This is a genomic window from Niveispirillum sp. GW835-FHT14G11, from assembly GCF_058793615.1.
The window spans coordinates 195,729-253,399 of record NZ_JBXAFZ010000002.1 but is presented as its reverse complement, the minus strand read 5'-3'; the positions used below and the strand labels follow the sequence as shown (position 1 = coordinate 253,399).

45 protein-coding genes are annotated in these 57,671 nt (G+C 63.8%); 24 read left to right on the top strand and 21 right to left on the bottom strand.

Going from position 1 to position 57,671, the window contains the following annotated elements; translation table 11 throughout:
- The first annotated feature begins 44 nt into the window (after nucleotides 1-44).
- From AC1Q7F_RS04695 to AC1Q7F_RS04680, 4 genes are read left to right on the top strand one after another with little or no spacing between them, the layout of a single operon-like run.
- Nucleotides 45-521 (top strand): flagellar basal body-associated FliL family protein, encoded by a 477-nt coding sequence (locus AC1Q7F_RS04695; RefSeq protein WP_492504309.1) that lies wholly within the window; start codon nucleotides 45-47, stop codon nucleotides 519-521.
- Nucleotides 522-533: 12 nt separating this feature from the next.
- Nucleotides 534-1,583, top strand: a complete 1,050-nt coding sequence (fliM, locus tag AC1Q7F_RS04690; protein ID WP_492504307.1) for a flagellar motor switch protein FliM — start codon at nucleotides 534-536, stop codon at nucleotides 1,581-1,583.
- Entirely contained in the window at nucleotides 1,564-2,007 is a 444-nt protein-coding gene (locus AC1Q7F_RS04685) for a DUF6468 domain-containing protein (protein ID WP_492504305.1), read from the top strand. Before fliM ends, AC1Q7F_RS04685 begins: the two co-directional genes overlap by 20 nt.
- On the top strand, nucleotides 1,997-2,674 hold the full coding sequence (locus tag AC1Q7F_RS04680) for a MotE family protein (RefSeq protein WP_492504303.1): 678 nt from the start codon (nucleotides 1,997-1,999) through the stop codon (nucleotides 2,672-2,674). The genes AC1Q7F_RS04685 and AC1Q7F_RS04680 overlap by 11 nt, the downstream gene beginning before the upstream one ends.
- A 31-nt stretch (nucleotides 2,675-2,705) precedes the next feature.
- Here AC1Q7F_RS04680 and AC1Q7F_RS04675 read toward each other — a convergent pair whose 3' ends face one another.
- The 8 genes from AC1Q7F_RS04675 to AC1Q7F_RS04640 all read right to left on the bottom strand — a co-directional run bounded on the left by AC1Q7F_RS04675 (nucleotide 2,706) and on the right by AC1Q7F_RS04640 (nucleotide 11,974).
- Nucleotides 2,706-3,803, bottom strand: a complete 1,098-nt coding sequence (locus tag AC1Q7F_RS04675; RefSeq protein WP_492504301.1) for an alpha-hydroxy acid oxidase — start codon at nucleotides 3,801-3,803, stop codon at nucleotides 2,706-2,708.
- Nucleotides 3,804-3,883: 80 nt separating this feature from the next.
- On the bottom strand, nucleotides 3,884-5,068 hold the full coding sequence (locus AC1Q7F_RS04670) for an aspartate aminotransferase family protein (protein WP_492504299.1): 1,185 nt from the start codon (nucleotides 5,066-5,068) through the stop codon (nucleotides 3,884-3,886).
- Between the two features lie 24 nt (nucleotides 5,069-5,092).
- On the bottom strand, nucleotides 5,093-6,502 hold the full coding sequence (locus tag AC1Q7F_RS04665; protein WP_492504297.1) for an FAD-binding oxidoreductase: 1,410 nt from the start codon (nucleotides 6,500-6,502) through the stop codon (nucleotides 5,093-5,095).
- Nucleotides 6,489-7,520, bottom strand: coding sequence for a 2-oxoadipate dioxygenase/decarboxylase family protein (locus tag AC1Q7F_RS04660; protein WP_492504295.1), 1,032 nt, complete (start codon nucleotides 7,518-7,520; stop codon nucleotides 6,489-6,491). Before AC1Q7F_RS04660 ends, AC1Q7F_RS04665 begins: the two co-directional genes overlap by 14 nt.
- Before the next feature lie 223 nt (nucleotides 7,521-7,743).
- Entirely contained in the window at nucleotides 7,744-8,580 is an 837-nt protein-coding gene (kduI, locus tag AC1Q7F_RS04655; protein WP_492504293.1) for a 5-dehydro-4-deoxy-D-glucuronate isomerase, read from the bottom strand.
- Nucleotides 8,581-8,603: 23 nt separating this feature from the next.
- The gene (locus tag AC1Q7F_RS04650; protein ID WP_492504291.1) at nucleotides 8,604-9,758 is read right to left on the bottom strand and encodes a glycoside hydrolase family 88/105 protein; all 1,155 of its coding nucleotides are present in this window, start codon (nucleotides 9,756-9,758) and stop codon (nucleotides 8,604-8,606) included.
- Nucleotides 9,755-11,059, bottom strand: coding sequence for an MFS transporter (locus AC1Q7F_RS04645; RefSeq protein ID WP_492504289.1), 1,305 nt, complete (start codon nucleotides 11,057-11,059; stop codon nucleotides 9,755-9,757). Before AC1Q7F_RS04645 ends, AC1Q7F_RS04650 begins: the two co-directional genes overlap by 4 nt.
- A 192-nt stretch (nucleotides 11,060-11,251) precedes the next feature.
- Nucleotides 11,252-11,974, bottom strand: coding sequence for a FadR/GntR family transcriptional regulator (locus tag AC1Q7F_RS04640; RefSeq protein ID WP_492504287.1), 723 nt, complete (start codon nucleotides 11,972-11,974; stop codon nucleotides 11,252-11,254).
- Between the two features lie 137 nt (nucleotides 11,975-12,111).
- Between AC1Q7F_RS04640 and AC1Q7F_RS04635 the strand changes: the two genes are divergently transcribed.
- From AC1Q7F_RS04635 to AC1Q7F_RS04550, 18 genes are all read left to right on the top strand, one after another.
- Nucleotides 12,112-13,035, top strand: coding sequence for a DUF4861 family protein (locus tag AC1Q7F_RS04635; RefSeq protein WP_492504285.1), 924 nt, complete (start codon nucleotides 12,112-12,114; stop codon nucleotides 13,033-13,035).
- A 291-nt stretch (nucleotides 13,036-13,326) separates the two neighbouring features.
- Nucleotides 13,327-15,936, top strand: a complete 2,610-nt coding sequence (locus tag AC1Q7F_RS04630; RefSeq protein WP_492504284.1) for a TonB-dependent receptor — start codon at nucleotides 13,327-13,329, stop codon at nucleotides 15,934-15,936.
- 55 nt (nucleotides 15,937-15,991) lie between these two features.
- Nucleotides 15,992-17,650, top strand: coding sequence for a hypothetical protein (locus tag AC1Q7F_RS04625; RefSeq protein WP_492504282.1), 1,659 nt, complete (start codon nucleotides 15,992-15,994; stop codon nucleotides 17,648-17,650).
- A gap of 4 nt (nucleotides 17,651-17,654) precedes the next feature.
- Complete coding sequence (locus AC1Q7F_RS04620) at nucleotides 17,655-18,824, top strand: alginate lyase family protein (protein WP_492504280.1); 1,170 nt, start codon at nucleotides 17,655-17,657, stop codon at nucleotides 18,822-18,824.
- 110 nt (nucleotides 18,825-18,934) lie between these two features.
- Nucleotides 18,935-20,146, top strand: a complete 1,212-nt coding sequence (gene manD, locus AC1Q7F_RS04615; protein ID WP_492504278.1) for a D-mannonate dehydratase ManD — start codon at nucleotides 18,935-18,937, stop codon at nucleotides 20,144-20,146.
- A gap of 256 nt (nucleotides 20,147-20,402) precedes the next feature.
- Entirely contained in the window at nucleotides 20,403-22,670 is a 2,268-nt protein-coding gene (locus AC1Q7F_RS04610) for a TonB-dependent receptor (RefSeq protein WP_492504276.1), read from the top strand.
- Nucleotides 22,671-22,742: 72 nt separating this feature from the next.
- The gene (locus AC1Q7F_RS04605) at nucleotides 22,743-25,403 is read left to right on the top strand and encodes a glycoside hydrolase family 2 TIM barrel-domain containing protein (RefSeq protein ID WP_492504274.1); all 2,661 of its coding nucleotides are present in this window, start codon (nucleotides 22,743-22,745) and stop codon (nucleotides 25,401-25,403) included.
- 168 nt (nucleotides 25,404-25,571) lie between these two features.
- Nucleotides 25,572-27,503, top strand: coding sequence for a methyl-accepting chemotaxis protein (locus tag AC1Q7F_RS04600; protein ID WP_492504272.1), 1,932 nt, complete (start codon nucleotides 25,572-25,574; stop codon nucleotides 27,501-27,503).
- 14 nt (nucleotides 27,504-27,517) lie between these two features.
- Nucleotides 27,518-28,882, top strand: coding sequence for a chemotaxis protein CheW (locus AC1Q7F_RS04595; protein ID WP_492504270.1), 1,365 nt, complete (start codon nucleotides 27,518-27,520; stop codon nucleotides 28,880-28,882).
- A complete protein-coding gene (gene cheB / locus AC1Q7F_RS04590) occupies nucleotides 28,879-30,003 on the top strand; it encodes a chemotaxis-specific protein-glutamate methyltransferase CheB (RefSeq protein WP_492504268.1) in 1,125 nt (374 codons plus the stop codon). The genes AC1Q7F_RS04595 and cheB overlap by 4 nt, the downstream gene beginning before the upstream one ends.
- Nucleotides 29,984-30,580 (top strand): HEAT repeat domain-containing protein, encoded by a 597-nt coding sequence (locus tag AC1Q7F_RS04585; RefSeq protein ID WP_492504266.1) that lies wholly within the window; start codon nucleotides 29,984-29,986, stop codon nucleotides 30,578-30,580. The genes cheB and AC1Q7F_RS04585 overlap by 20 nt, the downstream gene beginning before the upstream one ends.
- Nucleotides 30,577-31,455, top strand: coding sequence for a CheR family methyltransferase (locus tag AC1Q7F_RS04580; protein ID WP_492504264.1), 879 nt, complete (start codon nucleotides 30,577-30,579; stop codon nucleotides 31,453-31,455). Before AC1Q7F_RS04585 ends, AC1Q7F_RS04580 begins: the two co-directional genes overlap by 4 nt.
- Entirely contained in the window at nucleotides 31,448-31,861 is a 414-nt protein-coding gene (locus tag AC1Q7F_RS04575; RefSeq protein WP_492504262.1) for a response regulator, read from the top strand. The genes AC1Q7F_RS04580 and AC1Q7F_RS04575 overlap by 8 nt, the downstream gene beginning before the upstream one ends.
- Nucleotides 31,858-34,047 carry a chemotaxis protein CheA gene (locus AC1Q7F_RS04570; protein WP_492504261.1) on the top strand — a complete coding sequence of 730 codons (2,190 nt, stop codon included), beginning with the start codon at nucleotides 31,858-31,860 and terminating at the stop codon, nucleotides 34,045-34,047. The genes AC1Q7F_RS04575 and AC1Q7F_RS04570 overlap by 4 nt, the downstream gene beginning before the upstream one ends.
- Nucleotides 34,048-34,109: 62 nt before the next feature.
- Nucleotides 34,110-34,286 (top strand): hypothetical protein, encoded by a 177-nt coding sequence (locus tag AC1Q7F_RS04565; protein WP_492504259.1) that lies wholly within the window; start codon nucleotides 34,110-34,112, stop codon nucleotides 34,284-34,286.
- A gap of 58 nt (nucleotides 34,287-34,344) precedes the next feature.
- A complete protein-coding gene (locus AC1Q7F_RS04560) occupies nucleotides 34,345-34,728 on the top strand; it encodes a response regulator (protein WP_492504257.1) in 384 nt (127 codons plus the stop codon).
- Nucleotides 34,725-35,360: a chemotaxis protein CheX gene (locus AC1Q7F_RS04555; protein WP_492504255.1), complete on the top strand. Its 636-nt coding sequence runs from the start codon at nucleotides 34,725-34,727 to the stop codon at nucleotides 35,358-35,360. The genes AC1Q7F_RS04560 and AC1Q7F_RS04555 overlap by 4 nt, the downstream gene beginning before the upstream one ends.
- A complete protein-coding gene (locus AC1Q7F_RS04550) occupies nucleotides 35,357-37,357 on the top strand; it encodes an ATP-binding protein (protein ID WP_492504253.1) in 2,001 nt (666 codons plus the stop codon). Before AC1Q7F_RS04555 ends, AC1Q7F_RS04550 begins: the two co-directional genes overlap by 4 nt.
- Here the strand turns inward: AC1Q7F_RS04550 and AC1Q7F_RS04545 are convergent.
- From AC1Q7F_RS04545 to AC1Q7F_RS04495, 11 genes are all read right to left on the bottom strand, one after another.
- A complete protein-coding gene (locus AC1Q7F_RS04545) occupies nucleotides 37,348-38,328 on the bottom strand; it encodes an NAD-dependent epimerase/dehydratase family protein (protein ID WP_492504251.1) in 981 nt (326 codons plus the stop codon). The genes AC1Q7F_RS04550 and AC1Q7F_RS04545 overlap by 10 nt on opposite strands.
- 49 nt (nucleotides 38,329-38,377) lie before the next feature.
- A complete protein-coding gene (locus AC1Q7F_RS04540; protein WP_492504249.1) occupies nucleotides 38,378-39,346 on the bottom strand; it encodes a KpsF/GutQ family sugar-phosphate isomerase in 969 nt (322 codons plus the stop codon).
- A gap of 200 nt (nucleotides 39,347-39,546) precedes the next feature.
- Nucleotides 39,547-40,716 carry a glycosyltransferase family 2 protein gene (locus tag AC1Q7F_RS04535; protein ID WP_492504248.1) on the bottom strand — a complete coding sequence of 390 codons (1,170 nt, stop codon included), beginning with the start codon at nucleotides 40,714-40,716 and terminating at the stop codon, nucleotides 39,547-39,549.
- A 67-nt stretch (nucleotides 40,717-40,783) separates the two neighbouring features.
- Nucleotides 40,784-41,455: a hypothetical protein gene (locus tag AC1Q7F_RS04530; RefSeq protein WP_492504246.1), complete on the bottom strand. Its 672-nt coding sequence runs from the start codon at nucleotides 41,453-41,455 to the stop codon at nucleotides 40,784-40,786.
- A gap of 6 nt (nucleotides 41,456-41,461) precedes the next feature.
- Nucleotides 41,462-42,352, bottom strand: coding sequence for an FkbM family methyltransferase (locus tag AC1Q7F_RS04525; protein WP_492504244.1), 891 nt, complete (start codon nucleotides 42,350-42,352; stop codon nucleotides 41,462-41,464).
- A 134-nt stretch (nucleotides 42,353-42,486) separates the two neighbouring features.
- Complete coding sequence (locus AC1Q7F_RS04520; RefSeq protein ID WP_492504242.1) at nucleotides 42,487-42,873, bottom strand: DUF6165 family protein; 387 nt, start codon at nucleotides 42,871-42,873, stop codon at nucleotides 42,487-42,489.
- Between the two features lie 246 nt (nucleotides 42,874-43,119).
- On the bottom strand, nucleotides 43,120-44,334 hold the full coding sequence (locus tag AC1Q7F_RS04515) for a sulfotransferase family 2 domain-containing protein (protein ID WP_492504240.1): 1,215 nt from the start codon (nucleotides 44,332-44,334) through the stop codon (nucleotides 43,120-43,122).
- Between the two features lie 275 nt (nucleotides 44,335-44,609).
- Nucleotides 44,610-45,884, bottom strand: coding sequence for a class I SAM-dependent methyltransferase (locus AC1Q7F_RS04510; protein WP_492504239.1), 1,275 nt, complete (start codon nucleotides 45,882-45,884; stop codon nucleotides 44,610-44,612).
- A 185-nt stretch (nucleotides 45,885-46,069) separates the two neighbouring features.
- Nucleotides 46,070-48,790: a hypothetical protein gene (locus tag AC1Q7F_RS04505; protein WP_492504237.1), complete on the bottom strand. Its 2,721-nt coding sequence runs from the start codon at nucleotides 48,788-48,790 to the stop codon at nucleotides 46,070-46,072.
- A gap of 52 nt (nucleotides 48,791-48,842) precedes the next feature.
- Nucleotides 48,843-50,090 carry a DUF4214 domain-containing protein gene (locus AC1Q7F_RS04500; RefSeq protein ID WP_492504235.1) on the bottom strand — a complete coding sequence of 416 codons (1,248 nt, stop codon included), beginning with the start codon at nucleotides 50,088-50,090 and terminating at the stop codon, nucleotides 48,843-48,845.
- 41 nt (nucleotides 50,091-50,131) lie between these two features.
- Complete coding sequence (locus AC1Q7F_RS04495) at nucleotides 50,132-51,907, bottom strand: hypothetical protein (protein WP_492504233.1); 1,776 nt, start codon at nucleotides 51,905-51,907, stop codon at nucleotides 50,132-50,134.
- 744 nt (nucleotides 51,908-52,651) lie between these two features.
- Here AC1Q7F_RS04495 and AC1Q7F_RS04490 point away from each other — a divergent pair.
- Nucleotides 52,652-52,948, top strand: coding sequence for a hypothetical protein (locus tag AC1Q7F_RS04490; protein ID WP_492504231.1), 297 nt, complete (start codon nucleotides 52,652-52,654; stop codon nucleotides 52,946-52,948).
- A gap of 243 nt (nucleotides 52,949-53,191) precedes the next feature.
- Here the strand turns inward: AC1Q7F_RS04490 and gmd are convergent, their stop codons facing one another.
- Entirely contained in the window at nucleotides 53,192-54,232 is a 1,041-nt protein-coding gene (gmd, locus tag AC1Q7F_RS04485) for a GDP-mannose 4,6-dehydratase (RefSeq protein WP_492504229.1), read from the bottom strand.
- Between the two features lie 251 nt (nucleotides 54,233-54,483).
- Between gmd and AC1Q7F_RS04480 the strand changes: the two genes are divergently transcribed.
- Nucleotides 54,484-56,454, top strand: a complete 1,971-nt coding sequence (locus AC1Q7F_RS04480; protein WP_492504227.1) for a glycosyltransferase family 4 protein — start codon at nucleotides 54,484-54,486, stop codon at nucleotides 56,452-56,454.
- An 18-nt stretch (nucleotides 56,455-56,472) separates the two neighbouring features.
- Here AC1Q7F_RS04480 and AC1Q7F_RS04475 read toward each other — a convergent pair whose 3' ends face one another.
- Nucleotides 56,473-57,444, bottom strand: coding sequence for a GDP-mannose 4,6-dehydratase (locus tag AC1Q7F_RS04475; protein ID WP_492504225.1), 972 nt, complete (start codon nucleotides 57,442-57,444; stop codon nucleotides 56,473-56,475).
- Nucleotides 57,445-57,671 lie beyond the last annotated feature (227 nt).

Below are 57,671 nucleotides of genomic sequence, written 5' to 3'. Positions count from 1 at the left end.
AAAATTCACCCGATTTCGGGTCATGATCTGTGGTGGGGTCAAGAATGACTGACAGTACATTTGACCGGCTGGAGAAACGTCTGCCGCCACCGGGCACGAATGTCCGCAAACATCTGTATGTTGTTGCGGGTGTCTTTATTCTGGGCCTGGCCGGCGGCCTGATCGCCGGACGGATGCAGGCGGAGGGGGAGGCGGCGAAAGCCATTCCCGCCGCCCCATCTTCTGACCGTTTCGTCATGCTGCCGGAACTGACGGTCAATCTGCGCGCCACCGCCACCGTGAAGCTGATGAAAATCGGCGTCACCCTGCGCACCGCACCCGACCAGCGGCAGAATCTGGCGCAGCTGGAACCGCTGCTGGTGGACGAGATGCAGCAATATCTGCGGGCCCTGGACGAGAACGACCTGGAGGGCCGCCTGGGCGTCGAAAATCTGCGGGCCGAGCTGCTGCGCCGTGTGCGGACCATCGCCAATCCGGTCCCGGTCGACGCAGTGCTGCTGCGCACGCTGATCCTGCAATAGGAGGTTTGGGCGATGAGCGATCCGACCATGGGCCAGGAAGAGGATGTCCATTCCGCCTGGGAAAGCATGCTGGCGGGTGAGGGCGACAAGATGCTGAACCAGTCGGAGATCGACCGGCTGATGCAGTTCGAGGAGGCGGACGGTGCGGCCCCGCGCAGCGTCATCGACCAGATCGTCAATTCCAGCTTCGTGAATTACGACCGGCTGCCCATGCTGGACGTGATTTTCGACCGGCTGGTGCGGATGATGAGTTCCAGCTTCCGCAACCTCACGTCGGGCAATGTGGAGGTGACGGGGGTGGCCCCGGCCGCCGTGCGCTTCGGCGATTTCCTGTCCTCCATCCCGCTGCCGTCGCTGATCACGGTGGTTAAGGCGGAGGAATGGGACAGCACCCTTTTGCTGACCGTGGATAGCGAGCTGATCTATTCCATCGTTGACATCCTGCTGGGTGGGCGGCGCAGCGAGCCGGCCCCCATCGATGGCCGCCCCTATACGGTGATCGAACGCGCGCTGGCGGAGCGGGTGATCAAGATGGTGCTGCGCGATCTGGGATCGGCGTTCGCACCGCTGACCGAGGTGCGCTTCGTGGCGGAGCGGATCGAGACCAATCCGCTGTTCGCCACCATCGCCCGATCCAACAATGCCGCCGTGCAGGTGACTTTCAACGCCCAGCTGGACGGGCGCACGGGATCGATCAGCCTGCTGATCCCCTATGCGGCGCTGGAGCCGGTGCGCAATGTCCTGCTTCAGCAATTCATGGGGGAGAAATTCGGCCGCGACAGCATGTGGGAGAACCACCTGAAGCACGAGCTGCGCCGCACCAATGTCGATCTTTCCGCCGTGCTGGGGCAGGCCAATGTCAATCTGGCCGACATCCTATCCTGGAAGCCCGGCACGCAGCTGACCCTGGATGCGCGCACCGATGCGCGCGCCACACTGAGCTGTGGCCATGTGGCGATGTTCCAGGGGGAGATGGGCCAGCGCAACGGCCGCATCGCCATCCGCATCGAAACCGACCTGGGCGGCCAGGACGAGGTGATCCATGGTCTTACCCGGCGTTGAGGCCCTGGCGCCGCTGGTCAGCCTGACCCTGGCGGTGCTGTTCGCGGCCACCCTGTTCGTGCTGGCCCGCCTGCACGGGCGGGTGGCGGCGATGCGCGGTGCCCAGGCGGAGCTGCGCGGGCTGCTGCGCGCCTGTTCGGACGCGGTGGACGGGGCGGAACGATCCGTCACCAGCCTGCGTCAGGCGGCCCAGAATCTGGCCGGCGATCTGGGGCGGACGATGGACGAGGCGGAAAGCCTGCGCGCCGAGATCGACCGCACCTGTACCGCCGCCCGCCAGGCGTTGGAACGGCTGGGGCCGTTGATGACAGAGGAAGCGGCACCGCCGCCGTCACCCACGCCCGTCGGAACACAGAGGACACAGGCCGGCCCGGTGGAACGTGCCGCCATGCGCCTGTTCAGGGAGACCATCCGTGGCCTTTGACAAAGCCAAGCTGGCAACGCTGCTGACAAGCCGTCCGCGCCTGCTGCCCACTGCCGTCGCCGTCGCGGCTTTGGCCATCCCGCTCTATGCCGCCGCCATGGTGGCCCGCGTCGGCGGGGCATCGGCGGAGGTGGCGAGCCCGGAACCGGTCCCGCCACCCGTTGCGGCGACACCTTTGGCCCAGGGCTATACCGACCTTCTGGCGGCCAAGCTGGCGGCCCCCCCCGACACGCCGGGCCCGGCCCGCTGCGACCCGGCGTTGGCCGACCTGCTGGCGGCGGAACGGCAGTCGCTTTCCGACCGGCGGACGGAGCTGGACCTGCGGGCGCAGATGCTGGCGGCGGCGGAGATGAAGGCTGGCGAACAGCTGGCCCGGCTGGACCAGGCGCGCCAGGACGTCGCCAGCCTGCTGGACCGCCGCGCCGCTATGGCCAAGGCCGATCTGCAACGGCTGGTCGCCATCTATGAAAGCATGAAGCCCAAGGACGCGGCCCGCCTGCTGAACGAGACGGATGTGGAGATCCTGGTCGATCTGCTGGACCTGATGCAAGAACGCCGCTCCGCCCCCATCCTGGCGGAGATGGAGGCCGCCAAGGTCAACCAGCTGACGCGGACGCTGGCCTTGCGGAGAGTCCTGCCCGCTGATCGGCCGGTCAAGGCGCGGTGAGCGGCCGTCCGCCTGTCCGGACCATTTGGGATCAATCCATCAGGACGGAACGGTTGATGGACGCGATGTCCCGGCAGCCGGTCAACGCCATGGCCAGTTCCAGCTCCGCCCGCAGGATGCGGATGACATGGGCCACGCCCGGCGCGCCGGCCGCCGCCAGGGCGAAGATATAGGGCCGTCCCACCAGCACGGCCCGGGCCCCCAGCGCCAGAGCGCGCAGCACGTCCGTCCCCCGCCGGATGCCGCCATCCATCAGCACCGGGATGGCCGCGTTCACCGCCGCCGCGATGGGGGGCAGCAGGTCGATGCTGGCCGGCACCCCGTCCAGCGTGCGCCCGCCATGGTTGGAGACGATCAGGCCATCCATGCCGGCCTCTACCGTGCGGCGCGCATCACCGGGATCGGTGATGCCCTTCAGGATGATGGGCAGCTGCGTCAGCCCGCGCAGCCAGGCCAGATCGTCCCAGGTCGGTGCCAGGTCCAGCAGCGGTGTGCCGAACAGCAGGGCGCCACGCGGAGCCGGCGGGGGCGGTTGCATGCCGGCCAGATTGACGGGACCGATGCCCGGCGGCAGGGCAAAACCCGCCCGCTGTTCCCGGTTGCGCAATCCGTTCACCGGCGCATCCACCGTCACCACCAGCGCCTTGTACCCTGCCGCCTCCGCCCGGCGCACCAGATCGGCGGTGAAGGCGCGGTCTGGCTGGATATAGAGCTGGAACCACAAAGGTGCTGTGGCATGGGCGGCGATATCCTCAATCATGATGCTGGCCTGGGTGCTGACCACCATGGCGGTATCCAGGGCGCCGGCCGCCATCACGGTGGCCAGCTCCCCGTCCGGGCTCACCAGCTTCTGATAGGCCACGGGTGCCAGCAGGATGGGGGCGGCCAGCGGCGTGCCGAACAGGTTGATGCCCGTGCCGCCGCCCGCCAAGTCGCGCAGCACGCGGGGGCGCAAGGTGCGGCGGGTAAAGGCCGCTATATTCTCCCGCAGCGTCCATTCGTCCCCGGCCCCGCCCGCGAAGTAGGCCCAGGCGGATGGGGTCATCCGCTCCCGGGCCAGCGGTTCATAATCGGTCAGGGCGGCAACCTCCTGCGGGATGGTGGCCAGGGGGGGCAGGGGATCGCTCATATCATCAAAGCCGTGCGGCAGGTTGGACCGCTGGCATCCTAGCAGGGCCGCACCGCTTGCGAACTGATTTGACGCAAACGTCAGGACAGGGTGCGCAGGGCCTGGAACAGCTTCTCCACAGCCATCTCCACCTCCGCTTCCCCGATGATCAGGGGCGGCAGCAGGCGCGCGGTGTTGTCGCCGGCGCCGACCAGCAGCAGGCGCTGCGCCAGGGCGGCGCGCACCAGATCGGGTGGTGCCACCGTCAGGCGCAGGCCGCGCATCAGGCCGCGCCCGCGCACTTCCTGGATCAGGGCTGGGAAGGCGGCCTGCAGATTGCGCAGGCGGCGTTCCAGCAGATCGCCCATCTCCTGCACCCGCGTCAGGAAACCCGGCGCCAGCACCTGATCCAGCACGGCGCCGACCACGGCCATGGCCAGCGGATTGCCGCCGAAGGTGGTGCCATGTATGCCGGGTGTGAAGGCGGTCGCGGCAGGACCCGCCGCCAGGCAGGCACCCACGGGGAAACCGGCACCCAGCCCCTTGGCCGTCGCCACGATGTCGGGGCGCATAGCCGTGCCCGCGAACTGTCCCTCATGGGCGAACAGCCGGCCGGTGCGGCCGATGCCCGACTGTACCTCATCCAGGATCAGCAGCAGCCCGTGCCGGTCGCACAGGGTGCGCAGGCCTTGCATGAAGGCCGGTTCCGCCACCCGCACCCCGCCTTCACCCATGATCGGTTCCAGCAGGATGGCGGCGGTCTGCGGGCCGATAAGCGCCTCCACCGATGCCAGATCATTGAAGCACGCCCGGTCGAACCCGTCGACCAGCGGTTCGAACCCGCTGGTATATTTGGGCTGGCCGCCGGCCGTCACCGTGGCCAGGGTGCGGCCATGGAAGGCGCCCTCGAACACGATGGTGCGCCAGCGCTCCGGTTGGCCCTGCTTTTTCTGGGTATAGCGGGCCAGTTTCAGGGCGGCCTCCATCGCCTCCGCGCCGGAATTGCAGAAGAACACCTTCTCGGCGAAGGAATGATCGACCAGCAGGCGGGCCGCCCGTTCCTGCAACGGAATGCGCACATTGTTGGAACAGTGCCAGAGGCGCCCGGCCTGTTCCATCAAGGCGCCGACCACCGCCGGATGGCTGTGACCCAGGCTGGTGACGCCGATGCCCGACGAGAAATCCAGGTATCGCTGCCCGCGCTCATCCACCAGCCAGGCGCCGTTACCGCCGGTGAAGGCCACATCCTGGCGGGCATAGGTATTCATCAGGGCGCTGTCGGTCATGGGATCGGCTCCGGTGAGGAATGGTTACCAGCGGATGCGGCCCAGCAGGCCGGCCGGGTCCAGATGGGTCTGGATCAGGCGGGAGAGCTGCTGCTGCATCGGATCGGCAAAGGCCTGGTGGTAGGAGAGGTTGACGGGGCCGATGCCATGTTCGGCGCTGTAGGAACCGCCGAAATCCTGCACCAGCAACTGGTAAAGGCCCTGGCGGATGACGGACACCGTGTCGGGCGGGAAGGCGGCATCACGCTCGCGGGGGATCACCAGATTGAAATGGTCGCCGCCATCACCGCGATGGCCGAAACCAGAGATCAGCAGATCGGGATGGTGGGTTTGCACCCAATCGGTGGCGGCCCGGCGGAACGCCGTCATCCGGCCGCGCGGCAGCGACACGTCCAGCCCGATGACCCGGCCCAGCCCGCGCAACCCTTCAGAGATGGCGTGGCGCAGGGCCCAGAGATCGGCCGGCGGGCCGGGCACGGCATCGACGATCACACCGGCCTCATAGCCCTGTTCCAGCACCCCCAGCAGCAGCGCCTCCAGGTCCAGCCCGCTATCGCGGCCCGTGGCCGACATCAGCTCCACCAGGATGCATTCATCGGGTATGACCGTGCCGAACGGGTTGCGCAGCTGCGGCCGATGATGCAGGGCGGCGGACAGGGCGGGGCCGGTCATGCTTTCGAACGCCGACAGGAATTCCCCCGCCCGATCCTCGCACAGGGCCAGCAGGTCACCCACCCCGTCGCCGTCGCGCGGCACGACCAGGGCGGTGGCCACCTGTCGCGGCCGGGGCAACAGGTTCAGCACGGCACCGGTGACGATGCCGAAGCTGCCGCCCGTGCCGATGAACAGCTGTTTGGGGTCCAGCCCGGCGCTGTTCTTGCGCAAACCGCGCAGGTCGGACGTGACGGTGCCGTCGGGCAACACCACCTCCACCCCCAGCACATTATGGCGGACATCGCCATAGCGCAGGACGCGCGACCCGCCGGCATTGGTGGCGATCATGCCGCCCACTGTGGGGCTGGCGGAAATATCGATGGGAAACCACATTCCGTCGGCCGCTAGCCGCTCGTTCAACCGATCCAGGTCCCAGCCGGCATCCAGCGTGACGGTGCGGTTTGCCCGGTCCAGGTCGAACCGCCCGGTCAGGCGCTTCAGGCTCAGCACCACCTGGTCGCCGGAACTGTCCGGAACCGACGCGCCGACCAGCCCGGTATTGGCCCCTTGTGGCACCACCCGCACCCCGGCCGCGTGGCAGTGGCGCAGGATGGCGGCGACCTGGGGCGTGTCCGCCGGTCGCACCACCAGCCCCGCCCGGCCCCCGCCATAGCGAAAGGCGCTGGCATAGGGTGCCATGTCGCCAGCATCCGTCAGGACATGTCGGTCACCGACGATGGCCGCAAGGGCGGTAACCAGCCCGGCGTCAGGTCCGAGCATTGCCGGCCCCGGCGGCGGTCATCTTGAAGATGCCCTGGGCATTGGAACTGTCGAAGCGCAGGTCCAGGCCCTGGGGTGCTGTGTCATTGGCGATGGTCACGGCGTCACGGGAAATGAATTCATAGAAGCTGCCCGGCACGGCGCGGGTGACGACAGAGCCATCGGCGGCCATGAAGGGGCGCTGCACCTGCGCGGCGCGGATGGCAGTCTGGCGCACGGTGCCGCCGGCCGAGATTTCCACCGCTTCCTTCATGGGGAAGCCGCGTGCCTTCAACGCGTTGGCATGGGCAATGACGTCGGGCACGCGGTCGGTGGCGTGGTTGAAGCGGTTGCCTTCGGTCGAAATCCAGGCCAGCTCCGCCGATTCCGCCAGCACCGTCTCATAATCCGCCAGGCGCGGGGTGGGGTGGTGCCGGTCGAAGGCGCGGGCCAGTCGTGGCAGCAGGGCGGTGGCCTCGGACAGGGGCAGGCTGTGGCGGCGCGACAGCCGGTCCAGCAGCGCCTTCACCCAATTGTCCAGCGGGTCGGCGGATCGGCCGAAAATGGCGCGGGCCGCGTCCTGGGCCTTAGGCGTGAAACGCTCCACATGGATTTCGCTGACGAAATACTGGGCGATATCCTCGGGAAAATCGCGATGGGCATAGGCGCGGCCGGTCATGCGCAGCCGTTCCAGCGGATAGACGCCGGCTACGGCATAGCCCAGCGGTTCCAGGATGCGGCCGAAGGCGGCGGTGCCGCCCGGCAGGTCGCCCAGGTTGCCCGCCACGGTGCGCAGCGCGCCATGGTCGAACACCAGCTTGGCCCTGGGCGCCTGTTCGCGCACATAGCGGGCCCCCTCCGGCACCTCATCCAGCAGGCGCTGGAACAGGACCAGGGTCAGCGCCTTGGCCAGCACGGCGCGCGGCACCTCCGCCCCGTCCGTGTCGCGCAGCGCGGGGCGGATGTCGAACAGGTCCAGCAGATGTGTCGCATTGTCCGCACCCAGGATGGCGGCGGTCAGCGCGTGCAGGTGGCTCATCGGAAATCTCCCAGGCGGCGCGCAGGCGCCAGGCGTGGCTTTGCGTTGGAATTGCAAGGGCATAGTGCCCCGCGTTCCAGCCAGGGAGAAGTCGGCGAACGGACAATATGCAGGCCAAATCACGGCGATGCGCCGGCTTGCGGCGGCGAAACGGCAGGTGGCGGCCCACGACCCTGCAGCACTGCATGATCTGGACCTGTCAGCCAGTCCGCGCCGGGGGCCCTCAGCAGAGCTGGCAGATATCCTGCACATCCATGTCGTTGTAATCCAGGTTCTCACCCGCCATGGCCCAGATGAAGCTGTAGGACCGGGTACCGCAGCCCATATGCACCGACCAGGGCGGGGAGATCACCACCTCCTCATTGCCCATCACCATGTGGCGCAGCTGGTCGGGCGGGCCCATATAGTGGAAGACGCGGTCGTCGGGCTCCAGGTCGAAATAGAGATAGATCTCCGACCGCCGCTCATGCAGATGCGGGGGCATGGTGTTCCACACGCTGCCCGGTTCCAGAATGGTCATGCCCAGGCAGAGCGAGGCGCTGTCGCAGGTGTGCGGCAGGATCAGTTGATAGATCGAACGGGCGTTGGAGGTTTCCAGGCTGCCGCGCTGGATCGGCGTCACCGCCGCCAGGTTGATCTTGCGCAAGGCGCAGGCGCGGTGGGCCGGCACGCTCAGCAGATAGAAGCGGGCCTGCTCGCCGGAGAAGCGCACATCCTTGCTGCCCATGGGGATGTACAGCGCCTCACGCGGGGCCAGGTCCAGGCGCTTTCCATCCACCTCCACCGCGCCGGCACCGGTACCGATATTGACGACACTCATTTCGCGGCGTTCCAGCAAGGGGTGGCCGGCGGCACTGGCGGGTTCGGTCTGGGCGGGCAGGGTCAGGATGTCCCCGGCCGGCACCACGCCGCCGATGATGAACCGCTCTCCATGCGAATAGGTGAGCACCAGTTCGCCGGCCCGGAACAGGCCGCCGACCAGATAACGGTCGCGCAAATCATCGTTCGACGCCCCCGCCATCATGGCGGGATGCGTCGCGTAATAGGTTTTTTCGAACAAGGTCGCCTCCGGCGATGGAACTGTCAGAGTTTCGATAGGGCACTGGCGGCCAGCAGGAAGGCGCCGACGCCGTAATATTGCGTGTCCTGGGGCTCCACCTGTTCCGGCCGGTCGCTGACCTGCTGTACCCAGCCCAGGCGCCCGTCGGGCTGGATGGAGCGGACCAGGGCGTCCCAGCCGCGCCGCGCCACCGGTTCATAGGATGCACGGTCCAGCAGGCCGGCGGTCACGCCCCAGGCGATGGCATGGGTATAGAAGCCCGTACCACTGGATTCCGCAGGCGCGTTCTCCGGTGCCAGCAGCGAGGGCGGCCAATAGCCGTCCGGCTTCTGCGTGGCCTTGATCTTGGCGGCCATCTCCTTGAACAGGGTCTCCATCGCCACGCGGTCGCGGCTGCCCGGTTCCAGCAGCGGGATGGTGCGGGCGATGCCGGAAAGCACCCAGCCATTGCCCCGGCTCCAGAACATCTTGCGCTGCTGGTCATCGCGGCGTTCGAAGAAGCGGCTGTCGCGGTAATAGAGACTTTCGGCCGGGTCATAGAGGAAATCGGTCGTGGCCCAGAATTCCTTCAGCGCAAAGTCACGATACCGGTTGTCACCCGTCTGCCGCGACATCTCGATAAAGGCGGGCGGCGACATGAACAGCGCATCGCACCAGCACCAGCGCTTCAGGCATTCCGCATCGTTATAGCCCGTGGGCGGCACGTAGAAAGCCAGATTGACACGGGCCGGATTGGCCAGCACGAAATCGAACACTTTGCGCGCCTGGGTAATGACCGCCGGGTTCGCGCCGTGCCGGGCGGCCCAGAGATAGGCCTGGCCGATCGTGTGGTCGTCGGCGTGATAGGGGCGGTCGGCCAGTTGCCAGCCATTGGTCGTGCCCATCTCCATCACGGCCTTGGCGATGTCGGGCGCGCCCCCGGCATCGGCCAGTTCCGTCATGCCGATCCAGAACACGGCCTGTTCCCAGCCGCGCGGGTTACGGGTGCCGCCCGTGGCGCGGGGGATGTGGCTGCTGTCCATGTGTTTGAGCTGCCAGCGGGCCAGCGTTACCGCCGTGTCGATGGCGCTACGCGCCGCCGGGGTCTGGGCGGCGGCCTGGGCCGTCGCCGGCACCGTCAGAACGGGCAGGGCCAGAAGCGGCGCCAGGGCGAGAAGGGCAAGGGCGTTGGGCTTCATGGCGCGCTTCCTTGGGCGGGCGGGTTGACGGCGGCGAGGCGCGGGCTGAGCAGGTGAAGGGCGGCCAAAGCGAACAGATAGGCAGTGCCGGCCACGGTGAAGATCAGGGCATAGGAACCCGTGGCCCCCAGAATATAACCGACAAACTTGGCGATCATCATGCCACCGATGGCACCGGCCGTGCCGCCGATCCCCACCACGGAGCCGACGGCGGCGCGCGGGAACAGGTCGGACGGCAAGGTCAGCAGATTGGCGGAAAATGCCTGATGCCCCGCCGTGGCCAGCCCGATCAGCAGCACCGCCAGCCAGAGATTATCCACATATTGCACGCCCACCACTGGCAGCACGGCCAGGGAGCAGAAGAACATGGTCAGCTTGCGCGCCTTGTTGGGGGTCAGCCCGGCCCGGATCATGCGCGACGATGCCCAACCACCCAGCACGCTGCCGACATCAGACAGCAGATAGATCGCCACCAGCGGCGGCCCGAAGCTTTTCAGGTCCAGCCCATAACGGCGGCCCAGGAAATCCGGCAGCCAGAACAGGAACATCCACCAGATGGGATCGGTCAGGAATTTCGGCACCGCATAGGCCCAGGTCTCCCGCACCAGGAACAGCCGGCGCCAGGGCATGCGCTCCACTTTGGGCGCCGGATCGCTGCGGATCAGGGCCAGTTCTTCCGGCGTCACGCGTGGATGTTTTTCCGGGGACCGATAGAGCGTCAGCCAAGCCACCAGCCAGACCAGGCTGAACAGGCCGGTGATGACGAAGGCCGCGCGCCAGCCATAGGCCATGGTCAGCGCCGGGATCAGCAACGGCGTCACGATGGCGCCGACATTGGCCCCGGCATTGAAGATGCCGGTGGCGAACGCCCGTTCACGCTGCGGGAACCATTCGGTGACGGCCTTCAGCCCGGCCGGGAAATTGCCCGATTCACCCACGCCCAAGGCGAAGCGCACCATGGCGAACTGGGTCACGGTATGCGCCATGCCATGGGCGCAATGGGCCAGCGTCCAGAAGAAGAAGGCGATGGCATAGCCGAAGCGGGCACCGATCACATCGATGAAGCGGCCCACACCCAGAAAGCCGATGGCATAGGCAGCCTGGAACCAGAAGACGATGTCGGCATATTCCGCCTCCGTCCAGCCCAGGTCGGCCGACAGTACAGGCTTCAGCACGCCGATCATCTGGCGGTCGATATAGTTGATGGCGGTGGCCGCAAACAGCAGGCCGCAGATCACCCAGCGATAGCCCCGCGCCCGTCCGGCGGCGGCGGCGATGACGCCCTCGTGCTCGCCGCTCACAAGCGGGATTCCGGCTGCGAAAGGCTGAAGGCGGGCGAAGGACCGCCCGTGGATAGGTGTCGTTGCATGGTTCCTCCCGGTGCGGGCTTCGACCGCTTGAAAGTTATCATACAACTTAGGTCTTGCCGGTCAAGGCCACGCGTGGCGTTTTCCTCAGGCGCCGGAGCGGCTTCCGGTTGACCGCAAGCCGCTCTAGCCGTTCCGTCCCTTGCCGCGCCCCATGGCGCTCAGCATGGAATGGCGGGTCAGGCTTTCCTGCATATGGTGGCGGGAGGCGTCGCGGGCGCGTTGCGGGTCCATGCGGACGATGGCTTCCAGAATGGCTTCATGCTCGCCATGGACCTTGGCGGCATAGGACTGGTGCGCCTCGGCCGGCTGATCGCGCAGATAAAGACTGCGGGGCGGCACCAGGCGCAGGCCCAGGAATTCCACGAATCGGGTGTAATATTCATTCTGCGTGGCGCGCGCGATGGCCATATGGAAGGCGGTATCGGCCTTGGCGGCCGCCACGGGGTCGCCTTGCTGATCCTGCATCACCTGCAAGGCGTCCTGGATGGCACCGATATCGGCGGTGGTGCGACGGGATGCGGCCAATCCCGCCATCTCCGTCTCCACGCCCAGCCGCATCTCCAGCAGCTTCACGATGTCGGCCAGCTCGTTCAACTCGTCACGGGTGATCTGGAAGGCGCGGTATTCGGCCGTGTCGGCGACGAACATGCCGGAGCCCTGACGCGACACCGCCAGGCCCTGGGCCGTCAGCCGTGCCACCGCCTCGCGCACCACCGTGCGGCTGACATTCTCGGCCTCCGCGATCTCCTTCTGGGTGGGCAGCCGTGATCCGGGAGCCAGGTCGCCTGACCGGATCTTGGCCTCCAGCTTCACGAACAGCTCATCGGTCAGGGAGATGCTGCGCACCGCATCCTCACTCCCGTCCGTTGGCCGAGCCACAGCAACCCTACTTGTCATATCAGTCTCCACCAGCTATCCCTATTCTAACACCGACCGCAACAATGGTCGACCCGGTGTAATACCGGATAATGGGAGGTCGTCATATGTATTGGAACGGACGCGCCCTGATCGGGGCCGTGGCCCTGACCATGCTGGTTCCCGTCACCACATTGGCGCAGGAAAAAAGCCAGACTGTGCCACTGACCGCGCCGGCCGACCAGAGCCCGCGTGCGGCGGTAACCCTGGCCGACTACCGATATGACGACCTGATGTGGGAGAATGACAGAACCGCCCACCGCATCTATGGCCACGCGCTGGAGGTGGCGGAACCGCCATCCGGGTCCGGTATCGACAGCTGGGGCAAGAAGGTGGTCTGGCCCTATATGGACCGGCAGTTGCGCACCAGGGATTATCACAGTGACCTGGGCGAAGGGCTGGATTTCTATAATGTCGGCCAGGGGCGAGGCGCCGGTGGCCTGGGCATCTGGCATGACAACAAGCTGTGGACCTCGCGCAATTACCGGACCTATCGCATCCTGAAGAACGGCCCGGACGCCGCCGATTTCGAAGTCGATTACGCGCCCTGGCCTGTGGATGTGACGCGCAAGGCCTGGGAAACGCGGCGTTTCACCTTGCCCCTGGGCACGCATTTCACCCGCATGGTTTCCACCATCGCGTCCGACAGTGCCGACCCGCTGATCGTCGGCGTCGGTATCGGCAAGAAGACCACGGGTAATGGCGGTGACCTGACGGTGGACCGGGAAAAGGGCCTGATCTCATGGTGGGGGCCCGATGATCCGGCCCGCGGCCGTATGGCCGTGGCCCTGCGCGTCGATCCTGCCATGATCGCCGACATCCGTCAGGATGCCGACAACCACCTGGTCCTGCTGCGCGTCACGCCCGGCAAGCCGTTTGTCTATTATTCCGGATCGGCCTGGAGCCGGGGGCAGGGCGGGTTCAAGGACCGCGCTGCCTGGGACGCCCATGTCCGGCAGGAGCCGGTGGATTTTACCGTCCCGGCGCGCTGAGCACCGGCATCACACCCGATTTATTGTAAGACAACTACTTCTTCTATCCTCGAACCAGCCGGGAAGATGCAAGCGTTGCCTTCAGGTAACAGGTCTTCGACCCCATCAAAGTTGTCATACGAATTTGTTGACAGCTGGTCAGGCCAGCCGCATCATACCGTCATCGACCTCCTGGACCCGGCGCCGAAGCGCCGGCACCCCAGGTCGGGCGGTCAAAGATCATCCAAAGAAAAGACGGCACCACTTCACGCCAGAACGGAAGGGTGCCGCGCCACATGGGAGGGACAGGAAATGGCCAATCGGGCTCGAGGTGCATCCATTTTTGCGGGCGGTGTGTCGCTCGCGGCGCTGGCGGTGATGCCGGCCCTGGCGCAGAACGCCAGCAACGCCAATAACGAGGTGCCGATCCTGGAGGAGATCATCGTCACCTCCATCCGCGCCTCGCTGGAACAAGCGGCGGACATCAAGCGCGATGCCCCGCAGATCATGGACGTGATCACCGCCACCGATGTGGGCAAACTGCCGGACAGCAATGTCGCCGAAGCCCTGCAGCGCGTCACCGGCGTGCAGATCACCCGCGTGTTCGGCGAAGGCCAGTCGGTGTCGGTGCGCGGCCTGCAGCAGGTGCGCGTGGAAGTGGATGGCCGCACCCTGCTGGGCTGGTCAGCGCGCCTGTCGCCGCCGGAAAATGACCAGCTGGGCCGCTCCTCGGGTCTGGATTCGGTGCCTTCCAGCCTGTTCGGCAAGCTGGCCGTCTATAAGACGCCGCTGGCCAGCCAGGCCGAAGGCGGGCTGGGCGGTACGGTCAACCTGAGCACGCCCAAGCCCTTGAGCTTCAAGGAGCCGACCTTCTCCTTCCAGACCCAGGGCGTCTATTCCCAGGTCAGCGACAAGATCGAGCCGGCCTTCACCGGCTTCGGCACGACGAAATTCGCCGAGGGCCGCATCGGCGTGATGCTGGCCGGCGAATATCAGAAGCGCACCTCGACCACCCAGGCATTCGAGCGCAACAATTTCGTGAACCGCACCTATACGGGCGCCAATGCGGGCGTGAACCAGACGCCAGTCCTGCTGCAATATGAAAGTTTCGTGGTCGACCGGTCGCGCACCGGCCTGAACGGCGCCATCCAGTTCGAGGCGACGCCGGAGCTGACCATCACCGCCGACGCGCTCTATTCCAAGCTGGTCACCGGCCGTCACCAGGATTTCTTCGCCTTCCGCCTGCCCACCGGGGCCAATCCGGTTGCCAACCGGGTGACGGATGACGGCATGGTCGTGGCCGGCACCGCCAACGGCACCGTCACCACCGCCGGCCAGATCCGTAACGAACCCACCGAGAGCTTCCTCTATGGTCTGAACGGCAAGTACGAGGATGATGGCTTGACGGTGGAGGCCGACGGTTATTACAGCAAGGGCACGATCGACCAGACCATCCAGATCATCACGTTGCAGGCCACCGCGCCTGTGCCCGGCACCTTCGATTTCCGCGACAATACCGTGCCGTCGCTGGCGCTTGGCGGCACCTTCAACCCCACCAACTATGCCTCCTACAACCCGGCCGGCAATGGTGTGCGGTCCAACCGGCTGCTGGGCACGCTGGAGGAATGGACGGGCAAGCTGGATGTCAGTTACGAGCTGGACAGCGGCATCAAGATTTCCGGCGGTGCGCGCTATACCGACCTGGGGGCCCGGTCCAACGCCTATCGCAGTCAGGTGACCCCGACCCGCGCGGAGATCGAGCCCTATCTGAAGGTGATCGATGCCAGCGAATTCCTGAAGGACATTCCCGGCAATTTCCCGCGCAGCTTCCTCAGCACCGCGCCCACCTATGATTATGTGTTCACGCGCGCCCAGGCGGCCGAACCCAACCGCAATCCGGACGACCGCTCCACCCTGCTGCCTAATTCCCAGCGCGACTATACATTCAGCGAGAAGACCCTGGCCGGCTATCTGATGGTGTCGGGGGAGGGCGAGATCGGGGAGATCCCGTTCCGTGCCAATGCCGGCGTGCGCGTGGCCCGTACCCGGCTGACCATGGACACGTTCCTGAATGTCGGCACTGTCAGCACGGCGGTGCAGGACAAGAATTCCTATACCAACGTCCTGCCCAGCGCGAATATCGCCTTCAATGTCACCGACGACTTCCTGATCCGCCTGTCCGCCTCGCAGACCATGCAGCGCGCCTCGATCGCCGATCTGGCGCCGTCGACCTTCTTCAATGCCGCCAACCTGTCGGTCACCGGCGGCAATGCCGATCTGAAGCCGCCGGTCTCCACCCAGGGCGATATCAGCTTCGAATATTACACAGGAAAAGCCTCGCTAATCTCCGGTGCCATCTTCTACAAGGACGTGGATGATTTCATCGCCAGCTTCGTGACCACGGCCGTGGATACCAACCTGGACCCGCAGGGCCGTGAGCTGACCTTCTCCCGCCCGGAAAACCTGGCCAGTGCCAAGATCAAGGGGTTCGAGGTCGGCATCCAGCAGTTCCTGGACTTCCTGCCGCAGCCGTTCGACGGGTTCGGCTTCATCGCCAACTATACCTATTCGGACAGCGAGGATAATGCCGGCTTCCCCTTGGTCGCCGTGTCGAAGAACAGCTACAACCTGATCGGCCTGTACGAGAAGGGGCCGTTCTCCGCCCGCGTCGCCTATAATTACCGGGACGAGGCGGTGTTCGAATTCTCCGAAGGAAGGCCCAGCTTCATCGGCGCCCGTTCGCAACTGGACGCGCAGGTGGGGTATGAGATCACCAAGGGCATCTCGGTGTCGTTGCAGGCCCAGAACCTGCTGCCCAAGAAGTCGGCGACCTCGGAATACAGCAACTTCAACGAGACGGCCTTGAACAGCTACGCCCTGTCCGAACGCCGCTTCTCCGCAGGTTTGCGGGCGAAGTTCTGAGGATGGTGAAGCGGGGTGGCCTCCGGCTGCCCCGTCGTTCCAGGGAGTGAATGATATGAAGCATGCCAACCACCTCTGGCTGGCCCTGGCCCTGTCCACGACCGCCCTGACGGCCGGTGCGGCCGACATGCCCAAGATTCTCACCGAAAAGGCGACAAGGGCAGCCACCCCGCTGCCCGACTATTCCTATGCCGGGTACGGCTTCGGGCTGGCCGCGATCCCGGAGGATACCGGCAGCATCGTCAATGTCACCGACCATGGCGTGATCCCCGATGATGGTCTGGACGATACCAAGGCCGTGCTGCGCGCCATGGAGGCCGCCAACAAGGTGCAGGGCAAGGTCACCCTGCGCTTTCCCAAGGGCCGTACCCAGATTACCGAGGTTCTGCGCATCACCCGCAGCGACATTGTCCTGGACGGGGCCGGCGACGGGCCGGGCGGCAGCGAACTGTTCTTCCCCCGGCCGCTGAAGCTGATCGACAACAGCCATGATTTCGATGAGCTGCGCCAGTATCTGGTGCGGGAGAAGAAGTACGAGGTGCAGCCGGAGCACAATATCAACTACCTGTTCTCCGAATATAGCTGGGGCGGCGGCATGATCTTTGTGGGTCCGGACCGGACCCGCCCCGCTTCCTATGACCCGGCCCTGGATAAGCGCGACCCGATCCTCGCCAGGGGCATTTCCGGCAAGCAGTTCGACCGCACCCTGACCATCGACGACACGTCCCGCCTGAAGGTGGGCGATGTACTGCGTGTGGAATGGTTCCCGGTGGATGGCAAGGACAGCCAGATCCTGAAATCGCTCTATGGCGATACCGACCTGCCCATCGGGTCACATCACTGGACCTCGCCCGACCGGGCCGTGGTGGTGCAATCCACCCGTGTCACGGCGATCAAGGGCAAGAAGGTCACCCTGGGCGATCCGCTGCTGCATGATGTGCGGGCGGATCAGCCGGCGCTGCTGACCCACTGGCCGCATCTGACCCAGGTCGGCATCCAGAATCTGCGCCTGCAATTCCCGGAAAGCCCGTCCTTCGGCCACCATCTGGAGCAGGGCTATAACGGCATCTACATGACCGGCGTGTTCGACGGCTGGATCAGGCACCTGACCATCGACAAGTCGGACAGCGGCATCCTGACCGACAATGCCGGCAACCTGACCATCGCCGACATCACCACCAGCGGCGAACGCCGGGCGCATTATTCCGTCCATGTCGGGGCGGCGCATAATGTGCTGGTCAAGGATCTGAGGGTGGAAAACCCGGTCATCCATCCGCTGTCGGTCAATACCCGCTCCACCCGAGCCGTGTTCCTGCGGTCGCAGGTGAAGCGGGACGCGGTGATCGATCAGCATAGCGGGTCCAATCACCAGAACCTGTTCGACCAGATCACCATGTGGGTTGACCCGGCGCAGAAGAAGGGGGAATGGCAATATCGGCTGTGGGTGGGGGGCGGCGCCTCCTACTGGAAGCCGGGCCACGGGCTTTACAACACGGTGTGGAATGCCCGGCTGGTCATGCCCGATGCCGTGCCCGCCGATGCCACCGTTGCGGTGACCAGCGGATTGGAAGGGCCAGGGGAGCGGGTGGTGGGCCTGCATGCCAACCGCCCGCTCATCGTGCGCTACAACCCCGCCCCCTATGTGGAGGCGACGGGACAGGCGGTGGAGGCGGCACCCTCCCTTTATGAATACCAGCTGGCGAAGCGGCGCTAGGGCCATGCGGCGGCGGGATTTCTGCCTGGGCACCGCCTTGGCCCTGTCGGTGGCGGGAAAGGTCGGTGCCGCCCGGCCCGCCGGGTTTGATCTGACGGGCATCGAGCGGACAAGGGTACTTGCCGCCGCAAGGCGCTATCTGGCCGCCGCCCCAATCACCGTCACCGACCTTCCCGCCCCGCGCAGTCCCGGCAGCCCGCATGATTATTATTCGGAAGCCGATTACTGGTGGCCGGACCCGGCCAATCCCGCCGGCCCCTATATCCGCCGCGACGGCTATTCCAATCCCGACAAGTCCACCGCCCATCGCGAGGCGCTGATCCGGCTGTCCGTCCAGCTGCCAACCCTGGCGGCGGCCTATCGGCTGACCGGCGACGTCACCTATGCCGAACAGGCCGAATGCCACTTGCGCGCCTGGTTCGTGGCACCGGCGACGCGGATGAACCCGCATCTGAACCATGCCCAGGCGGTGATCGGCGTCAATACGGGCCGCGGCATCGGCATCATCGACACGCTGCATCTGGTGGAGGTGGCGCGCGCCATCGCCATCCTGCGACGCGCACGAGCGGGAGAGATGGTCTATGCCCCGACCGTGGCGTGGTTCGATGCCTATCTGACCTGGATGACCCTGTCGGCCAACGGCATCGACGAACGCGACCAGAAGAACAACCATGGCACCTGCTGGGCCCTGCAGGTCGCGGAGTTTGCGCGGCTGGCCGACCGGCCGGCAGAGATGGAACAGGCCAGGGCGCGGATCAAGGAGCTGGTACCCGGCCAGATCGCGGCAGACGGGTCGCAGCCGCTGGAACTGGCGCGCACCAAGCCCTATGCCTATTGCCTGTTCAATCTGGATGTCCTGGGGACTTGCGCCCATATCCTGTCGGTGCCGGGCGATGACCTGTGGCGCTACAAAGGCGGGCAGGGTGGTTCCATCGCCGATGCCCTGTCCTGGATGGTGCCCTTCATTGCCGACAAGTCGGCATGGCCCAAGCCGCCGGATGTGGAGGCCTGGACCGACTGGCCCGTGCGCCAGCCCAGCCTGCTGTTCGGGGCGCTGGCGCTGGGGCGGCCGGACTACCTGGATCTTTGGGGACGGCTCGATCCCGACCCGACGGATGCGGAGATCATCCGCAACTACCCGCTGCGCCAGCCACTGCTGTGGTTCGGCGGATAGGCGTGATCGACGGCAGGGGGCGCCGCCCTGCCATGAATGTTTCACCGTTGACAAGTCCGGCAACTTGTCAAAAATTGGTCAAGCCAATTTATCTCGTATCGGCAGGGATCATGTTGAAGATCAAGAATGCCCGTGTGATCGTGACGTCGCCGGGCCGCAATTTTGTGACGTTGAAGATCGAAACGCAGGACGGGCTGACCGGCCTGGGCGATGCGACCCTGAACGGGCGCGAACTGTCCGTCGTCTCCTATCTGAGCGAACATGTTATCCCCTGCCTGATCGGCCGCGATGCCCACCAGATCGAGGATATCTGGCAGTATCTGTACAAGGGTGCCTATTGGCGCCGGGGGCCCGTCACCATGTCGGCCATCGCCGCGGTCGATATGGCCTTGTGGGATATCAAGGCCAAGGCGGCGGGCATGCCGCTCTATCAATTGTTGGGCGGGGCCAGCCGCAAGGGCGTGATGGTCTATGGCCACGCCAATGGCGAGAATGTCGAGCAGACGCTTGAAGAGGCGCAGAAATACAAGGCGATGGGCTATAAGGCCATCCGCCTGCAGTCCGGTGTGCCGGGCCTGGCCAGCACCTATGGCGTGTCCAAGGACAAGATGTTCTATGAGCCGGCGGACAATGACCTGCCGACCGAGAATATCTGGTCCACGCCGCAATATATGACTTCGGTGCCCAAGCTGTTCCAGGCGGCGCGCGATGCGCTGGGCTGGGACGTGCATCTGCTGCACGATGTCCATCACCGCCTGACCCCGATCGAGGCCGGGCGTCTGGGCCGTGACCTGGAACCCTATCGCCTGTTCTGGCTGGAGGATGCCACCCCGGCCGAGAATCAGGAGGCGTTCCGCCTGATCCGTCAGCACACGACCACGCCGCTGGCCGTGGGCGAGATCTTCAACACGATCTGGGACGCCAAGGATCTGATCCAGAACCAGTTGATCGATTATATCCGCGCCACGGTGGTACATGCCGGCGGCATCACCCATCTGCGCCGCATTGCCAGCTTCGCCGACCTGTACCAGGTGAAGACCGGTTGCCATGGCGCCACCGACCTGTCGCCGGTCTGCATGGCCGCTGCCCTGCATTTTGGCCTGTCGGTGCCGAATTTCGGGGTGCAGGAATATATGCGCCACACGGCGGAAACTGACGCCGTCTTCCCTCATGCCTACCGCTTCGCCGATGGCTACATGCATCCGGGCGAGGCGCCGGGCCTGGGCGTCGATATCGATGAAGGGATGGCGGAGAAGTACCCTTACAGCCGCGCCTACCTGCCGGTGAACCGCCTGCAGGATGGCACCATGTTCAACTGGTAAGACCTGTTCGTCACCAGTTTACCCTCTCCTTCCCTGGCCGGCCCGACATCCCAGATGTCCGGGCCGGTTTTTTTATGGTCAAATTGGCCCCCGTCGGCCCATCCCGATCGCCGCCATCGTCCCATTTTTTCCTCTTCAAAACGGACTGCGCCAAGATTATATCCCATATAATCAATTTCATTCCCATAATTTGGATTGACATGGTCTGGACTCTTGTCAAAAGTGGCCTGACCAAACAAGAACCCCTGGGGGAGACATGTCCAAGTTTCGTTTCGGGCTGACGCTGACTGCGTCCGCCATGGCCCTGGCATGCGGTGCCGTTGCCGCCCAGCAGGCGCCTGCCACCAACGTCCAGGAAGAGTTCATCCTGGAAGAAATCGTGGTCACCGCGCAGAAGCGCACGGAAAACCTTCAGGATGTGCCGCTGGCCGTCACCGCCATCACCGGCGACGCCCTGGCCCGAGCCGGCGTGGACAGTTTTTCCGACCTGACCAAGGTGGTGCCGTCGCTGACCTTCACGCCGGGCGACCAGCCGGCCAACAGCTCCATCATCCTGCGCGGCATCGGCACCTTCGCCTTCTCCATCGGGGTGGAGCCCAGCGTGGCCGTCGTGATTGACGATGTGCCCCTGGCCTTTCAGGCCCAGGCCTTCACCGACCTGATCGATCTGGACCGGGTGGAAGTGCTGCGCGGGCCCCAGAGCACACTGTTCGGCAAGGCGGCGTCCGCCGGCCTGGTGAATGTCACCACGTCCGCGCCGACCGACACGTTCACGGCCAAGGCCGACCTGCGCATCGCCACCAAGGATGAACAGCGGGCCGCCTTCTCCGTCTCCGGCCCGATTTCCGAGACGCTGGGCTTCCGCCTGTCGGCTGATGCCAGCCATTTCGGCGGTCTGGTCACCAACCTGCAAACGGGTGAGAAGATCAATGGCCGCAAGGAAAAGGGGGTGCGCGGCAAGCTGCAATGGACGCCGACCGAGGCGCTGGACGTCACTTTCAATGCGCGCTATCGCAAGACGGATGCCGATTGCTGTGTGGGCGTGTTGCAGAAGCTGGACCCGGCGGCCAATTTCTACAACCTGCCCGCCTTCCCGCAATCCACCGTGCTGGCCGGCATCACGCCCGGCAAGGACAATCTGAACATCCGCCTGGATGAAGAGGTGCGGTCCGACACCAAGGACCGGGGCGGTTCCGTCCGGGTCGCCTATGATTTCGAGGATGTGACGCTGATGTCGATCAGCTCCTTCACGAAATTCGACCTCAGCGACGCGCAGGACCTGGACGGTACGGCCGCCAATTTCAATCCCGTGGTCAATCCCGGCGCCCCGGCCGGCGGTCGCGTGAATTATGGGCGTTTCGAGGCGGAAAGCTGGACGCAGGAATTGCGTCTGGTGTCCACCGGCGATGGCCCGTTCAGCTATGTCGGTGGCCTGTTCTTCGCCGATACCGACCTGTCGCGCGTGTATTACCGTGGTCCCACCATCGGCCGCTCCAACTGGGACGCCACCGCCGGCAACACCAACTATGCCGCCTTCGCCCAGGGCAACTGGGAGTTCGTGGAGGGCACCAGCCTGATTACCGGCCTGCGCCTGACCCATGAGAAGGTGGAATATAAATTTGCCAACCTGCTGAACGGCGCCCGCTTCGCCGGCGATGCCGATGATGACGCCGTCACCGGCAAGATCGGCCTGGAGCACCATATCAATGACGATGTGATGCTGTTCGGCTTCTATGCCCGCGGCTACAAGGGCCAGACCTTCGACCTGACCAGCAGCTTCAATGCCGCCATCGCGGCGCGCGGCGCCATCAAGCCGGAGACGTCGGACGATTTCGAGGCCGGTGTGCGCTCCACCCTGCTGGACCGCCGCCTGATCCTGAACGCCACCCTGTTCCACACCACCTATGACAATTTCCAGGCACAGGAGTCGGAGCCGACGCTGGCCGGCGCCTTCATCCTGTCGAATGTCGGTTCGGTGCGCACCCGCGGCGTGGAGCTGGAGACGACGGCCCGCATCGGCCGCGACCTGGATCTGACCGGTGGCATCTCCTATATCGAAGCCGAGGTAAAGGATTACGCCCGTGCCCAGTGCTATCCAGGGCAAACGGCGGCCCTGGGCTGCGTGGGCGGGGTGCAGAATCTGGCGGGCGCACCGTTGAACAACGCCCCGCGCTGGCGCTTCAACCTGCGCGGCGACTACAATATCGACCTGGCCGACAGCTTGCCAGTGGATGGCATCATCTCCGCCTCCTACAGCTGGCAGAGCAAGGTCAATTTCTCCCTGTCGCAGGACCCGGTCATGCAGCAGGGCGCCTACGGCATCGCCAACTTGCAGGTTGGTCTGCGGGAGAGCGAGGATGACCTCTATCGCGTCACCTTCTTCGTGAACAATCTGTTCGACCGTCAATATGCCTCTGGTCTGGCCAATTCCCAGAATTATTATGGCGGCCGACTGGCGGTAAACCGGCAGACGCCGCGCGATTATGAGCGCTATTACGGCGTGCGCCTGCAGCTGAGCTATTGATCATGCCGGCGGGGCCGCCCTGGTGACGGGGCGGCCTTTCTTGCCTTTGTGTTTGGGGAAGGAAAACGAAGAATGAAGCGCGTCTTGGCAGTCCTCCTGATCTCCACCGCCCTGGCCGGCTGCGCGCCCACACCCCGCCTGTCGGCACCCGCCGCCGATGGCCGTGTCGTCACGGCGCTGGCATCTGGCTGGCGCTTCCATTTGGGTGATGCGCCGGGCGCCATCGATCCGGCTTTCGATGACAGCGCCTGGCAAAGCGTCTCCGTTCCCCATAACTGGAACCGCATGGGCGGATCGGTCGAACGCGGCCCCACCTATCAGAATGTCTATGGTCCCGGCTGGTACCGCCTGAGCTTCGATGCGCCGGCCGCTGCCGATGACGGCAATCCCGTCTGGCTGGAATTTGACGGGGCCAGCATCAATGCCGATGTCTGGCTGAACGGCGTGCATCTGGGTCAGCACAAGGGCGCCTTCGCCCGCTTCCGCCTGGATGCGTCCAAGGCCGTGAAGCGCGGTGGCCGTAACGTCCTGACCGTGCGTGCCGATAACAGCAAATCCAACGCGCCAAACTCGCCGACGCGCGAAGTGATCCCGATTTCCGGCGATTGGCCGATGTTCGGCGGTCTCTATCGTGACGTCTCCCTGCTGGTCACCGCCCCGGTGCATATCGAGCTTGGTGATTTCGGCGGGCCCGGCGTCTATGCCAATGTCCTGTTGGCCGACGCTACATCTGCCAGTATCAAGGTCCGCACCCTGCTGCGCCATGCCGGGGACAAGGGCGATGCAGCCATCACCGTCGCCGCCCGGGTGCTGGACGCCGAAGGGCGCGAGGTGGCCCGCGATGAGCAGAAGACCAGCCTGACGGCCGGGCAGGGGGCGGCGCAGGAACAGCGCCTGACCGTACCGACACCGCGCCTGTGGGACGGGGTCAAGGATCCCTATCTCTACACGCTGGAGGTCAGCCTGAAGGGGGCGGACGGCAAGGTATTGGACCGCGTGACCCAGCCGCTGGGCGTCCGCACCTTCCGCATCGATCCCGATCACGGCTTCTTCCTGAACGGTCGCCATGTGGACCTGCGGGGCGTGTCGCGCCATCAGGACCGGCCCGACACGGGCTGGGCCCTGACCCAGGCGCAGCGGCAACAGGATGTGGCGCTGATCCAGGAGTTGGGTGCCAACACCGTCCGTCTGGCCCATTACCAGCATGATCAGGAAACCTATTCCCTGATGGACCAGGCCGGCATGGTGGTCTGGGCGGAGGTGCCGCTGGTTGACCGGACCAGCCCGCCGGACCTTCAGGACACGACCCCGGCCCTGGCCGACAATGCCGAACAGCAGCTGAAAGAACTGATCCGCCAGAACTACAACCATCCCAGCATCGTCACCTGGTCCATCGGCAACGAGGTCAACCTGATCGCCGCCAAGGGCCTGACCGTGTCGAACGCCAAGCCGCTGCTGGACCGCCTGAACAAGGTGGCCAAGGCGGAAGATGCCGGCCGGCCGACGACGCTGGCCGATTGCTGCGGCTCCGTGCCCGCAGAGGCGCGGCCAGGCCTGGACACGGTGGCCGGCATCACCGACGTGATCGGCTATAACCGTTACTATGGCTGGTATTCGCCCGATGTCGGCGTGCTGCGCCGGGACCTGGAGCGGCTGCATGCGATGTACCCCAACCAAGCCATCTCCATCGCCGAATACGGGGCTGGCGGGGCGCTGACCCAGCATACGGACAATCCCAAGGGTGGACCCATCCACGCCTTCGGCCGTCCGCATCCGGAGGATTTCCAGTCCCATATCCTTGAGGAGAGCTGGAAACAGATCAAGCCGCTGCCCTTCATCTGGGCCAGCTGGGTCTGGAACATGTTCGATTTCTCCAACGATGCCCGCCTGGAAGGCGACCTGATCGATACCAACGACAAGGGTCTTGTCACGTTCGACCGCCAGGTGAAGAAGGACGCCTTCTATTTCTACAAGGCCAACTGGAACCCGGAGCCGATGGTCCATCTGACCGGCCGCCGGCATGACCAGCGCCCCTATCCGGTGATGTCGGTCAAGGCCTACAGCAATGCCACCTCGGCGCGCCTGTCGGTGGGGGCCAGGGATCTGGGCGAGGCAAAGTGTGTTACCGGCATCTGCTTCTGGCCCGCCGTGCCCCTGGTTCCCGGCGCCAATGAAGCGCTGGTGACGGCCAAGGTCGGCGACAAGGTGGTGACCGACAAGGTCACCTGGACTTTCGCCGGCGAGATCGGCACCTACCGCATTCGCGCCGGCAATCTGGTGGGGGCGGTGGACATGGCCGGCGCCCGCTGGGGCTCGGATGATTTCTTCACCGGCGGGGCCGGCAAGGACCGCGATCCGCCGGCGCCGGGGCGCGGCCGTCTGCCGCCGCCCCCCAAGCCGCTGGCCGGCACCGCGGACCAGACGGGGTACGAGGCCTATCGCGAAGGCACCTTCACCTATCGTCTGGCCGTGCCGGATGGCAGCTACCGCGTTACCGTGCACAGCTTCGAGCCCAATGCCGATGCCAAACCTGGCGCCCGTATCTTCGATGTGCTGGCCGAAGGCAAGGTGGGGCTGAAGGCGTTGGACCCGGTGAAGGCGGCGGGTGCCCCCTGGACGGCCGTCAAGCGCGACTTCGCCATTACCGTCCGCGATGGCCAGTTGGACCTGGCCTTCCGGCCAAAGGCAGGCAACGCCCTGGTCTCCGGCATCGAGGTGGTGCCGGTGACGTGAGGGCCGGCAAGGTCCCGACCGGTTGCGCCGGATGGGCGCGACCGGTCGGGGTGACTTTTCCAGCCCGTCTGCCGAAACGTCCTAGCACGTAGCGCCTACTTCTCCTGTCCTTGGCAAGCCGTTAGGGTGCGCCTGATAACGGCCTATACCGGCTTTCCAGGGGAAAAGATGGCTCTGGTCAAGAAATCGCAAGTCGATTTGAACCGCGCGCCTGTAAATGCGGACGCGGATATTGGCGTTTCAGCACTGACGGCCACCGAACTGGCGCGTCGTGACCGCAAGCGCGGGCATGCCCGCCGTCACAAGATTGCCCAGCGCGTGGCCAGCGCATCATCCGAAATGGCCGTCGGCATCACCGAAGGGGCGGCGGCCGCCCAGCAACTTGTCACAGCGATGGCGCAGATCGCGCAGGGCGGGCACCTGGCAGCAACGGCGGCGCAGCAATCGCTGGCTGCTGTCAGCCAGATGGCGATCCTGTTCACCCAGGCGCGGGAGAAAGCCAGCCTGTCGCAGCGCAAGGCGGAAAGCCTGCAGGCGCTGCTGGCCGACAGCGGCACGCAGGTGGCGGGCTCCATCGCCAGCATCAAGCTGAATGCCGACCAGCAGGCCGCCATGGCCGCCCGTATACGGGAATTGGAAGGACATGCCGCCGACATCGGCAAGGTGGTGGAAACGGTGGCCTATCTGGCCGATCAGACCAACATGCTGTCGCTGAATGCCGCGATCGAGGCGACGCGCGCCGGTGACACCGGAGCCGGCTTTGCGGTCATCGCCGACGAGGTCCGCATTCTGGCCGAAACCTCGGAGCGGAACGCCCAACGTGTGGGCGAGGTCGTAGCGCAGATTAGGGCGGAAGTGGCGTCGGTCACCGATGGCATCACGCTGGCGGCGGCCACCGCGCATCAGCAGGCCCAGGATGCCGCCATCGTCACCAGCCATCTGGAGCAGATTCGCCGCACCTTCACGCTGATCTCCGATGGGTCGCGGGCGATTTCCATTTCGTCGGAGGAGGCGGAACGGGCGGCGCGGGAGGTGCAACGCGCCGTGCAGCACGTGGCCACTGCCGCGGAGGAACAATCCGCCGCCACGGAGGAATCCATGCGCGGCCTCGCCGAACAGAGCCAGGCGCTGAGCCAGGCGGAGACGGCGTCGCAAGAGTTGGCAACCCTGACCGACAGCCTGCGCGGGGATGACACGACCGGCCGCGACGTGGAAGAGGTCGCCGCAATTTCAGAGGAATTGTCAGCCACGGTGCAGGAATTGTCCGGCTCGGCGGCGCAGATCATGACCGCCATCGCACAGATCAGCCGCGGCACCCACCAGCAGGCCAGCGCGTCGCAGGAATGCAGTGCCGCCCTGGCGCAACTGGAGCGCAATGCCCGCCAGGTGGAGGAGACGACCCGTACCGCCATCGCCCGCGGTACAGAAATGTCCACCGTGCTGGCCGAAAGCGATACCGCCATCCGCGGCCTGATCGCGGGCGTCGAGACGACCTTGGAAAGGGGCCGCGCCAGTGCCGCGCGGCTGGCCGCGCTGGAACGGCTGGGCCGGCAGATCGAGAAGATGGTGAATGCCATCAACACCGTGTCGGTACAAACCACGATGCTGGCCATTTCCGGTGCCGTGGAGGCGGCGCGGGCGGGGGAGGCGGGGCAGGGATTCGCTACCGTCGCGGCCGATATCCGCACCCTGGCCCGCGAGGGCGACAGCCATATCGAGGCTATCCGCGACACGGTGCGCGACATGCAGGACCAGATGCTGCTGGTCAGGCGCGACCTTGGGGCGCTGGATGCCGGTGTCGCGGCCGATGTCCTGCGCAATCAGGCCATCCTGCCCGTGCTGGCATCCATCGCGGCGGAAATCCAGTCCCTGCATGCCGATAATGAGGAGGTCAATCGCGGCGCCGGAATCATCTTGAAATCGGTATCGGATTGCTCACGCGGGATGGAGGATATTGCCACCGCCGCCGAGGAAGCCAGCCGAGCCACGTCGGAAGCCGCCGCCGCGGGGCGTCAGCAGGCACAGGGCGTGGAGGATCTGGCTGCCGCGGCGGAAGAGATCGCCTCACTGGCGGACGAGTTGCTCCGCACCGGGGAATAGGGATGCCGCCGGCCGTGGCCGCCTCCAGGATGACGATCGGCAACGGGGATGCGCTGTTTCTGTCCTTCGCCATCGGCGCCATGCGGCTGTCCCTGCCGCTCGCCCGCGTGCTCGAAGTGGTACCGATGCCTGCCCGCGTCTCCCCCTTGCCCCTGGCGCCCAGGGGTGTGCAGGGACTGGCGCATGTGCGGGGGCGGGTAGCGGCCATCCTGCATGCTCACCGCCTGCTGGACCTGCCGGACATGGGGCGATCGGTGCAGCGCCTGTTGCTGATCCAACAGGACGGCATGTTGCTGGGCCTGCCGGTGGACGCGGTGCATGGGCTTGCTCGCGACGGGGACGGGTTGACACTGTTGGATCTGGACGGGTTGCTGGACCGGGCCCTTTCCATCCCTGCCCGGCCGCCTTTGGGCGATCTGCGGGCCCGGTCGGGCCGGGTGGTGCCAGCGCTGCCGGTCCGACCGCGCCGAGCCCTGGTCAGTTTCGTGGTCGCCGGGCAGGAATATGCGCTGCCGGTGGCGGTGCTGCGCTGTACGGCATCGATGCCCGATCGCATCGTGCCCCTGCCGCATGCGCCGGCCCCGGTGTTGGGCATGGGCATCGTCGGCTCCCGCCTGCTGTCCCTGGTGGCGTTGCGCCCTTTGCTTGGCCTTCCGCCCCAAGGCGATGATGCAGGCAAGGTGCTGCTCGTCACCCATGGGGGGGGGCAGTTCGGGCTGGTCGTTGATCGGCTGCGCGCGCTGCTGCATGTCGAAGAGGCCGATATCGAGCCGGTGCCCCCCCTATTCAACGAAATGGGGCGGGAGGTGGAGGCCATATGCCGGCTGGAAGGCGGCAGGCGGCTGGTGTCCCTGCTGTCGCCCGCGCATCTGCTGGCCCGCGACGGGGTCGGCGCCGTGCTGGCGCAGACCACCGTGGAGGCGACGGCGGAAGCGACGTCACCGCGCGAACGACGGACGGCCCTGCTGTGCGTCCATGTGGCGGATGGCGAATATGCCATACCGTTGGACCATGTTTGTGCCGTGGCCCGACCCGGCCCCCTGACACCGGTACCGCAGGCACCCGGCATCCTGGCGGGTCTGAGCAATGCCGATGGCATACCGCTGCCCGTGATCGATCTGCGCCGCCGCCTGGGCCTGCCGGCCGACGCGGATGCTGCCCGCCACGTGATCATGGTGCAGGCCGACGGACGGCGGTTTGGCGTGCTGGTCGATCTGGCGGCGGGCCTGCGCATGCTACCCGACGATGCCATCGGTCCTGCACCATCCCTGTCGGCGGCACAGGCCCGGCTGGTCACCCGCATCGCCGATGATGGCAACGGCATGCTGGCAATCCTGGAGCCATCGCGTCTGGCTGAGACGGTGGGGGCATTGCCATGACCCGCCTGCTGATCGCCGATGACAGTGCCCTCATGCGCAAGCTTCTGTCTGGCATCTTCGCCGATGAGGGCGATTTTGAGATCGCAACTGCCCGCAACGGGGAGGAGATGCTGGAAATGGCCGCCAGCTTCAAGCCCGACGTGGCCACCCTGGATATCCATATGCCGGTCATGGACGGGCTGGAATGTCTCAGCCGGCTGATGCTGGAAAACCCGTGCCCGGTGGTCATGGTCTCCTCCCATACACGCGATGGCGCGGCGGCGACGCTGGATGCGCTGGCCCTGGGCGCCATTGATTATGTGGCCAAGCCGGACGGCGCCATGTCCCTGCATATCGACCAGTTGCGCCCGATCCTGGTGTCCAAGGTCCGCACGGCGGCCCGTGCGCGCCTGCGCCCGTCGCTGCGGCTTCGGGAGCGGGTGAACCTGCAGATGCGCCAGGCAGCGGAGCGGGTGGCGGCCGTCATGCCGCGTTCCCGGCCTGCCAACGGTCCGGCACAGGTGCCGCTGCCGCTGGCGGAGATGGGTGGGGAAGGGCTGGTCGTCATCGGCTCCTCCACCGGTGGCCCGCACGCGCTGGAGGCCATCCTGTCGGGCCTGCCGGCCACGTTCCCCCTGCCCGTGGTTGTGGCCCAGCATATGCCCAGCCAGTTCACGGCGATCTTTGCCGAACGGTTGGACCGGCTCTGCGCGCTGCGGGTGATGGAAGTGGCACAGCCCACCCTGCTGGACCCCGGCCGTGTCTATATCGCCCGCGGTGATGCCGATATGGTCATCGGCAGACGGGCGGCGGGTCTGATGGCCATTCCCGCCCCCGCGTCCCCCGACCATGTCTGGCACCCCAGCGTCGACCGGCTGGTGGAAAGTGCCATGCGTCATGTCATACCTGGACGCCTGCTGGGCGTGCTGGCCACTGGCATGGGCAATGACGGTGCCGCTGCCATGGCGGCCCTGTATGAGCAGGGGGGGCGTACGATCGCCGAAGCGGAGGAGACGGCCATCGTCTGGGGCATGCCGGGTGAACTGGTCCGGCGTGGTGGGGCGGGCATGGTGTTGCCCTTGCCGGAAATCGCGAGCGCGATTGTCAGGGAGGTCCAGGCCGATGCCGCTGATCAGGCGTGACGATACCTTGGCTGGAAACGGGCAGAACGGGCTGGGACCGTCGCTGGTGTCCACCGATCCCGAACAGCGCCGCCTGGCCGCCCGCGCGCTGGCTGGTCAGAGCGACGCGCTGTCGGTTCTGGCCGTGGCATTGACCGCTGAAAGCGTCCCTGCCGTGCGGGAAGCCCTGCTGGACGCCATTGCCAGCATCGGCAGTCGGCCGGCGGCGCTGATCCTGCTGCCGGCATTACGGTCGGAGGATGTGGGCCTGCGCAACGCTGCCCTGGTGGCGCTGCAGACCATGCCAGGGGTGCTGCCGGACCTGCTGCCAGTCCTCCTGACCGATCCGGACAGCGATGTCCGTGTCCTGGCGACGGAACTGGCGCGGGTGCTGCCGCCGCCTGTGGCCACGGATATCCTGTGCCGCATGCTGGCCACCGAAAGCCATGCCAATGCCTGTGGCGCCGCCCTGGACGTGCTGGCACAGGTGGGAACGGCGGATGCCCTGCCGATGCTGGAGGAGGTGGCCGGACGCTTTGCCGCCGACCCCTTCGTGGGTTTCGCGGCACGCACCGCCATCGCCCGGATCAGGGGATGAGGGCCGCCATGCCGCCAGCCCCGCCGGAAGACGGCCCTCCCGCCATCAGCGATGCGGAGTTTGACCGTTTCTGCGACTTCATCTATCGCCGCACAGGCATGAGCTTTGGCGAGAACCGGCGATATTTCGTCGATCGGCGCCTGCGTGACCGGATGCAGGTGACCGGCTATGTCAGCTTTCGCGACTATTTCGTCGTGGTCCTGTCCGATCCGCTGGAATATGAGCAACTGATCAGCAGCCTGACCATCAATGAGACCTATTTCTACCGCGAGGATCACCAGTTCCGGTGCCTGACGGAGGCCGTACTGCCGCGCGTGACGGCACGCAAGCGCCGGGGGGACACGATCCGTCTCTGGTCCCTGCCCTGCGCCACGGGGGAGGAACCCTATTCCATCGCCATCTGGCTGCTGGAGAACTGGCCCAGTGTCGATGACTGGCAGGTGGAGATCGTGGGATCGGACATCGACAACAAGGTCGTGAAGACGGCGATCGAGGGACTGTATCAATCCCGCTCGCTGATGCGGCTGCAGGATGACCTGACGGCGCGATATTTCCGCCGGGAAGCGGGCGGGCAGTTCCGCGTGATCCCCGACCTGCGCGACAGCATCCGCTTCACCCATGTCAATGTCATCGACAGGGGGCAGATGGCGGCCCATGGCCGGTTCGACATCATCTTCTGCCGCAACATGCTGATCTATTTCGACGAGAGATCACGACGGGAAGCCATCGGCAATCTGTATGACTGCCTGGAAGGCGACGGTTTCGTCTTTCTGGGCCATGCGGAATCGATGAGCCGGGTATCGTCGCTGTTCCAGGTGCGCCGCTTCGACGATGCCATCATCTACCAGAAGCCGGCGGAGGGGGCCCATGGCTGAGAAAGCGTTGCCCTTCCTGCGTCAACCGGGGGCCGACCGTCATGTGCTGATCGTCGATGATGGCAGCCTGATCCGTCTTTATTACCGCGGTATCCTGGAGGATGCGGGCTTTATCGTGACGGAGGCCATCAACGGCATCGAGGCGATGGAGAAGGTGCTGTCCGCCCGCTTCGATCTGCTGATCGTGGACATCAACATGCCGCACATGGATGGGCTGGCCTTCCTGCGTGCGCTGAGGGCCACGCAGGCCGTCGCATCGCTGCCGGTGCTGATCGCCAGTACCGAGGCCGGACCCCAGGACCGGGCCGCCGCACGGGCCGCCGGTGCCAACCATTATCTGACCAAGCCTGTGAGGGACGCGGATCTGCGCCTGTTCGCGGCCCTGCTGACGGGGGCGCCGACATGAATACGTTGCTCGACCAGTTCATGATCGAAGGTCGCGCCCTGGTGCAGGAGGCTGGCGACGCACTGCTTTCCCTGGGTGGGGGTGGCGATGATCGTGATGCCATTGGTGCCATTTTTCGCGCCTTCCACACGCTGAAGGGATCGTCGGGCCTGTTCGACGCTCCGGCAATGACCCGTGTCCTGCATGAGGCGGAGGAATTGCTGGCCCCGCTGGATGCACGCGCAGTGACGACCGATCCCGCCCTGGTCAATCTGCTGTTGACCTGCCTGGACCAGGTGGGCGCCTGGCTGGACCTGCTGGAACGCGATGGCGTTTTGCCTTCATCGGCCGACGCCACGGCCGATGCCCTGGTGCGCCAGATCGGCAACCGGCAGGGCACGCAGACCCAGCCGGTTCCGGCTCTGGCCGATCTCGATGGTTTGCTGGACCTGATGGACGGGGGGAAGCGGCTGGCGGCCCTGGCCATGCATCGGGCGAACCCCGGCAGCACGATCCACCTCGTCTCATATACGCCCCGGCCGGGCTGCTTCTTCAACGGCGAGGACCCCCTGTCCCTGCTGCGCGACCTGCCAGGACTGGCGGCGCTGCATGTCGGGCTGGCAGAGACGGGGCCGTTGGACGGGTTCGATCCCTTCACCTGTTCCATGTCCTTTACGGCGCTGGTCGTGGGCGATGATCCCCGCCGGGGAGCCTTCCGCCTGGCGGGAGACCAGATGCGGGTGGCCGTACTGCCCGCCGCGGCGTTAGAGCCCAGGGACGCGGTGGCGGTGGCCACCGCCAAGCTGCTGGCCGAACAGGTGGCCATGCTGGGTGTCGCGGACGTTCCGACGGCGGAAATGGCGGGCCGGATCGCGGCGGCCGCCACGGTGGCCGCCAATGTACTGTTGTATCAAGGGCGTGAGGACGCGGCGCAGAAGGTGGCGGCCGCCGGCCGGACCGCGACCGTCACCCGCGACCCCACCCCGCTGTTATACGCGCTGACCCAACCCGAAGCGGCGGTGGAGCCCGGCCCCGTCCCGACCGTATCCGCGCCGGGCCCGGCGCGCCTGCTCCGCGTGGCGGAAGACCGCATCGACCGGCTGGTGCGGCTATCCGGACAGCTGGGGCTGGTGAAGAACCGGCTCGGCTGGCTGGCGCGCGAACGCGGGGAGGACCGGGAACTGCACCAGCTGGGCTCCAGCCTGGAGCGTCTGACGCGCGAATTGGAAGCTGCCGTCCTGCATATCAGCATGATGCCGGTGGGCGATGTGTTCCAACGCTTCCCCCGGCTGGTCCATGATCTGTCGGCCCGGCTGGGCAAGCCCGCCCGGCTGGTGCTGGACGGGACCAGGACGGAGGCCGAAAAGGCGGTGGTTGAGCTATTGTCCGAGCCGCTGCTGCATCTGGTCCGCAATGCCCTGGACCATGGCATCGAGGCGACGACGACACGGGTCGCGGCAGGCAAGCCGGAGACGGCGACCATCACGCTCCGCGCCCTGCAGCATTCCGGCCGCTTGCTGGTCGAGGTGACGGACGATGGATGCGGCATCGACACCGATGCCGTCCGCCGCCGCGCCGTGTTGCGTGGCCTGCTGAGCGAGACTGCCGCGGCTTCCCTGTCGGAGGATGAGGCCCTGTTGCTGGTCTTCGCGCCGGGCCTGTCCACGGCGGCGTCGCTGTCCGACCTGTCGGGCCGCGGGGTGGGCATGGATGCCGTCCGCGCCTCAGTGGAAAAGGCCGGCGGTGGCGTGGCGCTGCGCAGCACACCGGGGCAGGGCACGACCGTCACCCTGTCGCTGCCGCTCAGCCTGTCGTCCCTGCGTCTGCTGACGGTGGACGTGTCGGGACAGCGGCTGGGCGTGCCCATGGATATGGTGGCGGAAAACATCCGCCTGCCGCGCGACCGTGTATCGCGGATGCGTGACCGGGACATGTTCTCCTGGCGCGACCGCGTGGTGCCGCTGGTATCGCTGGCCAGACTGCTTGGCCTGACTCTGCCGCCCGCCGGCCCCGATGCCCGCGTGCTGCTGGTGGAGATCGACGGCAACATGGTGGGCGTGGAGGTGGACGGCGTCGGACAGCGCATGGATGCCGTGCTGCGGCCCATGGATGGCATGCTGGCCGGGCTTTCCTGCTACCTGGGCACGGTACTGTTGGGCGATGGGTCGGTGATGCTGGTGCTCGACCTTCGGGGGATCGTGCGATGAGCGTGGAATATTCCGATGGAACCATCCGCCTTCTCAAGGATTGTACATTGGAGGAAGCCGAAATGCTTCTCCAGTTGCTGCTGGACCATCCGGGGGCGGCCGTCGACTGGTCGGACTGCACCGGGATGCACAGCGCGGTGCTGCAAACATTGCTGGCGGGCCGGCGGCCGATGGTCGGTGAACCGGCCGACGATTTCCTGCGACAATGGATAGCACCGGCACTGGTGAAACAGGTATGACCAGGGCAGCGAATTGTGAGGAACCAGGGGGTCATTCGGGCTGGGGAAGGGAATGGATATGGTGCGCAAGGTACTGATCATCGATGACAGCAAGCTGGCACGCATGCTGGTGACCGGCATGCTGGGACGGGTGCAGCCGGATTGGAGCGTGGTGGAAGCCGCCAGTGCCAGCGATGCACTGGCCCTGCTGGCCGACGGCGGGATCGACATCGCGCTGGTCGATTTCAACATGCCGGACATGGACGGGCTGGCCCTGTTGACGGCATTGCGTCAGGCGCATCCGACCATGCCTGCGGCCATCATTTCCGCCAACGCCCAGGAGGGGATCGTGTCCCGCACCCATGCACTGGACGCCGCCTTCATCGAAAAGCCGTTGAAGGAGGATACGCTGCGGCCCTTCCTGACCGGGGCGGACCTGAAACTGAGGCGGGCCCGCCCATGAGTGTGCTTTTTTCCGAACTGAACGAGATAGAACGTGATGCATTGACGGAGATCGTCAATGTCGGGGTCGGGCGGGCAGCGCACCGGCTGGCCGACATGGTCGGCGACGCGGTTCAGCTTTCCGTGCCGCGTGTCGAACTGTTGACGCGGGACATCGCCGCGGGCCTGCTGGACCAGCATGGCAGCACCGGGCTGGTCTCCGTGGGCCAGGATTTCCAGGGTGCCTTTTCCGGCCAAGCCCTGCTGCTGTTCCCGGAAACAAAGAGCCTGGAACTGGTCCGCGCCGTCGTGGGCGACGGCATGGCGCTTGATGAGATCATCGATCTGGAACAGGGGGCCCTGGCGGAGATCGGCAATATCATCCTGAATGGCTGCCTTGTCTGCATCGCCAACATGCTGCGCCTTGACCTCACCATGTCGCTGCCGCGCGTCATGCGCGGATCGGGCCGGCACATCCTGGCCGTGGGCGATGGCGAGGCGGAGCCGGCCCTGTTTCTGACCATCGAGTTCGGCATCGCATCGCGCAACATCAATGGTTACATTACCTTGCTTATGGACCTGCCGTCGTTGACCGTGCTGCGCGGATTGATCAATGACTTCATCAAGGCGATCGCGGAGGGGGTGAGCCGTTGAGCGCGCCGGATAAGGACATGGCGGGGATGATCGCCAACGCCCTGATCGACCGTGTCGGTGGCGGCCTCGTGCTGGTTGATCCCGGCCGCTGTGTCCGGCTGTGGAACCGCTGGATGGTTCAGGCTTCTTCCATGGCCGGCAGTGACCTGCTGGGCCGTTGCCTGTGGGACGCCTTCCCCGGCCTGCGCGAGACGCGCATGGGTATCGCTATCGATGAGGCGCTGACCACCGGTACATCCAGCTTCCTGACCCACAATCTCAACCCGCTGATGCTGCCGCTGCGCAAGGCGGACGGCCGCAACCTGCTGCACGATACGCGCGTCCAGCCCTTTGATATCGCGGGTGAGCGCTGGTGCTTCATCCAGGTCGATGACCAGACCGCCAATATCGAGCGCGAGCGGGCGCTGCGCGAGCGCGGCGAAGCACGTTACCGCGCCGTTGTGGACGCCGCACCGGAGGTCATCGTCACCACCGACAGTGCCGGCATCATCCAATGGATCAACGGTGCCGTCACCCGCCATTTCGGCCATGAACCGCAAGACGTGGTGGGCAAGCCCATATCCGTTCTGCTGGATGAGGGGGCTGCCGATCTCTGGCCGCGCGGCCAGAGCGGCAAGGCCGGCGAGGGCGGCATGTCGCTGGAGGTCAAGGGCCGGCGCAAGGATGGCAGCCTGTTCGACCTGGAAGTGTCCATTGGGCGCTGGCGCAGCGAACAGCGCCTGTTCCGCACCGGCATCCTGCGCGACGTGACCGAACGCAAGCGCATCGACGCTGAACTGCGCCACCTGAACGCCACGCTGGAAGCGCGGGTGGAAGAACGGACGGCCGAACTGCGTGCCGAGGCAGCGCAGCGCGCCCGCGTGGAGGAAACCCTGCTGCAAAGCCAGAAGATGGAGGCGGTGGGCCAGTTGACCGGCGGCATGGCGCATGATTTCAACAATCTGCTGCAGGCCTTGCAGGCCTGTTTGCAGATGGTGGGTCGCCGCACGGTCGGCATTCCGGAGGTGCGCCCGCTGCTGGATGCCGGTCATCAGGCCGTGGATCGCGGCGCCAACCTGGTGCGGCAGTTGATGAGTTTCGCGCGCAAGCAGGCATTGACCGCGGAAACCTTCGACGTGCGCGAGCGGCTTTTGGGCATGCGCGTCATTCTGGACCGCGCGCTGCGCGCCGATATCCGCCTGGAGATGGATATACGCGCCGATGCCTGGAACATCCTGGCCGATCCGACGCAGTTCGAACTGGCGGTACTGAATCTGGTGGTCAATGCCCGCGACGCCATCTCGGCTGACGGACTGGTGACCGTCACGGCACAGAACCGGACGCTGGACGGCAAGGGGCCCAAGGGCCTGCTCGGGGAGTTCGTGGAAATCTGCGTGTGCGACAATGGCTGCGGTATGCCGCCGGAGGTGGCGTCGCGCATCTTCGAACCGTTCTTCACCACCAAATCGGTGGGCAAGGGGACCGGCCTGGGGCTGGCCCAGGTCTATGGCTTCTGCGAGCAATCGGGTGGCACCGTGACGGTGGACAGCGCGCCGGGGGCGGGGTCGCGGATCAGCCTATGGCTGCCCCGATCCACGGTGCCGGTGGAGGAGGGAGCGGCGTCGGTGCCCTCCTCACCCCGCGGCGACGGTGCCGTCGTGCTGCTGGTGGAGGATGACCCCATCGTCCTGCCCGTGGTCAAGGCGGCACTGGAGGATCTGGATTACGTCGTCACCCACGCCGCCACGGGGGATGAGGCCTTGCGCCGCCTGCAAAGCGGGGAGCCGGTGGACATCCTGTTCACCGATCTGGTGATGCCCGGCCATACGAGTGGCATCGCGCTGGCCCGCCAGGCCCGCGCCCTGCGTCCCAACCTGCCCATCGTGCTGACCAGCGGATACAGCAACGAACTGTCACGGGAGAGCGAATTCCGCCTGCTGGCCAAGCCCTACCGGGTGGAGGATATCGCCGCCATGTTCCAGGCCGAACTGAAGCGCCGGTCCCCCGGTCAGCGCTGATAGAAGTCGCGGAACCAGGAGACGAAGTGCTGCAGGCCGGTGGCCAGATCGGTCACCGGCTCATATCCCAGGTCGCGGCGGCTGGTGTCGATGTCGGCGCAGGTGCTGGTCACGTCACCGGGCTGGAGGGGGCGGAAATTGATCTGCGCCTTGCAATCCAGCGCCGCTTCGATCAGGGCGATCATGTCGGTCAGCTTTTCCGGACGATGGTTGCCCAGGTTGTAGACCGCATGCCGCACGCCGTCAGCATCGGGCGGCGGTGGGCGCAGATGGGCGGCGCGGACGCCGGCGACGATATCGTCGATATAGGTGAAGTCGCGCCACATCTGCCCGTCATTGAACACGTCAATGGGCCGGCCCGCCAGGATGGCGTCGGTGAACAGATAGACCGCCATGTCCGGCCGGCCCCAGGGCCCATAGACCGTGAAGAAACGCAGGCCCACGGCGGGGATCTTGAACAGGTGGCTGTAGGTATAGGTGATCAGCTCGTCCGCCCGCTTGGTGGCGGCATAGAGCGAGATCGGCCGTTCCACCGCATGATCAACGGAGAACGGCGCCTGCTTATTGGCGCCATAGACGGAGGAGGAGGAGGCGTAGACGAAATTGCGCAAGGCCGGCAGGGCGCGGGCCAGTTCCAGCATCACCACCTGGCCCTGCAGGTTGGACTGCACATAGGCATAGGGGTTGATCAGCGAATAGCGCACGCCGGCCTGGGCCGCGAGATGGATGATCTCCGTGATATCCGGGTGCCGCCCGGTCACGAATTCCACCAGACCCGCATCGGCGATGTCACGGCGATGGAAGGTGAAGTTCGGATAGGCTTGCAACAGGCGCAGCCGCGCCTCCTTCAGGGCGACATCGTAATAATCATTGACGTTGTCGACGCCGACGACCGTCTCGCCATCCTCCAGCAGCGACCGCGCCACGGAGAAGCCGATGAAACCCGCCACGCCCGTTACCAGCTTTGCCATATCCACACCCGACTGATGATCCGGCTGAAATACAATGCCATAGCCCGGCTCAGCTGAAGCCCGCGCGCAGGCAGTCATGCAGGGTGATGATGCCGGTGGGGCGGCCATCCTCGACCACGAACAGACAGGTGATACCATGCCTGTTCATCCGCGCCAGAGCCTCACCGACCAGGGCGTCGGGCTGCGTGGTCCGCGGTGACGGGGTCATGATGTCGCCGGCCCGGCGGGACAGGAGATCGGGATGCATATGCCGGCGCAGATCGCCATCCGTGATCACCCCGACCAGCCGGCCACTGTCATCCACGACGCCGGCGCAGCCCAGGGTCCGGGACGTTATCGTGATCAGGACCTCGGTCATCGGCATATTGGCGCCGACCAGGGGTACGGCGTCGCCTGTCCGGCACAGCTTCTCCACCCGCGTCAGTTTCTGGCCCAGGCGGCCGCCGGGATGGAAATTGCTGAAATCGCTGTTGGTGAAGCCGCGGCGATGCATCAGTGCCACGGCGATGGCATCGCCCAGGGCCATCATCATCGTGGTGGATGTCGTCGGCGCCATGCCGACCAGACACGCCTCCGCCGCCGGCGGCAGCAGCAGCAGATGGTTCACGATACCGGCCAATGTTGACCCGGTGCGGCTGGTGATGCCAACCATCGGGATGCCACCCCGGCTGCAGAAATGCAGGATATCCGACAGTTCCTGCGTTTCCCCCGAATTGGAGAGCGCGATCAGCATGTCATTGCCGGAGATCATGCCCAGATCGCCGTGACTGGCCTCGGTGGCATGGATGAAAAAGGCGGGCGTACCCGTCGAGGCCAGGGTCGCCGCGATCTTGCGGCCGACATGCCCGCTCTTGCCGATGCCGGTGATGAAAATCCGCCCCCGACAATGGAACAGGAAATCCACCGCCGCCTCGAAACGTTCATCGAGGCTGTCCTTCAGGCTCTGCAGGCCGAGGATTTCCTTCTCGATCACGGTGCGAGCGATGCTATGTGCGGTCGTCGCCTGCTCGTCATTCATGTCCTGGCGTCCATTTTCATCTGTCTCTTCGCTTCTATCGCCGACCGCAGCCGGGCAGGAACAACGGCCCGGGCGGTCAGCTGTATGGACAATGCATCCACGCGCGTGCCGCCGGGGTGATGTGCCGGTCGGAAAGTGGCATCTATATGGTGCGGAAATCACATGCCTGAAGTGCCGATGATCTCCATTTTGAGCGCCTGCTACCCGCCAGCCAGGTCCCACAGCCGCTTCATTTCGGCGCGGATGGCATCTGCCCGGTCGGCCAGGGAGCGATCCTCCACATCGTTCAGGTCGTGGACCGTGAAATGGCTGTCGGGTCGCTGCCAGCTGCTGCTGTCTGCCGGTTCCGTTGCCTGGCCACGGTTGCGCTTCTGATTCCATTCGGCCCGCGACTTGGTGAAATAATGGTTCAGGACGATCCGCCGGGCATCGGGCACCGAATGATGGTCGGGGTGGCCCTGGCTGCCGCCGATCCGCCTGAACTCATCAACCAGACAACCCTCGGTCAGCTGTGGGGCGTGGATATCGGGCCGCTGTATGAAGCGGGCCTGGACGATGGTCTTGATCTGGTTGTTCAGCGGGTTCTCCGCCGCGGCCCGCCGGGTAAAGCGGCGGACGACCAGATCATCGCCCCGCATCAACTGTCCGCTGGACCCGAACAGGCGCCACGGCAGCAGCAGGCCCGCGGCATCCTCATAATCGCGCAGGATATCGGGAACGCTTTCGCCCGATGCCAAATGCATGAACTCGTCGGCATCGATAAAGGCCACCCACCGGGATCGGCCATTCAGCCGGGCCAGCCCCGCAATGTAGGCCGGCCGCTGCGCAGCGACATGGGGGATATTGGGCCAGGGCACATGGTCCAATATGCCAGCCTGGGCCAGCCGCGCCAGCAGCTCAGAGGTGCCATCGCTGCTGCCATTGTCGAACAACACGAAATGCTGCACGCCCACCAGCCGGTGATGGGCGATCCATTCCAGCAGATAAGGCGCCTCGTCCTTGACGATGGCGACGATGGCAAGATCAAGCGGAAGGGGTACCGGCAGCGGCGGCACGGGGCGGAACCGCATGCTGGGCAATTGCAGTCGTACCGGGGTGCCACCCAGCGGCATCCCATCGGGACCAGTCACCAGCAACTCGCCACTGCGGCCATCGAGATGGCTGTCGGGCAGGGGGATGAAAAAGGCGTGGTTGCCCTGGCCGATGCCGGCGGCCTTCAGGTCGGGCCGGTGGCTGGCGGCGACCCCTTCGGCCACCAATTGTCCATCGACCAGGACACGGATCGGCACGCTCATTCCCGCCGTCGCCGGGTCCCACGCCCAGCCGCAGACATCCCGGCCGGCGACGCAATCGAAATTGCCCTGGATCATCGCCGGTATCCAAGGTGACATCGCGACGGCAGGACCAGCCCGGAAAAATACATATGCTGTCCCTCTTTCATAGCCCGCGAAGGCTTTTTGCCCAGTGCCACAGCTGCAGGTCAAAACCGTTCAAGGCATACAGACGATCCAGGACCCTGGGGTCCTCGGTCAGATAGCTTGACCGGCTGGGGGTGACGTTGTCGCAGCGGATCGGCATGTCAAGACCAAGCAGATGGGCCAGCCTCTTCAAATCCTGCGGCAGATGGTCGTGAAGGCCGACCCAGGCCGCTTCACGCAAGGTCTCCTTCGCCTGGTCAAGCAAGGCCGGCATATCCACGGGCTGATCCAGCATATGGCCGCCCAACTGCCTTACCATCGTATTGTTCAGGTTGCGCTGTGCCTCCTCCGTTTCGATCAGGTCCAGGATCGACAGGCGATGGGCGTCCGCCGCCACCGGCGCAACCTCCGGCCGCAGCGATTTCACATAATAGAGGAAAGACAGGCAACGGTCGATCGGCTCGCGCAGGGCTGTCAGCACGCGGCGGTCGGGGAACCAGCGCTTCTGGTCGGCACGGCTGATATGGCCGCTGACGATGGCATAGGATGCGTACCGTTCGGCCTGCTCCTCCGTCATATAATTCTGCACGAATGGTGGCGAGCAATGGCCGCCGCCATGGGCGGCCTCCAGCATGTTTCTCAGGCTGGTGCCGGCGGTCTTGCCGATATGGATATGAACAAACGCCTCCAAGAGCTTCTACTCCCCTCCGGCGGGAGGTGCGGCTTGCGGGGGCGACGCGGGCAGGGGGGGCGCCTCCATATCGGCAATCCGCGTCTTCAGCGCAGCAACCTCCTGTGCCAGCCCGTCGCGCGCCAGCTCCGCAGCGGCAAGCTGTTCACGCAGCAGACGCATCCGCTCCACCGCCACGGTCGGATAGCCGAGGATCTTGAAAATCCAATGGTTGGACGCCAGACGGATCTCGTCCAGTACGCAGGGCCCGTGATCGAGCAAAGGCATGAGGTCGCCATGCTCGGCCGATACATAATATCGGTTCACACCGTCGAAATAGGCGAACCGATAGTCCTTTTCCAACAATAATGGTTCCCATTGCTGGTGGCACAATAGTGTCTGGTTGGTGGGATCGATCGCCTCCACCACGATAATCCAGGGCCGGACTTTGGACTGGGTCCATCCCTTCAGGGCATCGAACTCCGATCCCTCGATATCGATCTTGAGCCAGTGCACATCGCGATCGGCGGCCTCGGCAAAGACCTCGTCCAACGTGATGGCATCCACCTCCCGAATAGCCAGTTGCCGGCCATTGTCGCGGTGATGCTCAGCAATGTCGCGCTGGGTCGTGGACATGCCCGTGCCGGCCAGTTCGTAATAGGTGATCTGTCCAGGCTCCTGCGCCACAACCGACCGCAGGACACGCTCATCAGGGCGCTCCTGTTCCAGTTTTTCCGCATAAACGGGGTTTGGCTCAACATGGATGCCCCGCCAGCCTTGCTCATAGAAACCTTTGCTGACGGAATCGATATCCGGGTCCCAGGCCCCGATATCAATATAGAAGCCAGCCTCCACAGATTTCAGTGCGCGCCACAACAGGATATCTTCAAAGTTCTGGGCATAGGAGAAAAAGGCCATGTCCTTGTCTTCCCCTGCAAATCATGTCTGGCAAATCGGCTTCTTTTGGACACTCCCTGTCGCATCGACTGGGAAATCATTCCTTGATGCGCGCAGAATTGGAACAGTTTCTTGCAAAGCGGGCCAACCTGGGATCAATAGGCCGCGTAGCTTTTCTCTTCGGTCAGCTCCGATCCGACAGCCTCGTTGATCTGGCGCTTGATCTTGGCCCGCTCATCGTTGGTGCGGTAGACGGAGCGTGCGACGGCGATGAATTCCTCACCAAAGGATTTATCGCGCTCAAGGTCGCGGATCGCATCCTCGATGTCCCAGATCCGCTGATTGACTTGCTTCAGCGCGCTGGTCAGATCAGTCAGTTCCGTGGTTTGGGGCACCGCCGACTGACGAACGCTGCGCAGCAGGTCCAGTTCCTTGCGGATATTAACCAGCTTCGCGGGATCGGTGATCTGCTCGCTCTTGATCTCCAGGATGGTGATTTTGTCGATCAGTTCGCCAACGGCGACCGGGGTCTGCACCTGCATCCTGCGGGTCCTTGCTGATTTAATCAACGTTAGGCCCAACAGGACCTGATGTCGTGGGATATCACGGCGCCCGAGCGCACCGCAAGCCCGGCAACAAGATAGTTTTGCCGGGGCATTCAGTCCCTGCCTGCAGAAAGGCGTACATCATGGCGACGGGACAAGTTCAAAAAACTTACGCCGCCTGATCAAATGATGGGGAGAGGCCAAGGCGGCCTCGCCGCTTCCCATCTTGCAGCGTCTTGTATCCTAATCCTCGCAGGCGACAATCTTGACGGCCATATCAACGGACAGGTTTACAGGCGCACTCTTGTAAACACGGATCTCCATATCGGATACCGTCTTCTCCAGAGAAATCGTGAGGACATGCCGCTGATACTCACCACACTGGACAGAACGACAGTATATGTTGGCATGACCATGGACGATACTTCCGGAACTGGACACAGCATCGATCGCCGCGAGGACGTCATCGGGGTTTGCGGTTGCGGCCATCCCATCGAACTTCATATCGATGATGACACGGTAACTGCCTTTGATAAGACGCAGATAGGGCCCGAACAGCAGGTATCCATTCTCCTGCTCTGTCGCCGCGACCACGGTACGCTGATAATGGTTTATGACCTTTCCGGCGCCGACATTGAACCCCCTGAGAGGCCGCTCGCCTGTTCCGATTTTCCGCGTGAAGACGTCGAGCGCCTCCTTGTACAGAATGCTGTCGAGCCGGTTGAAATGAACCAGCAATTCTTCGGTTTCGTCGTCAATTTCAATGTCGTCAACAGAATCGAAGCCTTCTGGATTCTGCGACCAGTTATCCCTGGTCGAGTTTATTCTCTCGATCTTCTGCGGAGCGGCAAAGTCAAACTGGCGGCAAATCAAATCGATCGATTGTGGCATGTATTCCGCGAAACCAAGCACGGACAATTTGCCAAGGTTCTCCCGCGCGGCATCGAGCATTTCTTCGTCTGATCGCCAGGAAACGCCATCACTGTTGAAGAATTCATCAGTGAGAAAGCGACACATTATGTTGTCAATTTTCGTGCGCACCATCGGCGGATGGTCACGCAGGAACTTCTTCAGGTTGTAATATTTTGCCAGGCGCGGAAAATGAAGATTCTCATTTTCGATCAAAGTCGCAGAATGGCTTCGCCAAAATTCGTACTGAGACAGCAGGCGATCAATAGGTTCCCGCAAGATCGTTATGACTTTCCGATTATCGGGGATGTGATTCAAGGAATAGAATGTCGTATGCATGGAGAAATACTTGTATTTCTTCAGGGCTTCAGACGGCCAATAGGATATACCGCCGAGCCTTTCCGGGCATACTTCTTCATCAAGAAAATTCTCTTTCAAGATGTGATGAAGCGTACTTCCAGACGTCTTCGGAATATGCAGGAACACAAGCCTGTCGCAGCTATTATCTGCAGATACTTCTCGTGAAAAACCGGGCCCGCTGCCAGTCATTTGCGTATATATCCGTGTAGAAACCCTCGCTTAAGCAAAGGGCTAACCCGATAAAAATATCATTGGTGATTGGCGCGTTCAAGTGCATGTGGCGAAACCCGCCAGGCGCCCCATATCGCAGTGAAGTATAGCTGCGTCGTGATGACGCTGAGATCGTGGCCTTGCGCCGGCCAACAAGTTTCCCCTGATCGCCGGATCCTATACCGTTCGGCACAGGTCTTCATAAAGACGCCGGGCGTGAACTGGAGGGTCCAGTTCACGCCCGGTGACAATAATTAAACGATCTCGATCTCCGGGAACGGGAAGATCATCTTGCCACCGCGCGCCAGGAACTCCCTTTCGCGCTGCACGATGCCTTCCTTGAAGTGCCAGGGCAGGACCAGGAAATAATCCGGCTCCATGGCCCGGGCTTCCGCTTCGGACACGATGGGAATATGGGTGCCGGGCGTGAAGCAGCCGAACTTCTCAGTATTCACTTCGGCGATGCACGGGACCAGCTTCTCCGTGATGCCGCAGAACTGCAGAACCACATTGCCCTTGGTCGATGCGCCATAGCCGAGCACCTTCTTACCGTCGGCAACCAGGGACTCCAGCAATCGCGACAGGTCGGCGCGATGGCGATAGACCCGCTCCTCGAAATCGCGATAGGGCCGCGGTGTATGCAGGCCCAGACGATCCTCCTGCTCCAGCAGCCAGTTCACCACCGCATCGTTGCGGTGCAGACGGCCTTCCTTGCGCGCCGCGGTGACGGCGAAGCTGCCACCATTAACGGCGTTCATCTGCACATCGACGATTTCCATCCCCACCGCGTCGAGGATGTTCTTCACGACGCCCAGGGAATAATATTCCAGGTGCTCATGGCAGATGGTGTCGTAGGAGCACAGGCGCAGCATCGAGGGCATATAGCTCTGCTCGAAATGCCACAGCCCATCCTTTGCCAGTACCTCGGCGATCTGGGCGGCGAATGCCACCGGCTGATCCAGGTCGTAGAACATGGCGATCGAGGTCACGACCCGTGCCGGATCGGACATTTTCGACCAGTAATTCTTGGCGGAGAAGAAGTCCGGAACCAGCGCGACATCGTCGGGGTAGAATTCGCGGAACTTGGCACCGGTGGGGTCGATGCCAACCCGCTTCAGCCCCTGCGTCTGGTAGGCCTTCAGCGAGGTGCAATCATTGCTGCCGATATCCAGCACGCTGTCGCCCGACTTCAAATCGGCCAGACGCTCCAGATGCCGGATCTTCTGGGTCAGATGCTCGACCATCGACCGATTGAGCCCGGAACGATAACCGTAATTATCGCCATACATCTCGGACGCTTCATAGGAATGGCCGAGTTGAAGGAGACCGCTGTCAGGGCACCAGACGAGCTGGAGAGGCCCGCTGGTAATTTTCGCATCTCTGGAGCGTGGAAAAACGCCCGTCAGTTCTTGATGTCCAAGATCCAGAACCGTCGTCAGGTTCTTGCTGCCGCTGACACGGCATTCGGTGATCGGACGATAACCCTGAGTCACGACCCTGTATCTCCCCTTGATGCTGGATCTTGCCATACCGGCGCGGCACGTGGCACTGCACAAAAGCCCGCTTGCCGTATGCCTGTCAAGACCCTGTTGCGCGCTTCCTGGAATTGTCCTGTATGCCTGCGGCTCACCTCGAAAGCGGTGGGAAAGCCGCAGCGTCCGGCCCCAAACATGGGCCTTCCGTCTGCTCCCCGTACAAGGCGGGGTCTCATCGATCAGCCCCGCGCGGCGGCTGCCTTGCGGAAAACGATCGTTGCCAGTTGCGGGGCGGAGAAGGTTCGGGGTTGAAGCACGGGCCGCGGGGATTGCCAGCGAACCGGGCCTGCCAATGTGACCCCCAGCTCACGGGCCATATCGGCCAATGATTCAGGGGGGATGACAGGGAAATCGGGATTCTCCCGATCATCCTCCATGGCATAGGGCTCACGTTGGAAGAAGGTGAAGACGCCACCGCCCCCCGGTTTCAACCCGCTGATCGCCCGGGCCAGCAAATCTCGAGCGTCGTCGAGCCCGGAGAGGGTGCACGAGCTGAACACGCAATCCGCTGATTCAGCCGGCAGCTCGGCGGTGGGCTCATCCAGCGTCGTAAGTTCGTACCCCAGCTTGCCCAACACGGTCACGGAGGACCGGCTTTTGTCGCCAAATCCGACAATGCGGCTGTCCAGCACCCCACCGCACAGGCGTTCCACTGCCGCGACCAGAAATTGCTGCTGCGTCGTCACATAAGCAGCCATATGGTCATCCGCCCAGGCAAGGTCCGGGTCATGGATATCGCCCAAACGATCACTCGTCTTCAACCAAGCCGCCTGATCATCCAGCAGCACGCCGCTGGGGCTGGGCCAGGAACGCGCATCGGTGGCCGTTCCGGCGGCAGCCTTGGTCCACGAAACCCTTCGTACAGCGACCTGGGCATGGGGCCGGTACAGCCGGTCGAACTGCGCATACACGCTCCACTCGCAGCACCTGTTGTAAACGGCGGACTGTACGCCGGCCCCCTTCTTCACCAAGGCATCGATCTGGGCGTCCTCCAGGAAAGGAACGTCCTTCAGGCCGGCAAAGGGGGCCAGTTTGGTGAAAACCGTGGCCCGCTCGGTCGTCATGATCAACTCGGCGAAGTTCATCAGCAAGTCGCTATGCACATCGTCGTCGGCAATGACGTTGAGATGGAAGGTCCCAGCCAGATGGATGATGTGGTGGGCATCCCCCGGCAATTTGATCTCGATGATCTGCATCGCCGGTGTGAGCTTCAGGCGGGAACGGGCAGCCTTCAGGTTCTTGGCGAAGCAATCATCATGCTCGGCCGACTCCCCGGGTAGTTTGGCAACCAGCACGTGGGCATCGGGCCGTTCGCGCTGAATCTTGCTCAAGATCAGCTCGAACAAGTTTCCTGGACCGCGTACGCCCATCAGGCAGATCCGTGGCGGGCCCGGCGGCAGCGGCGGCAGTGCCGTGAAATAGGGGATGGTCAGGCCACGTTCGATCCGCTGGATTCTGTTCTCCAGGGCCGGCGGCAGATGGATAGGGTCGGCGGCGAGTGCCTGGCCGACGGTAATCGGCAGATGGAAGAGGGGAATGGACAGCGGCTCCAGCACCGCGGGAACATCCGCCCCTTCGATCATGCCGCACACAATCACGGCGGCCGGGGCCATCCAGAACAGGCCCCTTTGCAGTTCCTCAGCGTCCCGGTAGGACAGGATCAGCGGCCGGTATTCCCCCGTCCGGCCGATCGCCGCCGCCACCCGCGCAACATAGGAAATCGGATCGGTCAGGCTGCGCTGCTCCGTCGTGGCCAGGACAACGGTCGTCGGACTGCGCCGCGGCTTCTCCTGCTTGCGCGGCTGAACGATCGTGACGGCCTGCCCCTTGGCGACCACCCCATGGTCGAGCAGCATGTCATAGAAGGTCTTCTGGAACGAGTCGATCGACCAGTCCTCTTGCATCTGGCGGACGGCCGGTCCTGTCGTCCTCATCGCCTCGCGCAACGACAGCTTTGGGTAGGGGGCAATGTAGGGATGGATATGGCGGAACGTATCATTGCTGGAAACGATCAGCGGCTGCCCGGAAATCACACACTGGTCCGTCGTCGCCGACAGGCCGGATTGGCGGCGTGTATACATGAAGCAGTTCAGATCATTCTCACCACACCAATCGACTAGCTGTTCGCCATCGAAGAACTCATCGGTGAACTCGATCTCGATACCCGATTTTGCGATTTTCTTGCAGAGCTTGCCAATATATTCAATGTATTTCATCTGATGTACATTGAACATGACTTGATCGACATGTGACGCGGGCGGTACATTGACACGCACCAATGCCCGGTCAAACTCTCGATTGACAGCCTCAACGACCTGCTCAAACCCCTTGCCGGGGGTGCCCAGACCGAAAGACCCGATGATGGGCACCGGGCGAACTGTCGGGCGTCCACGACGGGCAGTGCCACGGAGGGGCCGCGGGAACGGGGTGACCTTGGCCGATGCGATCGCGGTCGGGTCCAGCACCATGCAGCTGTCGAAATCCGCGGCGGGCACGAACTTGATCGGATTGTCGGGTTCAACTTCCAGCACGATAGCGAACTTCGGACCCTTGAAGTATGGCAGAAGATCGCGCGGAAGTGTTGGCGCCATGGTATTGGGGTGATAATTGAAGACCCAGAAATCATACTCCCCGCGCCCCGGCTCCCGGCTGGTGTGCTCGGCCGGGTGCTGCGCGTCGTTGCCGTTGCGCTCGGATGTATCCGGCACACCCTCGGCCCTGGCCGTGTTGAGCAGCTTTAATTCCCTGCGCTCGCGGAGATGCGCAATATCGATCTGGTCGAGCGTAATATAATCCAGGGTGTAGCGCTTCGATGATTTCAAGCAATCGAAGACCATCTCCCCGCTTTCGAAGATGCTGCAGATTGCCTTTGCCGTATTAATGAAAGCCCCACGAAGCATTTTAAACTCCCAAACGGCATCGCGCAGAGGGATGCATTGGATTTTGCAATATTTACTTTTCTGTCATCAACCATGAAATCAGCGGAATCTCACGCCATCTTCCCTTGGCCTCCGCAGAATTCAGGAACGCATTCATCGTAATATCCAGCCGACCACCTTCCGCCAGATATTCCATATGGTTGGCAAATCCGGATGCGTCGGGCTCCCGTTGCAGGATCACATGATACATCGACTCCAGGAACTGACGCTGGAGCGCCTCATCCCCCCCGGCCTGCTGGCCGACCGCCTTGAGAAGATGCTGTACCAGATTGAGTCCGCTCCAATGGCCGGCCTCATGAAAGAGCGGGGCCTCGTCATCCTCGGGAATCCGTGTCGTAGCGGCCGTCAGCAGGCGCCCGAAATGCGCGTCGAACCCCGGCAGGGTATTGGACGGATGGTAGTGCCGGGACGCCGGAAGCTGCGCATGCAGAATTTGATTGATGAAGTGGCGGTCGCCGCTGCGCAGGCGTTCACAATGTTCCAGGGCCTGATCAATGGTCGCGGCCTCACCAGGCGCACCGGCACCGATCCGACGCTGCAGCTGGCTGCCGTGCAGGTAAATGATCGGTCCGGCCAGCAACAGCATACAGATCGCGGTCTGCGACATCTCCGGTTCGTCAACAAACGGATAGAGCAGTCCGGCGGATTCCCGAAGCGTCAGGTGTGCGTCGCTGTTGTCCCGCTGATCCTCGATCGTCTGGAAGGGACCGGAGCCAAAGCGCTCGTCAATGAAGCGCTGCATGCGGCTTGTCGAATGGTTGCCGGAAGCGGCCGGCACCAGAAGGGCGAGCGGACGATCCACCCCCGCCCGGACCTCCCAGGAATTGTACATATGCTCAGGAATCTCGGCAGCGGTCTGTGGTGTCCAGCTGGCATTGATGAAGGGAAAGGCCTGTTCGCGTGCGCAATCCTCCGGCTGAGAGAACACGAAACGCACATTGTTCCGCGCCTGCACGATGGATTGCACATAGGCTTGCCAGAGGACACTTTGTATCGACATTTCGGTTCCGAATGAACGGAAGATGATCGTGCCAGGGAAAACCCTGATCACTTCCGTCAGAACTGAAAGATCATTCCAGATGATAACCGCATGGTAACCGCACAGGATATCGGGTCGCAGGGCCGGGTGGCGCAGGGGGGCAACCCGCCCTGTACCGGGATCGACCGTCACGGCAAATCCAAGCGTCGTCAGGCGGTTCGCTTCCTGCCGGGAAACCGGGTCGTAACAGCCTAGGCACAAGATATTCTGCGACGGAATCATGGAAGGCCCTTTTAATGCATTGGCTTGTGCGATGGTGGCGATCAGGATCTCGTGCGGATCAACACCAGACTCTCGATTTCCATGTCGACGGAACCGTTTGACTGGACCCGGAATTCGAAGCGCTGTTCGGGATCGGTCACCTCGAACTCCACAATGAACGTTTCGAACAGCGATGAACTGCTGCTGATCTGCCGACTTGCCCGGACATCGCCCGCGACGCACACATCCACGACACCGGCGACGACATGGGAATGTGCGATCCGGGCCCGCAGATCGATACGAAAGCCCCCGACAGGCAGGGCAGTATAGGGGCCGAAAATGACAAATCCGATCTCCCCGCGGTCAACGACGCGGATGCATTTGTTTCCACCGGCGTTGAAGCTCCAGCGGCCGATACCGATAAAGGACCCGGGCGGGGCAAAATCACGGTAAAGGTCGGCAACACCTGCCTGCGGGGGGGCCGGATGTTCGACCAGCCGTTCCAGCAGTTCCCGCGACCCGCTATTCAGCGCGATCACCTCCTTCAAGGCGGCAACGGTCCCTTCCTCCTGCAGGACCGATCGCAGATACTGGACTTCGGTATCCGCGGGCGGGCGATGCAGGATACTGGTCGCCAGCGACGATGCGATGGCCGCACCCTCTTGCGCCAGCAGCAAGGGATCGGCCGCGTCGATGACGGCCCGAACGAGTTGACGCAGCCGGTCTTCACGGCTTGCTGGCCGCGAAAGTGCACCAGCGGGATACATGCCCAGCATCCGCTGCATCTCACGATCAAAAACCGGCCAGACGCGGGCAGGGTCATACAGATCCGCAACATGGGCCTGGGATGCCTGAACCTCTTCGATGAAGACGCGGTCATTGGCTCGCAAGCGAGCTGTGATCCGGTGCGCATCCATTACCGACGTCGCCTCGCCCGGCCCGCCTTTTCCAATATAGCGCGCCAGAAGGGAACCGCTGAAATAGGCGACCGGTCCCCCCATGACGATCATCTCGACGGGAGGCAGATAGCAGACGCGGGAATCCCGGTAGGTATACAGATAGCCGGCAGCGTTGGCGAACATCGACAGCTGGGTATGACGTCCCAGGACGCCCACCACCTGATCATCGTCGATATCGACCAGCTGAACACCGCAATAGCGGAAATGCTTCTGGTAGAAATATTCCTTCAGGAAATCGTAATGCGCCCGATGGAATGGATTGCCCAGGATATTGGGGGCCGTCACCAGAATTTGGTCGTTGCGCTCGGACGAACTGTGCCAAGAGCCCCGGACATCATAGACCTCATCGGTCAGGCAGTAGGGAATGACAGTGCTACGCTGACGCAGCCAATCCGCTTCCCCCTCCAGCGTTTCCTGCGCATGCGGGCAGCAGTGGAAATTGGTCCGCCCCTCGATCAGCGGCCGCACGCCGGCATCCTCGAACTCGTCACTCAACAGATGCGTCTGACCATAGGCGCGGAAAACGATCGTGCCGTTGAATACACGCAAAAGCTCAGCGGCCCAGCGCGCTACAATAGTCACAACTACAGCATCAAAATATTCGTTCAGGATTTCGGCAATGACCGGATTAATCGAATCATAAAAAAAGTTGTGCCTGGAAAGTTTGTCATAAATTTCAGGCGGCAATGTTGTCGGTTGCTTGCGATCCCAAACACTTGCGGCACTTTGATCGAGAATATGGCTGAGGTAAGGGGGATAAAAGACCTCATAGCCCAGCGCACGCAGGCGCGGCAACTCCGTGTTGACAAGCAGCTTGTGGGCGCCGAGCCAGAAAATGCGACCCTTGGGTCTGCTGGACGCCTGATCATCCCGTACCATCTATATCTCCAAATAATCCAATGCGGACACCGCTGCGGGGGTCGTGCCGCCGCCGGGGCCAAATCGTGTTTATTACTGGTTTAGGATTACGGGGCATACCAGCCAGCCAGCGCGTACGGGTTTTGGCGCCATTGCCTTTCAAGGGCCATCGTCACCCCCCTGGGGGCTCCCGTGAAGGGGGCAGGCCGCCAGAAAAGCCACGAAACCTGCCCGTAATCGGGAGGCGCCGCGTTCAGCGGCCCAGATATCGACGATCAACGATCCATAGGTAAGCATTTAGTGATAAGCCCCCGCAACACTATCGCCCTGCTCGCCACAGACGCTGCGCACCCAAGAGACAAGCGAGGACTTTTTAGCGCGAATGGCGGCCTTCGGAAAGAAAAAACAGGCGATGATCAATAGATGACATGAAAATACAAAGGGACTTGACGAGTATTGGAAACTCGGTGCGCACCGAACCCATGCCGAAGTGTCAAGGACGACCACGTTGGCGTGACGGAGGGGCTCGCTCCCTTTGTGGCGACCCGCGACGGACTCATTGACCATGGCAACTGCGTTTGCGACCATCGTTGCTGACGATCAATCTGTTTCTTATACGGAAAATCGGATACAGACTATGTTCGGTCTGGATCTGAAATGGAGAGTGGAATTAGATCCCAATGAGATTCGGAAGGGAATGGCGGAACTGAAATGGTTCCATCACATCGATCTGGGACGGAGCGTTCAGCCGATATTTATTATGGAATGGGTATCGAGGGGCAGACCGTCCTCGAGGTCGGTGCGTTCGCCGGCTTCATGCCGTCGCACTCTATTATGGAGCTGTCAAGCGCCAGCCGCCATTGCCCCCAGACCGGATGGGGTTTCAATTCCCTATGCATGCACGCTTATTTGAAATCATTCGGCTTCGAGACTGTACTTGAGTTCCCAACGCCGACCGATCCAGAAAACCGCAGCATCTTCATCGGCATCAAACCGGGTTACTTCAAGGAATATATCGAAGCCAACCAGCAATATGCGAAGCCAAGATTTGATGGTACTTGACGCTTATTGAGCCCAACGCCGGTGTGACACGAAAACGCGGTGCCTTTTGATATGGCGTCGACTGTTACCATGCCGCGCACAGATCTGGACATTGTCGACCGAGAGATGCGAATGAATGACCACAGGTCATTCATTCGCATCGACAATATGTCGCAGCGGCGTTTGATCGGGATCGATCCAGTACCGCGCGCCGTTCACCCAGGTAGGGGGCCACCTGTGGCTTATCGGGTGGAATAGTGGGCTTCAGGCCAGCAGCTTCACATCGGCCTCGACCATTTCACGGACGAGGTCGGGGAAGGGGGTGGTGTGGGTCCAGCCCAGCTTTTCCTTGGCCTTGGCCGGATCGCCCAGCAGCAGGTCCACCTCGGTGGGACGGAAATAGCGCGGGTCGATGCGCACCAGCACGGCACCGCTGGCGGCATCCCGGCCGATCTCGTCCACCGCCGACCCGCTCCATTCGATGGTACGGCCGACATGGCCGAAGGCGCGTTCCACGAACTCGCGCACCGTGTGCGTCTCACCCGTGGCCAGCACGTAATCCTCTGCCACATCCTGCTGCAGGATGCGCCACATGCCCTCCACATAGTCGCGGGCATGGCCCCAGTCGCGCTTGGCGTCCAGATTGCCCAGATAGAGGCAGTCCTGCTGGCCATGATGGATGGCGGCCACCGCACGGGTGATCTTGCGGGTCACGAAGGTCTCGCCGCGGATCGGGCTTTCATGGTTGAACAGGATGCCGTTGCTGGCATGCATGCCATAGGCCTCGCGGTAATTCACCGTGATCCAGTAGCCATAGAGCTTGGCCGCCGCATAGGGGCTGCGCGGATAGAACGGCGTCGTCTCCCGCTGCGGCACCTCCTGCACCAGCCCGTACAGTTCCGACGTGGAGGCCTGATAAAAGCGGGTCTTGCCCTCCAGCTTCAGGATGCGGATCGCCTCCAGCAGCCGCAGCGTGCCGATGCCGTCGGCATTGGCCGTATATTCCGGTGTCTCGAAGCTGACCTGCACATGGCTCTGGGCGGCCAGGTTATAGATCTCGTCCGGCTGGGTTTCCTGGACGATGCGGATCAGGTTGGTGCTGTCGGTCAGGTCGCCATAATGCAGCTGGAACCGCACATCCTTCTCATGGATGTCCTGATACAGATGGTCAATGCGGGCAGTGTTCAGCGAGGAGGAACGGCGCTTCAGCCCATGGACGATATAGCCCTTCGACAGAAGCAGTTCCGACAGGTACGCACCGTCCTGACCGGTGACGCCGGTGATCAAGGCAACCTTACGCGACATGCTCAACTCTCCCCCTATGGCACCGCGGTGCGTCGGCTTCCGCGCCATCCAGCAAACCCGTGCCGTCCGGCCCACCCGCCAGCAGCGTTGAATGCTGCACATACCGCATTGGGCCCGGATTGTGAACTGTCATCAACGGGTTCCGGGAACTCGTCTATCGCCCGTTCTGGTAGTGGTCGCGTGATCCCTTGCATCGTCACGGCACATGATGTCTTCTCCAGCCAGAGACATCTCAACCTGAAATCCCCACCATGACCGCGCCGCCCCCATATCCCGCCTTCAGCGACGAGACCGCCGACCCGGTCGCTCGCCGTCGCCGCGATACCATTATCCGGACCATCTGGTCGACGCGGACCGATCTGCAGGAACTCGGCGCCCGTGATCCGGACTGGTTCCAATGGTGGCTGCTGATGCATGGGGAGGAGGAGTACAAGGCGCTGGCAGAGGAGCCGCTGGTGGTTTCCCCTGCCTGGCTGCGTGAACCGGCGGCGGGGGCGTTGCCGGGCGTCCTGCCGGTGCTGACGCGGTTCATGCGCTTCATCTGGTCGATGCGTCCGGATCTGAAGTCTGTTTATGACTTGGCCGATCCGGCCGGACAGCAGGGGTTCGTTTGGTGGTATTTTCTGCAGGGGGCTGTCGATCACCAGTTCGGCCGCTTCTTCACGGCTGAGCAGAAAGCCTTCCTCAATCAGCCCGCCGCGATATCGTCCGAGGGGACGCCTGTTCCCCTGACGCGAATGATGATGCATATCCATGCCGGCCGTCCCGACCTGCGGCAGGCTTTCCCCCTCGCCACCGCCGATGGCCGCGAGAGCTTCATCAGATGGTATTTCCTCAACGGGGTCGCGGAACTCAACCTTCTGGATATGGTGGATGAGGCGCAATGCGCGGCATTGCGGCAGCCATCACCGGCGGCGCCCGGCCTGCCGCACCTGCTATACTGGGTATGGCAGGTCGATGCCGATCTGCGCTGCCGCTTTGCCGACCCGCAATCCGGAAAGCTGCTTTCCTGGGCGCAAGGCGAGGGGGTGGGTCACTATCCGATCCTCGGCCGGGTGTTGTCGCAGCCCCCGCAGGAACAGGTGGCAACACCGGCCACGCGGCAGAGTCCCGTGCCATCCCGTCCCGGCGTCAACCTGATCGGCTATGCCAGGGGCCAGTTCGGTATCGGCGAGGATGTGCGGATGGCCGCCCTGGCCCTGCGGGCCGCCGGCATTTCCTGCAGCATCCTGGACATCGCCCCGGGTAACGGTGCGTCCCAGGGGGATCTGAGCGCCGCCGAATTCATCACCGAGGGTCTGCCGCATACGGTCAACCTGTTGTGCATGACGGGCATGGACATGGCCCGGCTGCAGGCGACCGAGGGAAATACGCTGCTGACCGGACGCCCTGTCATCGGCTATTGGCCATGGGAATTGCCGGCATGGCCGGCGGAATGGCACCATGCCTATGACATGGTCGATGAGGTCTGGGCGTCGAGCCGCTATACCTACAATGCCTATATCCAGGACAGTCCCAAGCCGGTGCGGCACATGCCGATGGCGGTGGCCACCGATGCGACGGCCAATCTGCGGCGGGCGCAGCTGGGCCTGCCGGAACAGAAATTGCTGTTCCTGTTCATCTTCGACAGCCTGTCCATGCTGGCGCGCAAGAATCCACTGGCCTGCGTACGGGCATTCAAGTCGGCTTTCCCGGCCGGGTCGGAGCCGGTCGGGCTGGTTCTGAAGACCATGCGCGCCACCATGGCAGCGCAAGAGTGGGCGCTGATCGATGCCGAGATCGGCGATGATCCCCGCATCACCATCATCCGGCAGACGCTTGACCGTGGCGCCGTCCTGGACCTGTTTCGCGCCTGCGACATCTTCGTGTCCCTGCACAGGGCCGAAGGTTTCGGGCGGGCGATCGCGGAAGCGATGATGCTGGGCTTGCCGGTGATCACCACCGGCTTTTCCGGCAACCTGGATTTCACCACCCCAGGTACCGCGGCCCTGGTCGATCATCGCATGCGGCCTGTGCAGGAAGGCGAATATCCATTCGGGGTCGGGCAGGTCTGGGCTGAACCCGATATCGACCACGCCGCCTGGTGGATGCGTCGTCTGGCGGGCGATACCGTGGCGCGCCGTCGGCTGGCGCGGGCGGGGCAGCAACTGGTTCGGGACAGCTATTCGCCGCAGGCCGTCGGGCAGCATTACCGGGCGGTGCTGGCACGATTCGGGATTTGACCAGCCACATTCCTGTGGTCAGGTGCCGGCGGCAAGCAGGGCCTGTTCATGGGCGACCAGGGCGGCGGCGATCTTCGGCATGGTCATCGACGCCTCCCACCCCAGCAGGCGGTGAGCCTTGCCGGGGTCGCCGGCGATCCAGTCGATGTCCGATGGCCGGAACAGCTTGGGATCGACCGTGACATGGTCGTGCCAGTCCAGTCCCGCCGCGTCGAAGATCGCGGCAAGGAAGGCCTCCAGCGAATAGGTCCGGCCCGTCGAGATGACGAAATCCTGTGGCGTGTCATGCTGGAGGACGCGCCACATGGCATCCACATATTCCGGTGCCCATCCCCAGTCACGGTGGATGGAGATATTGCCCAGCAACAGCCGCTCACCACTGCCATTGGCGATCCGCACTGCCGCGGATGCCATTTTGCGGGTCACGAAGCGATGGGGCCGCAGCGGCGATTCGTGATTGAACAGGATGCCGGAACAGGCATGCAGGCGATAGGCCTCGCGATAATTGGCGACGGTCCAGAAGGACGCCGACTTGGCCGCAGCATAGGGGCTGCGGGGCTGGAAGGCCGTTCCTTCGTTGGCGGGTACCGCGGTATTGCCGAAACATTCGCTGGAGCCGGCATTGAACAGCCTGATCGGCCGATCCAGCATCCTGAGGCATTCCAGGATGTTCAGCGTCCCGACCGTGATGCTCTCGAACGTCTCCACAGGCTGGTCGAAGGACAGTGCTACCGAAGACTGCCCGGCCAGATTATAGATCTCATCGGGCTGAACATTGCGTAGAACCTTGAAAACACTTCGGAAATCACTCAATGACAGCGAGTGGGTCTGTACCTTGTCGCGAAGCCCGAGTGCTTGCAGGCTGTCAAAGCCACGCACCTGGTCGTCCCGCGACGTGCCGTGGATTTCATAGCCCTTCGACAGGAGCAGTTGCGTCAGATAGGCGCCGTCCTGTCCGCCAATGCCCAGGATCAATGCGACTTTACTCATCATCAACCTCGCAAGGGGCCCCATGCATGGGCCGACCCTGCAAGTGATAGCCGCTTGGGCCGACCACGATCAAGCGGGGCGTGCCATGCGCGAGGATGGCCACCCTTATTTCCCCGTGTCATTGGGAACGCGTTCTATGTATTGATGATCATTGAAGCTTTTCTTGACGCTGAACGGTTCCGGCCAGCATTCTCCGGCCCAAGGTGTTGATCCAGCAAGTGGAAATA

Excerpts from the sequence above, each read along its gene's own strand:
- AC1Q7F_RS04695 (WP_492504309.1), top strand. The coding sequence starts at position 45 with ATGACTGACAGTACATTTGACCGGCTGGAGAAACGTCTGCCGCCACCG.
- fliM (WP_492504307.1), top strand. The coding sequence starts at position 534 with ATGAGCGATCCGACCATGGGCCAGGAAGAGGATGTCCATTCCGCCTGG.
- AC1Q7F_RS04685 (WP_492504305.1), top strand. The coding sequence starts at position 1,564 with ATGGTCTTACCCGGCGTTGAGGCCCTGGCGCCGCTGGTCAGCCTGACC.
- AC1Q7F_RS04675 (WP_492504301.1), bottom strand. The coding sequence starts at position 3,803 with ATGAGCGATCCCCTGCCCCCCCTGGCCACCATCCCGCAGGAGGTTGCC.
- AC1Q7F_RS04670 (WP_492504299.1), bottom strand. The coding sequence starts at position 5,068 with ATGACCGACAGCGCCCTGATGAATACCTATGCCCGCCAGGATGTGGCC.
- AC1Q7F_RS04665 (WP_492504297.1), bottom strand. The coding sequence starts at position 6,502 with ATGCTCGGACCTGACGCCGGGCTGGTTACCGCCCTTGCGGCCATCGTC.
- AC1Q7F_RS04660 (WP_492504295.1), bottom strand. The coding sequence starts at position 7,520 with ATGAGCCACCTGCACGCGCTGACCGCCGCCATCCTGGGTGCGGACAAT.
- AC1Q7F_RS04650 (WP_492504291.1), bottom strand. The coding sequence starts at position 9,758 with ATGAAGCCCAACGCCCTTGCCCTTCTCGCCCTGGCGCCGCTTCTGGCC.
- AC1Q7F_RS04635 (WP_492504285.1), top strand. The coding sequence starts at position 12,112 with ATGTATTGGAACGGACGCGCCCTGATCGGGGCCGTGGCCCTGACCATG.
- AC1Q7F_RS04630 (WP_492504284.1), top strand. The coding sequence starts at position 13,327 with ATGGCCAATCGGGCTCGAGGTGCATCCATTTTTGCGGGCGGTGTGTCG.
- AC1Q7F_RS04625 (WP_492504282.1), top strand. The coding sequence starts at position 15,992 with ATGAAGCATGCCAACCACCTCTGGCTGGCCCTGGCCCTGTCCACGACC.
- AC1Q7F_RS04620 (WP_492504280.1), top strand. The coding sequence starts at position 17,655 with ATGCGGCGGCGGGATTTCTGCCTGGGCACCGCCTTGGCCCTGTCGGTG.
- manD (WP_492504278.1), top strand. The coding sequence starts at position 18,935 with ATGTTGAAGATCAAGAATGCCCGTGTGATCGTGACGTCGCCGGGCCGC.
- AC1Q7F_RS04610 (WP_492504276.1), top strand. The coding sequence starts at position 20,403 with ATGTCCAAGTTTCGTTTCGGGCTGACGCTGACTGCGTCCGCCATGGCC.
- AC1Q7F_RS04605 (WP_492504274.1), top strand. The coding sequence starts at position 22,743 with ATGAAGCGCGTCTTGGCAGTCCTCCTGATCTCCACCGCCCTGGCCGGC.
- AC1Q7F_RS04600 (WP_492504272.1), top strand. The coding sequence starts at position 25,572 with ATGGCTCTGGTCAAGAAATCGCAAGTCGATTTGAACCGCGCGCCTGTA.
- cheB (WP_492504268.1), top strand. The coding sequence starts at position 28,879 with ATGACCCGCCTGCTGATCGCCGATGACAGTGCCCTCATGCGCAAGCTT.
- AC1Q7F_RS04585 (WP_492504266.1), top strand. The coding sequence starts at position 29,984 with ATGCCGCTGATCAGGCGTGACGATACCTTGGCTGGAAACGGGCAGAAC.
- AC1Q7F_RS04580 (WP_492504264.1), top strand. The coding sequence starts at position 30,577 with ATGAGGGCCGCCATGCCGCCAGCCCCGCCGGAAGACGGCCCTCCCGCC.
- AC1Q7F_RS04575 (WP_492504262.1), top strand. The coding sequence starts at position 31,448 with ATGGCTGAGAAAGCGTTGCCCTTCCTGCGTCAACCGGGGGCCGACCGT.
- AC1Q7F_RS04570 (WP_492504261.1), top strand. The coding sequence starts at position 31,858 with ATGAATACGTTGCTCGACCAGTTCATGATCGAAGGTCGCGCCCTGGTG.
- AC1Q7F_RS04565 (WP_492504259.1), top strand. The coding sequence starts at position 34,110 with ATGCTTCTCCAGTTGCTGCTGGACCATCCGGGGGCGGCCGTCGACTGG.
- AC1Q7F_RS04560 (WP_492504257.1), top strand. The coding sequence starts at position 34,345 with ATGGTGCGCAAGGTACTGATCATCGATGACAGCAAGCTGGCACGCATG.
- AC1Q7F_RS04555 (WP_492504255.1), top strand. The coding sequence starts at position 34,725 with ATGAGTGTGCTTTTTTCCGAACTGAACGAGATAGAACGTGATGCATTG.
- AC1Q7F_RS04545 (WP_492504251.1), bottom strand. The coding sequence starts at position 38,328 with ATGGCAAAGCTGGTAACGGGCGTGGCGGGTTTCATCGGCTTCTCCGTG.
- AC1Q7F_RS04540 (WP_492504249.1), bottom strand. The coding sequence starts at position 39,346 with ATGAATGACGAGCAGGCGACGACCGCACATAGCATCGCTCGCACCGTG.
- AC1Q7F_RS04535 (WP_492504248.1), bottom strand. The coding sequence starts at position 40,716 with ATGATCCAGGGCAATTTCGATTGCGTCGCCGGCCGGGATGTCTGCGGC.
- AC1Q7F_RS04525 (WP_492504244.1), bottom strand. The coding sequence starts at position 42,352 with ATGGCCTTTTTCTCCTATGCCCAGAACTTTGAAGATATCCTGTTGTGG.
- AC1Q7F_RS04520 (WP_492504242.1), bottom strand. The coding sequence starts at position 42,873 with ATGCAGGTGCAGACCCCGGTCGCCGTTGGCGAACTGATCGACAAAATC.
- AC1Q7F_RS04515 (WP_492504240.1), bottom strand. The coding sequence starts at position 44,334 with ATGACTGGCAGCGGGCCCGGTTTTTCACGAGAAGTATCTGCAGATAAT.
- AC1Q7F_RS04510 (WP_492504239.1), bottom strand. The coding sequence starts at position 45,884 with ATGGCAAGATCCAGCATCAAGGGGAGATACAGGGTCGTGACTCAGGGT.
- AC1Q7F_RS04505 (WP_492504237.1), bottom strand. The coding sequence starts at position 48,790 with ATGCTTCGTGGGGCTTTCATTAATACGGCAAAGGCAATCTGCAGCATC.
- AC1Q7F_RS04500 (WP_492504235.1), bottom strand. The coding sequence starts at position 50,090 with ATGATTCCGTCGCAGAATATCTTGTGCCTAGGCTGTTACGACCCGGTT.
- AC1Q7F_RS04495 (WP_492504233.1), bottom strand. The coding sequence starts at position 51,907 with ATGGTACGGGATGATCAGGCGTCCAGCAGACCCAAGGGTCGCATTTTC.
- AC1Q7F_RS04490 (WP_492504231.1), top strand. The coding sequence starts at position 52,652 with ATGGGTATCGAGGGGCAGACCGTCCTCGAGGTCGGTGCGTTCGCCGGC.
- gmd (WP_492504229.1), bottom strand. The coding sequence starts at position 54,232 with ATGTCGCGTAAGGTTGCCTTGATCACCGGCGTCACCGGTCAGGACGGT.
- AC1Q7F_RS04480 (WP_492504227.1), top strand. The coding sequence starts at position 54,484 with ATGACCGCGCCGCCCCCATATCCCGCCTTCAGCGACGAGACCGCCGAC.
- AC1Q7F_RS04475 (WP_492504225.1), bottom strand. The coding sequence starts at position 57,444 with ATGAGTAAAGTCGCATTGATCCTGGGCATTGGCGGACAGGACGGCGCC.